The sequence below is a fragment of the Paenibacillus daejeonensis DSM 15491 genome (genome assembly GCF_000378385.1).
Taxonomy (GTDB): Bacteria; Bacillota; Bacilli; order Paenibacillales; family Paenibacillaceae; genus Paenibacillus_D; species Paenibacillus_D daejeonensis.
The window spans coordinates 287129-344799 of the sequence record NZ_KB899662.1; the positions used below are offsets into that span (position 1 = coordinate 287129).

At 57.5% G+C, this 57671-nt stretch carries 27 protein-coding genes (1 of these 27 cut by a window edge); 5 read left to right on the forward strand and 22 right to left on the reverse strand.

What is annotated here, in order from left to right; translation table 11 throughout:
- Positions 1–276: 276 nt before the first annotated feature.
- Entirely contained in the window at positions 277–1116 is an 840-nt protein-coding gene (locus F556_RS36305; protein ID WP_020617736.1) for a YutD-like domain-containing protein, read from the reverse strand.
- Positions 1117–1248: 132 nt separating this feature from the next.
- On the reverse strand, positions 1249–2178 hold the full coding sequence (gene lipA / locus F556_RS0114710; protein WP_342663310.1) for a lipoyl synthase: 930 nt from the start codon (positions 2176–2178) through the stop codon (positions 1249–1251).
- 189 nt (positions 2179–2367) lie between these two features.
- Between lipA and F556_RS0114715 the strand changes: the two genes are divergently transcribed.
- On the forward strand, positions 2368–3402 hold the full coding sequence (locus F556_RS0114715; protein ID WP_051108722.1) for a M23 family metallopeptidase: 1035 nt from the start codon (positions 2368–2370) through the stop codon (positions 3400–3402).
- 31 nt (positions 3403–3433) lie between these two features.
- Here F556_RS0114715 and yunB read toward each other — a convergent pair whose 3' ends face one another.
- Positions 3434–4276: a sporulation protein YunB gene (gene yunB, locus F556_RS0114720; protein WP_020617739.1), complete on the reverse strand. Its 843-nt coding sequence runs from the start codon at positions 4274–4276 to the stop codon at positions 3434–3436.
- Positions 4277–4613: 337 nt separating this feature from the next.
- On the opposite strand from yunB, the gene F556_RS0114725 reads away from it, so the two are divergent.
- The 3 genes from F556_RS0114725 to F556_RS0114735 are packed head-to-tail and all read left to right on the forward strand — an operon-like array spanning position 4614 to position 7623.
- Positions 4614–5387 (forward strand): SDR family NAD(P)-dependent oxidoreductase, encoded by a 774-nt coding sequence (locus tag F556_RS0114725; protein ID WP_020617740.1) that lies wholly within the window; start codon positions 4614–4616, stop codon positions 5385–5387.
- Between the two features lie 34 nt (positions 5388–5421).
- Complete coding sequence (locus F556_RS0114730) at positions 5422–6192, forward strand: SDR family NAD(P)-dependent oxidoreductase (protein WP_020617741.1); 771 nt, start codon at positions 5422–5424, stop codon at positions 6190–6192.
- Between the two features lie 39 nt (positions 6193–6231).
- Positions 6232–7623, forward strand: coding sequence for a mandelate racemase/muconate lactonizing enzyme family protein (locus F556_RS0114735; RefSeq protein ID WP_020617742.1), 1392 nt, complete (start codon positions 6232–6234; stop codon positions 7621–7623).
- 80 nt (positions 7624–7703) lie between these two features.
- Here the strand turns inward: F556_RS0114735 and F556_RS0114740 are convergent, their stop codons facing one another.
- The 5 genes from F556_RS0114740 to F556_RS34090 form a co-directional block, all read right to left on the reverse strand.
- Positions 7704–8273, reverse strand: a complete 570-nt coding sequence (locus tag F556_RS0114740) for a YdeI/OmpD-associated family protein (protein WP_020617743.1) — start codon at positions 8271–8273, stop codon at positions 7704–7706.
- Positions 8274–8381: 108 nt separating this feature from the next.
- Complete coding sequence (locus F556_RS0114745) at positions 8382–9344, reverse strand: mannonate dehydratase (protein ID WP_020617744.1); 963 nt, start codon at positions 9342–9344, stop codon at positions 8382–8384.
- Positions 9345–9433: 89 nt separating this feature from the next.
- Positions 9434–10765 (reverse strand): ABC transporter substrate-binding protein, encoded by a 1332-nt coding sequence (locus F556_RS0114750; RefSeq protein WP_020617745.1) that lies wholly within the window; start codon positions 10763–10765, stop codon positions 9434–9436.
- Positions 10766–10801: 36 nt separating this feature from the next.
- On the reverse strand, positions 10802–11632 hold the full coding sequence (locus F556_RS0114755) for a carbohydrate ABC transporter permease (RefSeq protein ID WP_020617746.1): 831 nt from the start codon (positions 11630–11632) through the stop codon (positions 10802–10804).
- Positions 11629–12528 (reverse strand): carbohydrate ABC transporter permease, encoded by a 900-nt coding sequence (locus tag F556_RS34090; protein WP_020617747.1) that lies wholly within the window; start codon positions 12526–12528, stop codon positions 11629–11631. Before F556_RS34090 ends, F556_RS0114755 begins: the two co-directional genes overlap by 4 nt.
- 293 nt (positions 12529–12821) lie before the next feature.
- On the opposite strand from F556_RS34090, the gene F556_RS0114765 reads away from it, so the two are divergent.
- Entirely contained in the window at positions 12822–13721 is a 900-nt protein-coding gene (locus F556_RS0114765) for an RraA family protein (protein ID WP_020617748.1), read from the forward strand.
- Positions 13722–14093: 372 nt separating this feature from the next.
- Here the strand turns inward: F556_RS0114765 and fhuB are convergent, their stop codons facing one another.
- The 14 genes from fhuB to F556_RS0114835 form a co-directional block, all read right to left on the reverse strand.
- A complete protein-coding gene (fhuB, locus tag F556_RS0114770) occupies positions 14094–16190 on the reverse strand; it encodes a Fe(3+)-hydroxamate ABC transporter permease FhuB (RefSeq protein ID WP_020617749.1) in 2097 nt (698 codons plus the stop codon).
- On the reverse strand, positions 16187–17236 hold the full coding sequence (locus tag F556_RS0114775; RefSeq protein WP_026297304.1) for an ABC transporter substrate-binding protein: 1050 nt from the start codon (positions 17234–17236) through the stop codon (positions 16187–16189). The genes fhuB and F556_RS0114775 overlap by 4 nt, the downstream gene beginning before the upstream one ends.
- A 274-nt stretch (positions 17237–17510) precedes the next feature.
- Positions 17511–18638, reverse strand: coding sequence for a response regulator transcription factor (locus tag F556_RS0114780; RefSeq protein WP_211222594.1), 1128 nt, complete (start codon positions 18636–18638; stop codon positions 17511–17513).
- Positions 18639–18779: 141 nt separating this feature from the next.
- Positions 18780–19439 (reverse strand): GntR family transcriptional regulator, encoded by a 660-nt coding sequence (locus F556_RS0114785; RefSeq protein ID WP_020617752.1) that lies wholly within the window; start codon positions 19437–19439, stop codon positions 18780–18782.
- 155 nt (positions 19440–19594) lie between these two features.
- Positions 19595–20245: a 4'-phosphopantetheinyl transferase family protein gene (locus F556_RS34095; protein ID WP_169447591.1), complete on the reverse strand. Its 651-nt coding sequence runs from the start codon at positions 20243–20245 to the stop codon at positions 19595–19597.
- A 237-nt stretch (positions 20246–20482) separates the two neighbouring features.
- Positions 20483–36124 carry a non-ribosomal peptide synthetase gene (locus tag F556_RS34100; protein WP_020617754.1) on the reverse strand — a complete coding sequence of 5214 codons (15642 nt, stop codon included), beginning with the start codon at positions 36122–36124 and terminating at the stop codon, positions 20483–20485.
- Positions 36125–36152: 28 nt separating this feature from the next.
- A complete protein-coding gene (locus F556_RS0114800; protein ID WP_020617755.1) occupies positions 36153–40250 on the reverse strand; it encodes a non-ribosomal peptide synthetase in 4098 nt (1365 codons plus the stop codon).
- 571 nt (positions 40251–40821) lie between these two features.
- Positions 40822–48126: a condensation domain-containing protein gene (locus F556_RS0114805; protein ID WP_020617756.1), complete on the reverse strand. Its 7305-nt coding sequence runs from the start codon at positions 48124–48126 to the stop codon at positions 40822–40824.
- 193 nt (positions 48127–48319) lie between these two features.
- Entirely contained in the window at positions 48320–50005 is a 1686-nt protein-coding gene (locus tag F556_RS0114810) for a carbamoyltransferase N-terminal domain-containing protein (protein WP_020617757.1), read from the reverse strand.
- Positions 50006–50025: 20 nt separating this feature from the next.
- Positions 50026–53367 carry a non-ribosomal peptide synthetase gene (locus F556_RS0114815; protein ID WP_020617758.1) on the reverse strand — a complete coding sequence of 1114 codons (3342 nt, stop codon included), beginning with the start codon at positions 53365–53367 and terminating at the stop codon, positions 50026–50028.
- Positions 53364–54098 (reverse strand): thioesterase II family protein, encoded by a 735-nt coding sequence (locus F556_RS0114820; RefSeq protein ID WP_020617759.1) that lies wholly within the window; start codon positions 54096–54098, stop codon positions 53364–53366. The genes F556_RS0114815 and F556_RS0114820 overlap by 4 nt, the downstream gene beginning before the upstream one ends.
- 13 nt (positions 54099–54111) lie before the next feature.
- A complete protein-coding gene (locus tag F556_RS0114825; protein ID WP_020617760.1) occupies positions 54112–55080 on the reverse strand; it encodes a hypothetical protein in 969 nt (322 codons plus the stop codon).
- A 156-nt stretch (positions 55081–55236) separates the two neighbouring features.
- Entirely contained in the window at positions 55237–56250 is a 1014-nt protein-coding gene (gene sbnA, locus F556_RS0114830) for a 2,3-diaminopropionate biosynthesis protein SbnA (protein WP_020617761.1), read from the reverse strand.
- Between the two features lie 41 nt (positions 56251–56291).
- A protein-coding gene (locus tag F556_RS0114835) for a serine hydrolase (protein WP_020617762.1) crosses the window boundary here: on the reverse strand, positions 56292–57671 show its end. It continues 1785 nt past the right edge of the window; the window shows 1380 of its 3165 coding nt (coding positions 1786–3165); its start codon lies off the right edge, out of view; it ends in the stop codon at positions 56292–56294.

Consider the following 57671-nt stretch of genomic DNA (forward strand, 5'->3'; position numbering starts at 1 on the left):
AACGAAAGAAACTTGCCTTAGAGGCACCAAGCGAGCGTGTCCCGACGCTGCAACGAAAGAAACTTGCCTTAGAAGCACCAAACGAGCGTGTCCCGACGCTGCAACGAAAGAAACTTTCCTTAGAGGCACCAAGCGAGCGTGTCCCGACGCTGTAACGAAAGAAACTTGCCTTAGAGGCACCAAACGAGCGTGTCCCGACGCATCCCGCCTACCAAACGCCCTACCAAAAACAAACGTCCCAGGCTACCCAGCCTGGGACGTTCTCTTTTCTTCAACTTAACTTTGTGGCTCAGTCGGTTTCTTCTCGGCGGCTTGGGGTTCTCGCTTCCTGCCTTCGCTGGACCTTGGGCCCTGTACGGCGTGCTCTTTGGCTCTACCCTCGCCTTGTCGACCCTCGTTACCTCTGTTCTCGGGAACTTTGGTCGCAACCGATTTATTATCCGATGACTTGCCTTCGCCCGAACGGCCTTCGCCGCCTCTGGACTCCTTGGCAACAGCCACTTTCGCTTCCGTTTGACGGCTCTCTGCAGGTTTGCTCTCATGCGAGCGGCCTTCTGCAGATTTTCCTTCATTGGCCCGCCCCTCGGCTGGTTTACCCTCCCCGGTGCGACCCTCTGCCGGCTTGCCTTCCACATGTTTCGGTTTACCACTGGAACGCGAACCCCGATTCCGCGATTTGTGCGGTCGTTGGCGTGGTACCGGAGCACCGTTACTGCTGCCACTGCCCGAAATCGTAGCCATCGCCTCAGGGTCAGACTCGACCGCTTCCACCAATTCCACGGTAGCAGCTGACTCAGAGGACTCTGGTTCGGCGCCGGGCTCTTTCAGATCCGGCTTTTTAGACGTAGCCGTTTTTTGCAGGACGAAATACGGACAGCCAAAATTACAATATTCACTTACGTAATCAGACATGAAGTAGAAACTGCTGTCCTTGGTTGCTTTGGGATGATTGTCGCGGAAAAAACCTTTGAGCCGGAGCTGACCGTAGCCCCAGTCGCCGATAATATAATCATAGCGTTCGAGCACGTCGCTGTAGCGGTCGCGGAAAGCTTCCGCATTCCAGGCAGTCTTGTGCTCATGTACCAGCTCGAACGTACGTCCTCCAATATGAATCAACGCTTATACACTCCTTTAAGAGTTCAAAAAGCCCGCTTTTGATCACGAAGTAACGCAGGGAGCGGATTCGACTGAAAACCGATTTCTTTGAACTCGCACTTTACAAATCCTAACCACAATCGCGTGGCTGGATTATCTGGCTGTGGTTTGCGCCTGCTCCGCCGATTTGACCTGCTCATGCGCATGGTAGGAGCTGCGTACCATCGGTCCGGACTCGACGTGGCTGAAGCCGCGTGCCAGTCCTTCTTCCTTCAGTTTGGCGAACTCGTCCGGGTGCACATAGCGTACAATGGCCATATGATTTGGCGACGGCTGCAGATACTGACCCAGCGTCAGAATATTGCAATCTACCGCTCTCAGGTCGTCCATTGCTTGGAGAATCTCGTCCCATTCCTCGCCGACACCGAGCATGATACTCGATTTAGTAGGAATCTTGGGATTGAGCTCCTTGGCGCGGCGGATCAATTCGAGAGAGCGAGGGTACTTGGCCTTCGCCCGGACACGGTCGGAGAGACGTTCCACCGTCTCAATGTTGTGGTTCAGGATGTCCGGCTTCGCGTCCATGACAACCTTCAGCGCATCCCAATTCCCCATGAAGTCAGGAATCAGAACCTCGATGCTGCATAGCGGCAGCTTGCGGCGAATGGCTTTGATCGTTTCGGCAAAAATCATTGCGCCTCCGTCCGCCAGATCATCCCTGGCTACAGAAGTCACGACGCAGTGCTGCAGACCCATCTGCACCGCAGCGTCAGCTACACGTTCGGGCTCTGCCAGATCCAGCTCGGTCGGCAGTCCGGTGTTGACTGCACAGAAGCGGCAGGCCCGGGTACAAATATCTCCCAGAATCATAAAAGTTGCTGTGCGGTTCGCCCAGCATTCGTAGATGTTCGGACAGCGCGCTTCCTCGCACACGGTATGCAAGGTTTTGGAACGCATCATGTCTTTAATTTCCTTATAATTGCCATCGGTCGTCAGTTTGATCCGAAGCCATTCCGGCTTGGGCAATTTTTCACGTTGTTTCGTACGCATAGGAGCATTACCTGCCTTATTTGTATTCGACAGACGCCGCCTGACGTCCGCTTATAGAGAACTTGAAATCGTCACATCTCAACCATTATAACATGAATCGGATAAAAACCAATGATATGCAAATGATAACGTACAGGAAAAGTCACGGACAAAGTCGTGACGTAACGATTGATTTGAAACAGGAGGTGCTTGTCCGTGCGGCAAGGCAGAACATCCGCGCGCATGCTAACCGTGGCGTTGCTCGCCGCCGTCATGATGACGGCTGTTCCGGCAGCGGGAAATGCGCAAAAAACAGAAGCGTCAGCGGAAGTTAATACGAAGACAGCCGCAACCGATCGTGCGCAGCAGCTTGCCCAGCGCAGGGAGCTGTTCGAGAGGATGAGCGCGGTGACGACGATACCCTGGCATGATTTTGCAGCTATTGATCAATATGAGCGTTCTCTGAACCAGGCGCTGCCCAAGCTGCGGACAGCGAGCGGCACCTTGCTGGGGATCTATATCCCGCCCGAGTTATGGAGCGGTACACTCAATCCTGACCAGGAAGATACCTCATTAACGGGGATCGCCATGTTCGGAGGAATCGGCCGCGATGGCAATGGTGACGGGAAGGCGGATCGGACCGACGATGACGATCTCCTGTACACGATTGCGCGTCATGTCCTGCAATCCGGCACCAATGACGAAGACTTCGGCATCGGATTGTGGGAGTATTATCACAATACCCGTGCTGTGCAGCGGATCACCCAGTTTTCCAAAATCTACGAAACCTTCGGTCACCTGGATCTTTTCGAGCATGCGTTTCCCGTCCCTGTAGGCACGCGGTATTCCTATCGCAGCACATGGGGAACCGGTCGCAGCTGGGGGGGATATCGTATCCATGAGGGCACCGACATTTTTGCAGATTATGGTCTGCCAGTCCGCAGTACCTGCTATGGCATCGTGGAGATCAAAGGCTGGAACCCTTATGGCGGCTGGCGCATCGGTATCCGCGATTTGGACAATGTGTATCATTATTACGCCCACCTGTCCGGCTATGACAAGACCGTTGGTGTCGGCGATGTCGTCAAGCCTGGCCAGGTCTTGGGTTGGGTCGGCAGCTCTGGCTACGGGAAACCCGGAACGCAGGGCAAATTCCCGCCACATCTGCACTATGGTGTGTACCGGGACCGCGGACTGGTCGAGTGGGCTTTCGATCCCTACCCGTCCCTGCGGGCATGGGAGCAGAGCGACCGCAAGAAAAAGAAGGGCAGCGGCTAAGATTAGCGCTGTCCTTCTTTGCTGCCCCTACTTAAGGCTGAACCACGCTGCCTTCGATAATGCCGCTGCGACGCTCCTCCAGCCGCTCCATCGGAATCGCGATATTAGGTGCGCCGGCTGTGTTGTTGCCGACAGGATTGCCTTTGTTGTCGTAATAATACATCGGCACATCGCCGACAACGAGCAGGTACGAGATGGGAATCTCCGACTCCACGATCTGGGGTTTGGTATCAAACGGAATAATAATTGCCACTTCGGTCGTAACCCGGATGTAAACCTCGACCAGAATATTATTAATCCCCACGTCCTCCTGGCGTGTATGCAGATCTGCCTTGACCGCACCAATCGGCTCGAACCGCACAGGCACTCGCGGCCCAAACGACGAGAGAATGGCGCTTCCCAGCGCTCTTCCCACAGGAATGCGCTCGGGGACATTCTTCACCTCCTGTAGTGTGGACTGTACTGTATTAATGGTCTCGGAGGTGATTCGCATATGCTCGGCATAATTGATCATGAATCCCGATACCTTACCGTTTTCACTCATCTTCCAATCGATCAGTTCGTCCAGGTCAGAACGTCCGGCTACCTGTTCACTGATCGCCTTGTTGATTGCTTGTGTCGCCACCTGTTTCACGCGCAGCTCTGCAATATTCATCAGCGGCGGCCGCAGGTTGCGCTCCATAAAGATGAAGAACTGAAAGGAGAGCACCACCACTACGATTAGGACTAGCCACCACAGCCTGCGCCGCTTGCGCTTGGGCGGCTTGGTTCCTGAGGATTTGAATCGTATGGGCTTTGATCTCCCCTGCGTTCCTCCGAATCCACCGCCACCGCCGAATCCGATCTGCCACCGCCGTCTGCCCCATTTAGCCATCCGCATCCCCTCCCTGCTGCAGCGCATAATGATCGGCACTCCCGTCCCGCTTGGTATCAGCTTATGCTTGGCATACGATAAAAAGAAGGCCAACCCTGCCAGTCAGTCCGACCTTCGCGCCGAAATAAGGGGTGTCAGTTTCACTAGAGCGGGAACAAGTTCCATAATCGCAAAATAACGCGCTTCAGTTTCCTTAGCCTCCGCACGCTCCCTGCACTGCCACTGCACACCATCCACAACTCACAAAAAAATTCCAACCAAATCATAAATTTGCGGCATCGCTGCATTGGCGTGTTCGGCCTACAATAAAGTAGAAGCAAGAGAAATGAGGTGAAGCATGAACCTGCTTAATCAAACGGTCTTCATCACGGACGCCGATCACCCTAGCGGTCGGGCGCTGATTGCCCGTTTTGCCCGTGAAGGTGTCCCGCTCGCGCTGAACAGCCCCTCCGGCGGTAATGCAATCCGCGAGGAGCTGGCAGCTCTTACGGAAGCTAAGGTCAAGCTGCTCCAATTAGACCTTCGCAGCCGAGCCGCCATCGTAGACGCTTTGGAGGCAGTTGAGGAAGAGCTCGGACCAGTTGGGCTGCTAATTCACAACCAGCATCGCTATGAGGTGACCAATCTGGAACATTGCAGCGAATCCCTCTTTGTGGATGTGATGGACACCAACGCCAAAAGCGCCTTCCTATGCACTCAGATCATCGGCGGACGTATGGCGGAACGAGGCTTCGGATCGATCCTCTATGTGACATCCATTCATGCCGAGAAACCTGCAGCCGCATCTTTTATTTACAGCGCATCCCAGGGGGCTATACAAATGTTGGCGGCAGAAGCCGCACTAGAATTAGGACGACGCGGCGTCCGAGTTAATACGGTCGAGATTGCACCGGTCTCCGGCGAGGAAGATCATCTGACCAGTCCGCTATCTACGTTGTACGACAACTATGCGCGCAAAGCTCCTCTGCAGACCGTCAAGGCCCGTGACCTTGCCGAGCTGGCACTGTTTCTCTCCGGCGATGAAGCCGGCGCGCTGCATGGTGCAACGATCCGCCTGGATGGTGGCTTCTTGCTGCACTACATGGATCACAAGATGAAAAAAAGCACTTGATGCCATGACCCGTACATCACTCAGGAGGTGAAGCATGGACGTAACCGGCAAAACCGCCCTGGTTACCGGCGCCGGCACCGGCATTGGACAGGGTGTGGCGATCGAGCTCGCACGCCGTGGAGCCAAGGTCGCCGTGCATTACAACAGCAGCCGCGAAGGCGCTGAGAACACGCGCCGCCAGATTGAAGCACTCGGCGGAGAAGCGCATATCGTTCAGGGCAATATCGCTAACCAAGAAGAGGTACAGCGCTTCGTCAGCGAGACCGCAGATGCGCTCGGCGGGCTCGATATTCTCGTTAACAATGCAGCTTTGCAACTGAATCTGAGTCTGCTGCAGCACGATGAGACCAGCTTTGACAAAATCATGCACACCAACCTTAAAGGGTACTGGCTCTGCATGCAAGCAGCGCTTCCCCATTTGAAGAAGCGTTCCGCAGGACGTGTCATCAATATCTCGTCCGTCCATGCCAAACGCCCGACCGACTTTGATCCCGTCTACTCGATGAGTAAAGGCGGCATCCGCATGTTGACCCGGGAAGCAGCCATAGAGCTGGGACAGCATGGTATCACCGTAAACGCCATTGAACCTGGAGCTGTCGATGTCGGCAAGCAGCAAGTCCGTCCCGAGCTGCCGCCTGCTGGCGGCGAACCGATGGAGCGCAGCGATTTCAGGATGCACTTTCCGCTCGGCCGTGCTGGCAAGCCGCAGGACGTTGGCCATCTCGTCTGCTTTATCGCTTCTGATGCAAGCGCCTTCTTATCCGGCGCTGCCATCCGCTTAGACGGAGCTAGCATGCTGCTCTGACCGAAGCTATCATACTTTACCGTAAAGGGAGAGATCCGTTTGACTGAGAAAACAGCGACTTATGAAGAAACGTTGGCTCATGTAAACACGGCAAGTCGTCCTTCCGAATTGCGCATCACCGATATTCGTTTTACCGATATTGTCGGTGGTCCTTTTCACAGCAGTCTTATCAAGGTATATACGAACCAGGGGTTAACCGGCTTTGGCGAAGTACGCGACGGGGCAGACAAAATTTATGCGTTGATGCTTAAAAGCCGTTTGCTCGGCGAGAATCCCTGTCATGTCGACAAGCTGTTCCGCCGTATCAAGCAATTCGGCGGCCATGCCCGGCAGGGCGGAGGCGTAAGCGGGTTGGAGATCGCACTGTGGGATCTGGCGGGCAAAGCGTATGGTGTGCCAATCTATCAGATGCTGGGCGGCAAATTCCGGGATAAGGTGCGGATGTACTGCGACACCGAGGTTACTGGACGCAATACAGGTACTGCGATGGGTGAAGCACTGAAGAAACGTATGGAGATCGGATTCAGTTTTCTGAAGATGGATCTCGGGATCGGCCAGCTCATCCATGAGCCTGGTGCGCTCAGTGCACCCATCGGCTTCCTGGAAGAGATGCGGGATAAATCACGCAACCGCTACAATCAGAATTTCAACGAAATGACCGACGAACAGATTCGTGAGATTACGAACCGTCATTATGACATCTACAATATTCCACACCCGTTCACCGGCATCCATGTGACCGAGCATGGGCTTGATATTCTGGAGCAGTATGTTGCCGACGTGCGGGCGGTCATTGGCTACCAGGTGCCGCTAGCGATTGATCACTTCGGCCACATTGGCGTGGAGGATTGCATCAAGCTTGGGCGGCGTGTCGACAAGTTCAATCTGGCCTGGATGGAAGACATGATTCCTTGGCAATACACCGACCAGTATGCGCGACTGGCCAAGTCAGTTACCACGCCGATCTGTACAGGTGAAGATATCTACCTCAAAGAGAACTTCCGGCCACTGCTGGAAGCAGGCGGGGTGTCGATTATCCATCCCGACGTTCTTACATCGGGCGGTATTCTGGAGACCAAGAAGATCGGCGATATGGCTCAGGACTACGGCGTGGGCATGGCGATTCATATGGCCGAAAGTCCGATTGCCTGTCTGGCCGCTGCTCACGTCGCTGCCGCGACGGAGAACTTCATGGCGCTGGAGTATCACTCCTGCGAGGTCGACTGGTGGGATGACATTATCGTCGCGCCAAGCTACAAGGGCAAGCTGGTTCAACAGGGCTTCATGACGCTGACGGACGCACCGGGTCTCGGCATTGATGACCTCAACGATGAAGTGCTGGAGGCCCACCTGCATCCCGACATCCCTGGGGTCTGGGAAGCAACGGATCAATGGAACAAGCTGACCGCCAACGACCGTTTGTGGAGCTAATCATACACAATAAAAGGCATGACGCTGCAAGCTGCGGCGTCATGCCTTCTTGTTTGAATAGGGAGCCCGCCCCTGCCGGGTCAGCCACCAAAAAGCCGACCATCATCATGCCACTGACCATACATTTTATTGTTCCTGGTATTCTCGATCAGCTTGTCCAACCGCTTCCGAAACAACTCGGGCTCGGCCTTGACGCTCTGGATCGTATCGATTCGCACGGTTCGATACACCACCGGAAAAGCCATGAAATTTGCATACACCTGCTCTTCCTCTTTTAATCGTTGCTCAATCACTGGATCAATCTTAAATGCAGTGCGGTCCATGTCGGGTAGCACCTTGCGGCCTTCATCGGTCATAAGACCAAGCCGTTCCAGACGGCGCACCCGTTCTTTGTTCAGTTCGGTCCAAGAGCTTCTCTTGCTTCGGGGTGAGAGCCGCTGGGCGACCTCCGTAGGCGAGATTTTCTTTTTCGTGCTGTCGATCCAACCGAAGCACAACGCTTCCTCGACTGCATCCAGATATAACACTTTGCCGGGCACCGGCGTCATGCTGACGATAACCCAGCAGTGGGCTGCCATCCGGCTGTTGGCCTCCAGCCAAGCTCTGAGCTCTCCCCGCGATGCGACCTTAAGTACATTGGTCATTTCCATATCTGATTGCCTCCCTCCAACCTAAAACAATTGCTTCTATCATATCAAAAACAGCCAGTATCCGTATTCGGAACTGGCTGTTTTTTCTTGAAGCTGGTCATTCTCCTGTTAACCTGCCTTCGCTGCCTCCATCAACCCCAGAATATAACCGACCCCGAACAAACGGCCGAGCAGCTCATATCCAGGATTCGCGTTGTCTTCGCCTTCCATGGTCGGTACATGGTCTGGCCGGGCGGGACCATCGTAGCCTACCGCGTAATAGGTTTTCATCGCTTCGAGCATGTCGGTTTTGCCGTCGTCATGAAACGTTTCCTCGAATTTGTCAGGCGTCCCCCGGACATCCCGGAAGTGGACGAAGAACATTTTGTCCTGCTCGGCAAAGGCCCGGATCGTCGCGGGAATATCCTCGCCAGCCGTAGCTAGCGTTCCCTGACACATCGTGATACCGCTGTTGGGACTCGGTACCAGATCAATGGCCCGCTGCAGCGCTGCCTTATTTCGGAGTATCCGCGAGATCCCGCGGATCGGTGTAATCGGCGGATCGTCCGGGTGCAGCGCCAGACGCACCCCCGCTTGCTCCGCTACCGGCACGATCTGCTCTAGGAAATAATGCAGGTTCTCCCATAGCTGCGCCTCTGACACCTCGCCTGCTTCGGTTAACGGCGCACCCTGCATCAGACTGTGATCGTAGCTGGAGACCAGAGCTCCGCCCCGGCTGCGGGTCGTCGTGGACGTGCGGAACCAATTGAATTGCGCCATGAAGTTATAGCATAGGACGGGGATGCCTGCTGCACCCATGTTCGTTATAAAACGTTGGAATACCTCAATCTCGGCATCACGGCCCTCGGTGCCCAGCTTGATATGGTTGCTGGGGGGCATCGATTCAATGACGGTCAGGTTCAGCCCATGGTCGGCAAACCTTTGCTTCATCCGGATGAGGGGCATCAGCTCCCACGATTTCTCCATCTTTTCTTCCCAAGGCAGACCGCTCACCGCATGGTTCACATTCATCTGCTTCGCCAGCTGCCACAGCCGGGTCGGCTGCGACGGAAAAAATTCAGCTAATTGCATCGGTTTCTCCTTTCGGAATACGGGAATTTCGCCGCAGAGAGACCCGCCCGAGCCGGGCGAGTCCTCCAGGTGTTCAGATGGTTGTTTAATTAACCTGCTCTTGATGCGATTTCCATACCTGCCTTGTTCAGTTTCTCGTAAGCCTGTTCAATGGTTTGTTGACCGAAGCTGACGGCCTCCATTTCTTTCACATAATTGTCGGCCCATTCGGAGTAACCTGCGGCTACAGGGAAGAATGGCATTGCTTTCTCCAGAGCCAGGTCATAGAGCTCCTTACCAATAATATCTTTTGCCTCCAGGGTTGGCTCCAACTCCGCGTAGTTTTCAGCGGAAATTGGAATGCCTCTCGTCAGACCAAGCGCTTTGCCTGCTTCTTTATCGGTGATAAACCATTTGACGAACGTTTTGGCTTCGTCCATGTTTGGAGTGGCCGCATTAACAGCAAGGAAGATCGTCGACTGAGCCCAACCACCACCAGCTGGTCCGGTCGGCAAGGTCGTAACTCCGATTTTTCCTGGCATCAGCTGTTCCAGGGCACTTACCGATCCGGTTGTCGCACCGCGAGTCATGACGACGCCGGATGCCATCGGATCCGCTTGGGGATCATTTTCCTGGAATGCTGCACTGCGGTCTGCTGGCGGCACAATCCCCTGCTCCCTGAACTCTGCATAAGTCGAGTAGAACTCTATGAACATATCTTTGTCGAGATTAAACGTTCTGCCATTGTCAGCCATGATGGGTTCTCCGCCCATGCCGACCTGGTAGTTGTTGTAATCCGCCCAAGCTCCACTGTCGCCGATTGGATATTTGCCGTCCGGCAGCTTGGCTTTCGCGTCTCTTGCCCATTGGAAATACTCCTCATACGTCCAGCCCGGTTGCGGCAACGGAATACCGTTAGCTTCCAGCTCTTCTTTGTTGAAGGCCATGCCTTGGGCATTCTGGCTGAGTGGAATGACGTACAGCTTGCCGTCAATCTTCAGGTTCTCGATGACGGTATCATCGACGATGCCGGACAGATCAATATCGGTCAGGTCTGCCAGCTGCCCGCGGGTCACATACTCTTGCAGGTAGGCAGCATCCATCTGCAGCACATCCGGAATGGTCCGGGAAGCGGCAAGTGTAGGCAGCTTCTGCCAATAGGCATCCCAGGACATGGCTTCTGTCTTGAAGGTCACATTCGGGTTCTGCGATGTGTAAATGTTCAGGGCATTATTCGTTGCTTCATGTCGTGCATCTGTTCCCCACCACATGATACCAAGCTCGGTTGCTCCCCCTGAGGTACCACCATTATCGTTAGGTGTTGAAGGCGTTGTACTTCCACCATTGTTCGGCGGATTATTGTTACCTCCGGAACAGGCAGTCAACAGGAGAAGCAAGGCCAGGGTGAGCAGCGACCAGCTTTTTGCATAACGTTTCTTCATACGTTTTATCCCCTCTCTGATGGTATGGCGGTAATGCTATCCTTTTAGCCCTGTTGTAGCGATTCCCTCTACAAAGTACTTCTGTGCAAACATGAAGATCAGGGCGGAAGGCATAACGGACAGCAAGGACATCGCTAGCAATTGTCCCCACTGGACATCGAACTGGTCAATAAACATGCGCAAGCCCAGTCCGACGGTGAACTTACTTACAGAACTCAAGTACAGCAACTGGCCGAAGAAATCATCCCAGCTCCAGATGAAGGTGAAGATTCCGACCGTCACCAGAGCCGGCTTGATCAGCGGCAGGATGATGCGGAAGAAGATTCCGTAAACCGACGCGCCATCGATTTTGGCTGCTTCATCCAGATCCCGTGGTAATCCCCGGATGAACTGAACCAGAAGGAAGATGAAGAAGGCCCCTCCGCCAAAAAAGTGAGGCAACACCAGCGGTACGTAACTGTCGGTGAAACCGAAATTATTAAACAAGATGTATTGCGGGACAATGGTGACCTGAGTAGGGAGCATCATTGTCAGCAGCAATATCGCAAACCACATGCCACGGAGCTTGAAATTCAGTCTTCCGAACCCATAAGCAACGAGAGCTGCGGTAATAACGCCACCAACGACATTGCCCAGCTCCATCAGCAGGGTATTGGCAAAAAATCGGCCAAAGCTGTGCTGATTGGAATAGTTCCAGCCGTTGGAATAGTTCTCCCACATCGGATCAGAAGGCCAGATCGTCGGTAAACTAAGCTCGGCAGCCGGCTTCAGGGAAGCCCCGACCCACCAGATGACCGGGTAAATCATAAGGAGCGAAAACGCTATCAACAGAATATGAGGGAGAACTTTCGAACGAAAGGTTTTCATTTGGTTTTCCCCCCATCCGATTCGTAGAATACCCAGTAGCGTGAAGCTACGAAATTGATGAGCGTCAAGAGTGCAACGATGACCAACAGAATCCAGGCAAGTGCGGAAGCATAGCCCATCTGATAGTGCTTAAATGCCTTTTCATACAGGAACAGTGCATACATATACGTGGAATTAACAGGCCCGCCGTTGGTGATGATAAAAGCAGCCGTAAACATTTGGAACGAACCAATGATGCCAAGCACCAGATTGAAAAACATAACCGGCGAGAGCATCGGCAGCGTGATGCTGAAGAATTTGCGGATGCGTCCTGCACCATCCACCGAAGCTGATTCATAGAGCTCGCCAGGAATCTGCTTCAGGCCGGCCAGGAAGATGACCATTGTCGATCCAAACTGCCACGTATTCAGCAAAATCAAGGTACCAAGTGCGGTATCCGGATTCGATATCCAGGCGGTTCCCTCAATACCTATCCAAGAGAGAACATGATTGATATAGCCATCGGCTCCGAACATGTTGCGCCACAGGGCCGCTACGGCAATACTGCCACCAATTAATGAAGGAAAATAAATGGCGGTGCGGTACACGTTCATGCCCCGTAAGCTTTTGACCAGCGCCATGGCGACCATGAGCGAGAAGAACAGCTTCAGCGGGACGGACACTAATACAAACAAGAAAGTAACGGTAAGTGATTTGGTAAACGTAGAATCGTCGGTCAGGATCTTGACATAATTGTCTGTTCCTAACCATGTCGGGGCGCCGACGTCCAGCATGGAGTAATTAGTGAAGGATAAATACAAGGATTGGGTGATAGGCCAGAGCGTAAGCAATAGGAACCCGATCAGCCATGGAGAAATGAATATATAGCCGGCAAGGTTGTTTTCTTTCTTAAACATGGACCTCCTCCTCTTGCGACTGTCTTGTAATGAGGCTGTTCCTATAATGTATACGAAAGCGGTTACATGTGAAAGGTGAAGAATTTACGAATATGTCGGTTTTCTTTCATGAACGAAATTTGGCATAGGGGAAAAATTTACACTGGGACGCCGTCAAACAACACAAGAAAGTCACATCGACAACCGTGGCATTGTGCAGCACAATAAGACTATGACTTCCTAAATGAATTACAGGACTGCGGCTGATGCCGCGTCCAGGCTCAACCACTCTAAGGGGAAGAAGGTGCTTCATATTGAAATTCGATCATCGGGATGACATTATTCAGCTGACGCCGCTCTGGGAGGGAGAACGCTTTGACAATGGAAGGCCGCGGGTATCGGAGGATATTCTGAACCGGATGCGCCGCATTACGCTTGAGGAAGCTTGGGGTCCCCTCTGGAACAGAGGATATACATTTCAATTTGAAGGCGATTTCAAAATCATCCATCCTAATAAAACAATGGTAGGCCGGGCGGTGACGGCGGTTATGGTACCCAAGCGTCCCGATCTGCATGAAACGCTGATGAACTATGGGCATGAGCAAGAAGGCAGACGCGGCTTCTTCAATCAGTGGGTAATCGACACGCTGACAGAGGATGATGTGGTCGTCGTGGATATGTTCGACAAGGTTCATCTTGGTACTTATGTCGGGGGCAACCTGTCGACCGCGATTTCCACGCGAACCAAGCGTGGCGGTGCTGTCGTCTGGGGTGGCATTCGCGACAATCAACAGATCGTTGAGATTGATAATATTAATGTCTATTATCGGGGCAGCGACCCGACCGCTATCGGCGATGTGACGATGGTCAGCATGAACGGACCGACACGGATTGGCAAGGCCATCTGTATGCCTGGTGACGTCGTGCTCGGCACCCCATCTGGCGTCATCTTCATCCCTCCACATCTCGCGGAGCTGACCGTGGTACAGGCAGAGAAATCCCAGGTGCGGGATATCTTCGGCTTCGTCCGGCTCAAGGAAGGGGTTTACTCCACCGCCCAGATTGACGCCGCTTGGGACAAGGACCTGTGGCAGGATTTCAAAGGCTGGTTCGACAACGATGAAGCGGCAGAGTCATACCGTCATCTGACCTGGGAGAAGGAGCTGGAAGAGGCTAAGGAGCGTAGTGGTCCTGGCGGGGACGTACGGTTGTAAGAAATGAATGAACCACGAATTAATAATAATAATAATAATAATAAGCAAAAGCCAGCGACTCCACAGTCGCTGGCTTTTGCTTTAGTTGTGGTGGAGTTGTGGTTGAGCTCTACTTAGTGCTCACATCCATTCATAGCACTAAACCAAGTTCTGTTCGTGCATATAAGTAACTTGGAGCATATTTTCCGCTATTTTTAGATTTGTGGCAGACAAACCGATTTTGTGGCGCATATTTTCCGTTATTTGAATGTGAGAAACCGAAAACGCCAAGCTTTTGAGGATATAACGGAATATTTGCTACATGTTATCTAGATATGCATTGATTTTCAACAGATAGCGGAATATTTGCTACATATCTTAGTAGGGATTTCTCTAAGTCTTCTTGATTCGGTTCGTTCTGCTCATCAGATAGAGCAGGTAAGGCGCGCCAAGCAGCGCTGTAACGATGCCAGAGGGCAACTCTTTGGGGACAATCACCATCCGGCCGATCCAATCCGCTCCGGCCAGCAAGATGCCGCCAAGCAGCGCGGCCACGATCATTGATTGCCGGAAACGCGGACCGACCAGCATCCGTGCGGCATGCGGTGCAAGCAGGCCGATAAAACCGACGGAGCCAACATTGGCCGCTGCCACCGAAGCCAGCACAACGGCAACGCCCGCCACAGCCAGCCGAGTATTGCGCACCTGCAGACCAAGACCAGTCGAGCTCTCTTCATTGAAGGTCAACAGCTCTGTCCTGCGGCCGAGCCAGTAGGCAAGCGGGACCAGGATGAGCAGTACAGGCACGATCCGCTCGACCTCGGTCCAGCCGCGATTGTACGTGCTGCCGGCCATCCAGGACAAAGCCGGCGCCACAGCAACCTTCGCGTGGATAATCATCAGATTGATAATGGCCGAGCCCAACGCGGCCACAGCGATCCCGACCAGCGTCAGAATTGTTGGATGCAGTCCTCGCCTCCAGGCGACAGCATAAACCAGCGCCGCTGCTGCTGTGCCGCCAAGTACAGCCCCCAGCGGCACCCAGCCTGCAGCCAGCTGCGGGAAGGCAACCATCACGAGCAACGCGCCAGCCCCTGCCCCGCTGGTGATGCCAATCACCTGAGGATCACCGAGCGGATTGCGTACCGCATGCTGGAGCAGGCAACCGCTGATGGCGAGCGCCATCCCTGACAATCCGGCCGTGAGCAACCGGGGCAGCCGCATATCTACCAGGATCTGCCGATACATCGCTTCGCCACCGCCAGTTAGGGCAGCCACAACCTCCGAGAACGGAATCTTCAAGGTGCCATACATCAGACTGAGCACCCAGACCGTTAGCAGCACTACAGCAAGCAGCGGTGCCAGCACTGCAAATGGAACTCGCACACCGGAGCCGGTCATCACCGTACCACTGGTGCTTCCTCCCGTCATTGTACGAGAGACGCGTAAGGCCAGCCAGATGAGCCATGGCGCACCGATCATAGCGGTGATGGCTCCCACAGGCAGCTCGCCATACATATCGACAAACATCCGACCGAGCGAATCCGCACCGACCAGCAATGCTGCCCCCCAGATCGCAGAGAGCGGGATCAATCCGGCATGCCTGATTACCCCCGAGAGCTTCACCAGGTGAGGAGCGACCAGACCGATGAAACCAATAGGCCCGACAACGCTTACGGTAATACTGGCGAGCACGACCCCGGACCCCATCGCAAGCAGCCGTGCGGTGCCGACACGTTGACCTAGCGAGCGCGCCGATTCTTCATGGAGAGTTAGCATATCCCACTGACGCGATGCCAATAACACGATCAGCAGCATTCCCGCTACCCAGGGCCAGGCAAAGCCAACGCCGCTCCAATCGTTCTGAATTAGCGAGCCAGACCCCCACAGGAAGATCCCCTGCACGGTCTGCTGATTAAGCAGCACCAGCGCACTGGTCACAGAGGATAGCACCAGGGTGACGATCATTCCTGACAAAGCGATTCGCAGCGGCGAAGCTTGCGCTCTGCCTGCCAGCGCGTATACCGCAACAGATGCCAGCGTTCCACCGGCTACCGCGAGCGGCAGGGCATACTGAGCCAGCAATCCGGGATAGAAGATCATCCCGGCTACTACGGCCAGATAAGCGCCTGCGTTCACGCCCAGCGTCGTCTCCGAAGCAAGCGGATTGCGTGTAACGGTCTGCATCAACACGCCTGCTACCGCCAGCGCTGCCCCGGCTAGCAGTCCAATCACTGTGCGCGGCAGGCGAACCCCGCGAATCATGTGATGCTCCGTGATGTCCTGAGGTGAAATGATTGCCTGGATTACAGAGCCAACCGAGATATCAGCGAGCCCTTGCGTCAAGCTGACAAACGACAGAACGAGCAGCACTCCCACTCCCGAGAGCATCATCCACCAGGCCCGCCAGCCGCTGTTGGACGCAGTAGAGGGCGTCCCGTAGGCGCCCTCCGTGATGGATTGTGGTGCTGGTTTGTTGACCGAACTCATTGTGTCAACAGCTCTGCCGTTTTACTGGCCATCGTCTGCGCGCCCAATGGACCGCCGTACGGCCACATGTCGCCGCCCAACGCATACACTCGGTCTTCCTTGACGAAGTTCAGGCCGGTCCAGACCGGGTTATCCTTGAGCTGGTTCTCAATGACGTTGTCGCTCTCCTGAATAATGTGCAGGAAGTTGGCATCCTGAAGAGCTGGCAGTGCCTCTACGTCCGATGTAGTAAAGCCATAAACTTCGAATTGTTCAGGCTGGTGAGCATTCGTCAGTCCAATATGCTCCAGAATCTTCACCGCCAGGGAATTGTCGGTTGAAATGCGGAACGTGACTGCGTTTTGGTTGCTGTATCCCATTGCCAGCGCAAACGGCCGCTCTGTCAAGCCGGCAGCCTCCAGCTTGGCTTTGGCTTCCGCGTAGGTCTGATCGAGATCGCTCAGCACTTGCTCGGCCTCGTCCTGCTTGTCCAGCACATCAGCAATGGTCTTAAACGTACTGATCATTTCATCATACTGATCACCTTGTCCTTCTGCCGGATAAGGATCGAATACCAAGGTCGGAGCGATCTTGCTGAACGCTTCGTAGTGGGCCTCAATATTATTCTTCAGACCAATGATCAGGTCCGGCTGCAGCGAAGTGATGATTTCCAGGTTAGGTTCCTGACGCATGCCGACATCGGTCACTTCTGAACCAATCTCTACGGGAATGTCCACCCAGGTGTTCATGCCCTCGATATCGGCAATCCCTACAGGCTGAATGCCCAGTGCAAGTACATCTTCTGCGTAAAGCCATTCGAGAGCGACGATACGCTGCGGCACGCCAGTGATCTCCGTTTCTCCCAGCACATGCTGGATGGTACGAGTTTGCGATTCCGTATTGGATGGCTCATTGCCAGCTTCTTGTTCTTGTTTTTGTTCATTCTGTCCGCCCGCCGTCGATTCGTTTGGAGTGCCGCCCGAATTCGTTGGCGAGCCTCCCCCGCAGCCAGCTGCTACAAATGCCAAGATAACCAACATCAACAATAAACCCTTCACGTTTCTCAATTCCAACTCTTCCTTTCGTAAGTAGCTGTATCATAAGTAGAATAAGTATGTGGTTGAATAAATGATAGTAATTATCATTTTCAATCCAGAAACAATGATATCGGTTCTCAATTAGATTGTCAACAGTCTAAAAAAGCCAAGTTGTGACGTCTAGCTGCCCCTTACGATCGCCTTCCCCGCTCTGACGCTTGCCACGAAGCATAAAAAAGCCGCTGCCAGAACGGCAGCGGGATCTACGTGGCAGACTATGTCTGAGGCAAGCGGAAAGCGGTCGTCAGTTCGCGACCGCATCCCGGAACTCTGTCGGCGAGACGCCAACTTTTTTCTTGAACACTTGACTGAAGTATCTGGGATCCTGGTATCCGACCTGCTCCGCCACCTCATAGTTCTTGAAGTGCGTGGTACGCAGCAATTCTTTGGCCTTCTCAATACGAATCTGAGTCAAATGCTCGATGAAGGTTTGACCCGTGTTCGTCTTGAACAGCAGGCTCAGATACGTTGGTGTCATATACACCTTGCGAGCTACCTCGCACAGCGTAGCTTTGTCGCATTCCTGCTCCATAAACCGGATGGTCTTCTGAATAATGCGACGATGATTTTCTTTGGCCTCGGATACCGGTGACTTGCGGATCTCCTGATAACATCGCACAAGATAAGCCTCCAGTTCCTCCAACGTTTCCATACCGGGGATAGCCGTTACTTCGGTTTTGGCATGGGATTCTCCATAGCCATGGTCGGCAAGCAGCTTTCTCTCCGTACGGATCAATAGTCTCATAGTCATCTCATAAACCTGCTTGATGTCCGGCAGCCCTTCCTCAAGCAGAGGCTCAAAGAAACGGTGTACCGCTTCTGCCAGCTCATGCTCGCTCTCCGCAGCCTTAATTGCAGCTAGCAGCTCCTTCTCCCCTTGCTCGGGGTAATCAGCCAAGGTGCGGTACGGCTTCTGGTCGCTGGCATACAGCAGACGTTCGCTTCCCCGGTAAAAGCGGCTGTGCAGCGCAGCGTCCGCCTGCACATAAGAACGGTGCACCTCCGCCAGTTGACGGCACGGCTGCCCGATGCCAAAAGCCACATCCAGCTGCCAGCGATCCATCAACGTTCGCTGCAGCGCCGGCAGCAGATGTCTGGCGCTCCAGGAGAACAGGATCGCTGCCCGGCCTTGGTCGTCAATATAGACAATCGCCGTCTCCGGCAGCTGCTGCATCAAAATCTGGCGCAGTTGCTCCGTCTGGGAGTACGGATCCTGTCTCGTGCCAATCGGGTGTAGCAATGCAATTGCAGGATACGTATAGAAAGGATGCAAGCCCAGCTGATCAAACGCCTGCTTCAGCGGTAAGCCGGATTTGCGGCGACCACTAGTCAGCAGCTGCAAGAAACGGTCTCGCATCCATGTCATCATCATATCGTCTTTGAATAAAAGCTCTTCGTTCACCATGCGTATTTCCCCTTTCCGAAGCCCAAAGATGTCGTGCAAGGGTGCATGCGTTCGCTTAAGATAATCTGTTAAGCTAAAGCGGACGTAAAGGAACAATCATTGTAGCAGCTATTCGTCGATACTGATCATTTTGTACGCGTGCATATGCTCGATAAATGCCTGCTCGGCCGCGACGGGGTCCCCCGATCTTAGTGCCTCAAGCAGTTTGTGATGCCATTCGGCCAGCTTTTCCGTGGTGTGATGACGATTGGAAATCGCCATGAAGCGCATGACTTTCGTACGTAAACGTCCCCACAACTCCTGGATCGCCTGATTGCCGCACTTGATATAGAAAAACTCATGAAAATCCATGTCCAGCTCCAGAATGCGAAAAGGTTCGTTTCCCCTGCTCGCCTGGTCCATTTCAAGGATAAGCAGCTCAAGCGTTCGATAATCCTCTGCGGTCAGCAGAGTCATGGACTGGCGGACGGCAAAGACTTCGATAATTTCCCGCAGCACGAAGATATCCTTGATTTCTTTGGCTGTGATAGTGGAGACGACGGACCCTTTGTTCGGAATGCCGACAATCAGCCCTTCCTGCTTAAGCCGCTCCAACGCCTCTCGGACAGGTGCCTGACTGACGCTGAATCGCCTGCCGATTTCAGTGACGATTAGCCGCACACCGGGCGGCAAGTCACCGGTCAGAATTTCCTGCTTCAAGGACCGGTACACGTGCTCGCTGATGGATATAGCCGGTTCGGATAGCTGGCTTCCTCTTATAGCGCCCACATCTCCTCTCGGGATTATCGATTATCGATAATTTGCTGATAAATCTATTATATGACTATTTTGCAAATATGACAACGCTTTCTTTTGGAAAAATGGAAAACGCCCATCCTATAAGGATAGACGTAAATTTGCAGGGATCATTATAGCTCACGCGATTAGTCCTGCAGCAGCTGCTCTAATGTCATCACGGAAACCGGCAGTTTATCAGGAAGGCGTGGAGCGCATATGGCCAATGCGTGTTCTGCATCCAGCTTGCGAAGCATCAAGGCAGCAGGTAACCGGATGCCGTCAACCGACTCCAGCCAGGCTTGGTCATCCCCCACACGTACCGCAAACGAATGAAGCGGCCTTGAGAGGCCTTCGCCCGTTAGCTTGATATAGCTTTCCTTGCCCGTCCAGAGCTCGTAGAAACGCGATAGCCGATCCGATGGATCAGTTGCTTCCCCCAAATATGCCAGCTCCACCTTTGTAAAACAGTTCTCCGCCAGCCCGTCGTCCACTGGCCTAAGCTCCTCCACATCGGCGCCAACCGGCTCATCGCTGCACACGCATACGACATAGCAGCCGGCATGGCTAATATTGTGATGAAATCCGGGATGACTGATCAGCTCGGGTTTGCCTCGCTCGGAATAGCGATAAACCAGACTTCCATCGTTCGCCCTGATCAGCCGCTGTAGCAGCAGCTCCCCGGCAGCCGTCCGAACCGCATCCTTACGGAAACGAAACCGGGCGGCTTTGCTGCGGCGTTCTGGCGATACACGGGCCAGCAGTTTCTCGTATTGCCAATCCTCTGTTTCCGTATTCAAACGTACGGCTAACACTTTCATTTTTTCACCACTTTCAAATCTATGGACAAAAAATTAGACTGTTGAAAAAGAAAGCCTACAGTCACGGATCGATCTTACGATCGCTGTTGTCCCCAGATTTCTGCGTTCAATAAGTTATCTCTGGATATACTACCATATGGATGGCAGCAATGAATATTTTAACTTGAGAAAAATGGCGGCCCAGGTTATCTCCTGGCACCGCCATATGCTTAACCCTTACTCGATATCTTCTAGCTTGGCTGTGAAACGTGAGGCGTTAATCTCACTGTGTTCTGGATGGAAGATTGTATAGTGACTGCCCTCAAAGGAACAGAACGCCAGCGGAAGCTTCGCATAGGGCTCCCACAGCGTAGTATCCAGGGCCTCGCCGCCATCGTCCGTCGCCAGGCACAACAGGATTTGGGCTTGCAGCTTGTCCTGCGGGCGGTAATCCGCCTCTGCCAAGGCAAGGGCCATCATCGCTTCTGTATCGTAACGGCTCCACTGCTCATCCTCCTGCAGCACCGCCAGCTCACTGGCAATGTAGTCCGTCAGAGATGCACCTGCAGCAGATGAAGCTGCTGCCAGTGATTGCTCCGGCGACATTGTGTCGAACATCGCCAGCCATGCGACTTGCTCACCGGACGCCTCCAGTTGCCTGGCCACCTCATAACCAAATGTGCCGCCAAGGCTCCATCCGGCGATCCGATAAGGACCCTGTGGCTGCTTACTCTGGATTAGCTTGACATATTCTGCTGCAATAGCTGGCACATCCCGCTGATCCTGTGCTTCGGCGCTTGAAGCCGCCGAGCGGATGCCCCAATACCGGTCCGGTCCGTGCAGATGACGGATGAAGTGACTGTATCCGTCCACTTCGCCCGTAATATCGTGGAGTAGGAAGACCTGCCGGCCTTCACCTGTTCCGGTCCGGAGCAGGATCAACCCCTCATCGTCTGCAGTAGACTCTGCCTCAGGACTGCTGCCCTCGATTGTCGCTCCAGATGCATACAGCTCTGTCGCCTGTGCGGCCGCCTCCGGCTGCGTGTTGTCCAGCCATGCCGCCATCTTATGCAGGCGAGGAACCTGGAACACATCGGCCAGTGCAAGGGTCAGCCCGTAGTGCTGCTGGAGACGCGCCGTCAGGACAAGCGCCTTGAGCGAATGACCGCCAATTGCAAAGAAGTCTTCGTTTCGAGACTGCGGTTCACGCTCCAGCACATCTGCCCATACCTTGCTGAGCAGACGTTCTGTCGGTGTCCATTCACCGTCCTCCTCCAACCTGTCCTCATTCGCATCCCAGACTGGGTCAGAAGCCTGCTCCATACTGACAGCCCGCTTCATCTCGATTCCCGCAGCCTCTGCCAACCCAGCCAACGTCTGCTGAGGCGCTGATACCACCTCCCGCAGCAGGGTGACATAATCGCGGGCCAGAGCTGCCGCCGTCTCCGCATGAAATAGCGCCGTGCTGTACTCGACAGAGCCGAGCAGGCCGCCATCTCCTTCCTCCATCATCATCAAGGTCAGATCGAATAATGACGTATCTTGGGCCAGCGTCGCCTCTCTCATCTGCAATACATCCGTTGAGGCGTTCGTGCGCTCCGCGTGCTGCATCGCAAACATCGTATCAAACAGCGGATTACGGCTCGGATCCCGGCCGACTTGGAGCCGCTCCACCAGCTCTTCAAACGGATAGTCCTGATGGGTAAAAGCGTCTAGCGCAGTCCGTTTTGTCTGCTGCAGCAGCCTTGTAAAGGGTTGTCCGCTGCGCGGCCGTCCCCGGAGCACCAGGGTATTAACGAACAGGCCCGGCATCTCGCCGGATAGCGGGTGTGTCCGGCCGGCAACCGGGGTGCCAACGTTCAGATCCTCCTGACCGGTATATAGGTGCAGCAGCATCTGGTAGGTTGCCAGCAGCACCATATACAGACTGCTCTCATGGGCCAAGGCTAATCGTTTCAATTGCTGGGCCAGTGCCGGGTCCAGCCGAAAGGACAGGCTGTCACCCGCAGTCGACAGCATGGGCGGGCGCGGGTAGTCCGTCTGCAGCCGCGTAGGCGACTGCTCACCCGACAGCTGCTGCAGCCAATATCTTTCTTGCTTGGCCACCTGGTCTTCCCCAAGCCATCCGCGCTGCCATAACGCATAGTCCTTGTAATGCCACTCTACCGCTGGCAGCTGAGCCTCGGTGTAGAGAGCTGCCAGGTCAGCGAACAACAGCTGCACTGTAACGCCGTCGGAGATAATGTGGTGCATATCCAGCATCAGCAGGTGACGATCGGGCGCCAGTTCCATCAGGCCTGCACGCAGCAGCGGCGCCCGCTCCAGCAGGAACGGTTCGCTCCAGCTTCGCATATACCTCGCCAGCTGGGCCGATTGTTCTGTCCGGTCTGCTACCAGGACACCGCCTCGGAGCGTTGCATCTTGTGCAGCCACTTGCTCGGCTGCCGCAGCCGCTTGCGAGACGACGCTGCTCTTCATCAGATCGGCCCAGCCCAGCTGCGTCTCCAGCTTTTCCAGCTCCAGGTGAACGTCGTCATGTACCTGCTGCACTACGTCTTCCCCCTCCATATGGAAGGAGGTACGCAGCACCTCGTAGCGGTCAACCAGCGCCTGCAGCGCCACCGTCAGCCGCCGTTCATCCAGTTCCCCAGTCAGCTCATAAACTTGAGGCATGCTGTAGCTGGTGCCATCCTTGTCCATCTGATGCAGCACATACATCCGCCGCTGCGCAGCCGAGGCAGGATAGCTCGGGGCTTCGCTCGCCCGCTCCAGCGCCACCTCCTCCACACGCTCCGCCCCGTCGATCAGCCGGCTCTGCGCCTCCAATGTAGGGTGGTTGAATAGCTCAGCGAGCGCAACTTCGACGCCGAATACACGACGGATCTTGCCGCTCAGCAGCATCGCCTTCAGAGAATGGCCTCCCAGGGCAAAGAAATGATCCCGCAGGCCAATCGTCTGAACGTCAGGCAGCAAGTCACGCCAGACCGCTGCAAGGCGGCGCTCCGTCTCCGTCTGCGGCGCTGGCCCCCCGCTGCCCGTATGCAAAAACTGCTGCGGCCGTGGGAGAGCCCGCTTGTCCAGCTTGCCACTCGGCGTGAGCGGTAAAACGGCGAGCCGCGTGAACGACAGCGGAAGCATATGCTCCGGCAGCGTATCTTCGAGCTTGCTGCGCAGGAGTGAGTCATCCAATGCCCGTTCGGCGGTATAGTAAGCGTGCAGCTCCAGCACCCCATCCGTGCCCGGCAGTGCGATAACAGCGGCATCGCCGACTCCAGGAAGATGACGAAGACGGCTGGCGATACCCGCCGGCTCCACGCGATGTCCGCGAATTTTGATCTGCTCATCCATCCGTTCCAGATACACCAGCGTGCCATCCTCCTGCCAGCGTACCCGGTCACCTGTACGGTAGAGCAGGCCGCCCCGGGCAAGCGGATGATGGACGAAACGCTGAGCCGTTAACGCCGGCAAATTGCGGTAGCCTCTCGCCAACCCGATTCCGCCAATACAGAGCTCGCCTGCCGCTCCTTGCGGACACAAGCGCAAGCCTTCATCCAGAACATACACCTCGGTGTTGGCGATCGGCTGACCGATGGCAACGGGCAGCTCAGCATCCACTTTTGCTCCTGGCTCCAAGATATTCATGACCGCATCCACCGTACATTCGGTTGGCCCGTAGGCATTGACAATCATGGCGCTTGGAAAAGTGGCCTGCAAACGGTTGGCCAGTTCACCTGTCATTGGTTCGCCGCCGACCAGCAGCTGACTTATGCCCGGATAACGTCGTGCTCCGGCTGCGTCCAAGATCACGTTCAAATAGGACGGTGTCCCATCGAGACTATCAATTCGCTTGCACTCAAGCACGTCGAGCAGCTTGACGGGGTCCTTGTGTAGCGAATCGGGAACGACAACCAATGTGCCGCCGGTCAGAAGCGCTGTGAGCAACTGCTGCAGGGAAGCGTCAAATACATGCGAGGCGCTGAGTGCAAAACAAAGCCCGGACGCACTGTTGTATAACCTCCTGTGGAGATGCTCCACAAGATTGAGCGCGCTGCGGTGCTCCACCTCAACGCCTTTGGGCTGCCCCGTCGTGCCAGAGGTGTAGAGTACGTAAGCGAGACGGCGGTCAGTAACGGACTTGGCTGACAGTCCTGTCCCTTCTTTTGAACTCTCGGCTACCGCATCCGTATTCCCCTGCACAGTTGTCTGGCTGCCATTCTCGAGTACGATTAAGGGACCAGCGAAGGCCGGCGAAGCCGCCACCGGCAAGTGTTCATATCCTTGTTCCGTCACAACCGCGCACACGCTGCTGTCGTGAAGAATATGCCCAAGATAGTCTGCCGGGTAGGCTGGAGATACCGGCACATAGGCACCGCCTGCTTTCCAAATCGCAAGCAGCCCCACAACCATCGAGACCGAACGGTCGGCCAGTAATCCGACCGTTTTCTCCGGAGCTACCCCCACCTGCCGGAGCTGAGCGGCTGCCGCTTCTGCTTGTCCATCCAGCTCGGCGTAAGTCAGCTGGGTCGCGCCGTCAGTGACTGCAATCCGATCCGGATAGAGACGGACTTGCGCTTCAAACCGCTCATGCAGGAGCTGTGTCGCGGTACGCGGCACCACTTCCCCCTGGAATGTCTTCAGCAGCCGCTCTCGCTCGGCGGCCGGAGAGATCTCAATCTCATCGAGTGACTGCTCCGGCATCGCCGCTACCTCGGCCAGCAAGTGACTCAGCTGGTCTGCCAGGCGGCGAGCGGTTGACTTCCGGAAGAGACTTCGGTTGTAAACCAGTTCAAACGTCAGACCGCCATCGGCTTCACTCGCTGTCACTGTCAGATCAAACTGGGCGGCGGCGAAGGGCAGCGGATAGCCCGCGAGCGTCAGGCCGCCCAGCTCTCGCGCTGCTGTGAGCTGACCTCCCGAGAACGACGCATCGTCCATAGCGAACATGGTATCGAAGATGGGATGGCGGCCTGTATCCCGCACCGGATGCAGCTTGTCCACCAGCTCTTCAAATGGATAGTCCTGATGACGCAGCGCAGCCAATACCACCTCCCGCACCTGACCGACATAATCGGCGAACGTCTCGACGCCATCCGGCTTGGAGCGAAGAGCCAAAGTATTGACGAACAAGCCCGGCATCGCTGTGGCTTCCGGCAATGTGCGTCCCGAGACCGGCGTGCCTACGATGAGGTCACGATGACCTGTGTACCGATAAAGCAGCGTTTTGTAGGCAGCAAGCAGCACCATGTACAAGGTGGCTCCCGATTTGGCTGCCAGCCTCCGCAAGCCTTCCGCCGTCTGCTCGTCCGTGTGGAACGACACGAGCCCGCCCTCAGGGTTCTGTACCTCCGGCCGCGGACCATCGACAGGCAGCTCCAGCTCTGGCAGCTCCCCACTGAGCGTCTCCAGCCAGTAACGCTCCTGCGCCTGGTAATCTTCGGATCGCAGCCATTCACGCTGCCAGAGTGCATAGTCCTTATACTGCAGCTCGGCAAGCGATAGCTCTTCGCCTCTATACAAGGCAATCAGCTCGTCGAGGAGGACAGCCATCGTCACCCCGTCGGAAATAATATGATGCAAATCCAGCAGAAGTAGGTGTCGCCGGTCATCCATCTGCAGCAGCCCGCTCCGCATGAGCGGCAGACGGTCCAGCTCGAATGGGCGTACCCAGGCATCAATCAGCTCGGCAATCCCCTCAAACTCTTCATCGTCAGGGAGCCCACCTGCGACTCCAGACTCTGTTTCCTGCACACCATGCAGGGGATAAGGCGCCAGCTGCAGCTTCTCCAACTCCACTGTTGCAGTGTCGGCAATTCGCTGAATCAACTCATCGTTTTCCAGATGAAACGTCGTTCGCAGGATCGCATGACGCTTGGTAAGCTCAGCAAGCGAACCTGCAAGTCTTGCATGATCAAGCTCGCCAGTCAGCAGGAACGCTTGGGGCATATTGTAGGCGCGGTCGCCGCCCCCGATGCGATGGAGCACGAACATCCGCTGTTGGGCGGACGTCGCCGGATACCATTCACGTGCATCCGCGAGAGTCAGGACTGGCTTGGAGGCACTAGCAGCTGCTGCCGGAAACTCGTCCAGCCAGTCGGCAAAAGCGCCCAGTGTCGGATGCTCAAACAGCTTCTGCATCGACACCTCCACGCCCAGCTCACGGCTCATCCTGCCGCTCAGCAGCAAGGCTGTGAGCGAGTGTCCGCCCAGCTCGAAGAAGTGGGCAGACCGTCCCGTCACGCGGGCGCCCAGCTCCTGCTCCCACAGTCGGGCGATCCGCCGCTCCAGAGCGGAGAGGGCTGCACCCTCCTGCGGTGCACGGCTGCCGCTCATCTCCTGCGGCTCCGGCAATGCCCGGCGGTCAACCTTGCCGCTGGGAGCAAGCGGCAGCCGCTCCAGATGACTGTACACCTGCGGCACCATGTAGGCGGGCAGCTGCCCGCGCAGCCAGCCTCGCAGCGTACCGGCAGGCTGCGGCTCGCCTGTGTAATAGGCCGCCAGCTGCCGGTCGCCGCTGGCCTTGCGATGCACGATGACGACGGCATCTGCAATGTCCGGGTGCGTACGGACGGCACTCTCTATCTCTCCCAGCTCGATCCGGTAGCCATTCAGCTTGATCTGATCGTCCAGACGACCCAGATACTCGACTGTGCCGTCCGGGAGCCAGCGGGCCAAGTCACCGCTGCGGTACATCCGGGCGCCCGGCACGAACGGGTCAGCAACGAACCGTTCCGCAGTCAGCTCCGGCCGGTTCAGATAGCCGCGTGCTACCCCTTGGCCGGCGATACATAGCTCACCCGCTACGCCAATCGGCACCGGTTGATTCTGCGCATTGAGAATATAGAGTCTGGCTCCGCCTGACGGGTAGCCAAGCGGAATCGTTGGCAGCTCGTTCCATACGTGTCGGTTCTCTTCCTCTACATGATAATAAGCGGCATCCACACAAGTTTCCGTTGGTCCATACGTATTGCTAATCCGGAAGTCTGCGCCTGCCGAGACCTGCCGGATCGATTCAATGACAGCCGGTGTCAGCGCCTCGCCTCCGATCAGCATATACTCCAGCTGCAGCTCGCGGCTGCGCGGACCTCCCGCCTGCAGCATTACGTTCAGGTACGACGGCGTGCCATCAATCGCCTGAATACCGTGATCGACCAGATAGTTGGTCCACAGCACCGGATTGCCTTTCACTTCTTCGGTAAGCACATGCAGCGTGCTGCCTGTGAGCAGGGCAACGAACAGCTGCTGGACCGACGCGTCGAAAATATGAGACGCCACCATTCCCATCTGCAATCCCTTGCGCCCGTCATACAGATTCAGCCAGCTGTGGCGTACCAGATTAATGACGCTATGCTGCTCGATGAGCACGCCTTTGGGCAGCCCAGTCGAGCCAGAGGTATAGATGACATATGCCAAGCTGGAAGGCTGAGCGTCCGCTACTTCGCCAGCCGGTAGGACCGTCTCCACAGAGCCGCCCTGCCATTGTAGCTCCTCACTATCCAGAGGCAGCAGCATGCCCTCATAACCGACATCAGGCTCCGTCAGTACAGTCATGAGCTTGACCTGCGTGAGCACAATGCGGACGCCACTATCCTCCAGCACATACTTGACCCGCTCTGCCGGAAAGGCCGGATCAATCGGCACGTATGCAGCACCGGCCATGAGAATGCCCATGATGCCGGTGACTGTCTCCAGCGAGCGTTCCGTGTACAGCCCGATCAGCGTATCTGCACCCGCGCCTTGCGCTCTTAACCGCGCGGCGATTCGGCGGCTCTCCGCCAGAAGCTCATGGTAGGTGAGACGCCGCGTGCCGCAGACCACAGCCAACAGGTCTGGAGTGGCTTCCGCTTGCTGCGTAAATAATTGAGGCAGCGTCGACTGCACGCCAGGTGGCCACGAATGTCCACTCGCAGGGCTGGTGGCTTCTGATGATGAGGGCTGGCTTTCAGCCGTGTACGGGGCGGCTATCGCCAATTCGGAAGGCTGGCGATGGCCGGCCAACTCAATCGTCAGCAGTCGGTGCTCATCAGCAGATACGATTGGCAGTTGTCCGAGCTGTGTCTCCGGCGCATCGGTGACCGCTTGCAGCAGCTGCATGTAATGGTCGGCCAGCCGTTGCACGGTCGTTGCGTCGAAGAGATCGGTATTGTATTCCCATTCGAATCGCAGTCCCTGCGGCGTCTCATCTGCAGACAGCGTGAGATCGAAGGACGATACGCGGTATGGCAGCTGGATCGACGACAGCTCGGCTTCGCCCAGACTAGCTGTCCGAATCTCTTCCTGCTGCATCAGGAACATCGTATCGAACAGCGGATTGCGGCTCGGGTCCCGGACGACATCCAGCAGCTCGACCAGCTCCTCGAACGGCACATCCTGATGCTCATAGGCCTCGATAGCGGTCTGACGGACGTCATGCAGAAACTGCGTGAATGAGCGGCTTGCCTGCGGTCGGGTCCGCAGAACCAGCGTGTTAACGAATAAGCCCGGCATCTCTGTCGTTTGCGGGTGTGTGCGTCCCGCCACTGGCGTTCCAACAGCCAGCTCTTCTTGACCCGAATAGCGGGAGAGCAGTGTTTTGTAGGCAGCGAGCAGCGTCATGAAGAGAGTCGCGCCATGCGCACGAGCCAGCTCATTCAGGCGAGTGGTCAGCTCTTTGCTCACGGCAAAGGAAAGACGCTCCCCATGAAAGGTCTGAACAGCGGGCCGACGGCGATCCGTCGGCAACTCCAGCACGGGCAGCTCGCCGCCGAGCTGATTGCGCCAATATGCACGCCCGCGTTCTGCCGCCTCGCTGCCGAGCCACGTCGTCTGCCATACCGCATAATTCGCATACGCGACCGCAGGTACAGGAAGCGACTGACCTTCGTACAGCGCGGCCAGCTCGGACAACAGCACCTGGGCCGTAATCGCATCGCCAATAATGTGATGCATATCAATCAGGAGCAGATGCTTGGTCTCCCCTAGCGGCAGCAATCCGACCCGGAGCAGCGGTGCCTCGGCCAGATCGAAGGGCCTTATCCAATCCGCCAGCGTCGATAGCGCCTCTTGTTCATTATCTGATGTCCGCGAATCCAGCTTCATTAGGGGCACGTTTGCCTGTGGAGCAATTTGCTGCACGATCTCTCCCTTAGAAATGACGAATGAAGTACGCAGGAGGCTGTGACGGTCGATTAACTTGGCAAGCGCAGCACCCAGTCGCTCGTGGTCGAGTGGTCCTTCCAGCCGCAACGCTTGCGGCATATTGTAAGCCAGCTCGCCGCCCTCCATGCTGTGCAGCAGATACATTCGTTTTTGCGCTGGTGTTACCGGGTAATGCAATTGCTCCGTAATGGACGGTAGCGGCTCCAGAACCGTTCGTTCCGCCCGTTCGATCCAAGCCGCCATCGCCGCAATGGTCGGCGCACGGAACAACTCCGATAGCGGCAGCTCCACCCCCAGCGTCTCGCGGATCCGCGCCGTCAGCAGCATGGCCCTGAGCGAGTGGCCTCCAAGCGCAAAGAAGTCCTCCTCACGTCCGGCATCCTTACCCAGCTGTTCGCGCCACAAGGTAGATAACTGGGACTCCAGCGGCGTACGCGGCGCGTCCACAGCAGCCGCGCTGCTCCAACGCTCTGGCGATGGCAGCGCGCGCTTATCCAGCTTGCCGTTCGCCGTCAGCGGCATCTCGCTTACACGAATCAGATGGGCCGGCCGCATGTAGACCGGCAGCCGCTCCGCCACCAGCGTCCGCCATTCCGCTGGCGGAATCGCCTGTTCTGCAGCGGAGGTGTACCAGGCCAACACCTGCTGATGCTCTGCTCCCTCGTTCTCGCCATCAGCTGGTCTTAGAGCAGCGACCGCTTCGCGGATGTCCGGATGGGCGGTCAGTGCCCGCTCGATCTCCCCCAGCTCGATGCGGTAGCCGCGTACTTTTACCTGATCATCGGTACGGCCGATATAGGAAAGATCGCCAGACGGAAGACGTCGCACGAGATCGCCTGTACGATACATGTGATAACCTGGGCGGTATGGATCCTCTACGAAACGCTGCTCAGTCAACTCTGGAGCCCCCAGATAACCGGCTGCCACGCCTGCACCGCCGATGTAGAGCTCGCCTTGCACAAGTGGCGGCACAGGCTGCCCAGCTTCATCCAGCACATACAGCACTGCATTATCGATCGGAACGCCGATCGGCACGGCATCATCACCGGCCAGCGGTGTTCCTGCGCGCACCCGGAAGAGGGTACAGCCAACCACAGCCTCGGTGGGACCATACTCGTTGCAAATCTCCAGCTCACCTGGCCAGGACGCCAGCAATCGCTCGACCGGGGCGGCGTATAACTGCTCACCTCCGACAATGATCCGGCGCAGGGACGTGGCAGACAGCTCGCTGAGCCGCTCCAGCAGTGCCAGATGCGCCGGGGTCGCTTTCATGATCGTCACCTTGGGACTCGCGACAATATGCTGCAACAATCTGCCGGTATCCTCCTCGTCCTCACAGACAATGATGGAGCCACCCGTCAGCAGTGGCACGAACAGGGATGTGACCGTCAGGTCAAAAGACAGCGACGTAAAGAGCGGCATCGTTGCCGGGCGCCCGTCGCTATAAGCTTCAGCAGCCCACCTGGCGTAGTTAACCAGCCCGCGCTGCGTCACCATTACACCTTTGGGCCGCCCCGTGGAACCAGAGGTGTAGAGCACATATGCAAGGTCATCCGGAGTCTCAACAACCCCTTCATGAGAGGAGACGCTCCCTTGGTCAGCTCCCTCTAGATTCGCAGATATCACTTCTAATTCATGCCCATGGCCAGATTTCTCATCCCAGGCCCATACCAGCCCTTGATACACGTGCGGCTCTGCAGATGCCAAGGATCTCCATGCCGTGCGTTCCGCCAGGACCAGTGCTGGCTGACTATGCGCCAACATATAAGCCAAGCGGGCAGCTGGATAGCCTGGGTCCAGCGGCACGTAAGCCGCACCGCTCCGAAGTACAGCCAGAATCGCAATCACCGTGTCGATCGAGCGGCCCGCCAACAGAGCCACCCTTGCGCCTCGTCCGATATCCGCCAGCCGAAGACGCTCAGCCCATTGGCCTGCCTGCTCATGCAGCTCGGCATAGGTCATACTCCGCCCAGTAGCATCCTCTATAGCCACTGCATCCGGCGTCCGTTGTGCCTGTTCGGCAAGCAGCGGATACAACTGCGCAGACTCCGGCAGGGCGTGCTCAGGACCGCGACTCTGCATCATCAGGGCCTGCTGCTCCTCCTCGCCCAGCATCGGCAGCTGCGCCAGTGCCTGATTCGGGTTACCCGCGACAGCGTGCAGCAAGCGAACATAATGCGCCAGCATGCGGCCGGCTGTCTCCCGGTCAAACAGTGCCGTCGCAAACTCCAGCTCCAGACGCAGCGGTTCACCTGGCTGCTCGCCACCCTCGGCAAACAGCGTTAGGTCAAACCGTGCCGCAGCCGCCGGCAGCTCGCAGGCGCGCATCGTAACGCCGCCTAATCGGCCTTCGGGAAGTCCCGTGTTCTGCATCGCAAACATCGTATCGAACAGCGGGTGACGCGATGCATCCCGCGCCACCTCCAGCGTCTCAATCAGCGCCTCGAACGGGACATCCTGATGCTCCAGCCCCTCCAGCGTAAGCTTGCGGATCTCTGCCAGATAGTCGGTGAAGCTCCGCTGGCCTTCCGGGAAGCTGCGCAGCGCCAGCGTATTGACGAACAAGCCCTGCATCGCGGCCGTCTCCGGATGCGTGCGGCCGGAGACAGGCGTGCCGACTGTCAGATCGGACTGACCGCCGTACCGGTACAACAGCGTCTTGTAGGCTGCCAGCAGCACCATGTAGAGCGTACATCCCTGCGAAGCCGCCAGTTCCTGCAACCGGGATGTCAAAGCCGCATCCGCATGCAGAACCAAGCTATCACCTGCAAAGGACTGAACCACAGGACGGCGCCGGTCCACCGGCAGCTGCAGCGGCTCTGCACCTTGCAATCGTTCTACCCAATAACGCAGCTGGCGTTGCAGCTCGCCATGATGCAGCGATGCCTGCTGCCAGACCGCATAATCCTTGTATTGCAGCTTGAGATTCGGCAATGTCCCGTTCTCATACAACGCTTGGAGATCTGCCAGCAGGAGTCCCATGGACAGCCCATCTGTCGCGACATGATGAACATCCAGCAGAAGCAGATGGCGTTCTGCCTCAATCTGCAGCAAGGCTGCGCGCAGCAAGGGACCTTGGCTCAAATCAAAGGGACGGATCCATCTCCGCATCCGTTCGGCAGGATCAACGTCAGCAGAAGGAGATAGCCGCTCAAGCCCTTCCCACGCATCCGTTAGAACTCGCTGCACAACCTCACCTTCTGCCACGTCAAAGACCGTACGCAGCGGTTCATGCCGCTGGATCAGCGCAGCCAGCGACTGCTCCAGCCGCCCGGCATCCAGTCCGCCCTCCAGCATCAGAGCTTGCGGCATATTATAGCGGGTATCACGCTTCTCCCACTGCTGCAGGACAACCATCCGGCGCTGTGCTGAAGATGCGGGGTACACGTCACGCTCGCCCGCGGACGCCAAGGGAGGGAACGTGCCGGAAAAGCCATTGATAACAGGCTCGACCTTCGCATCCCCTGCCTCCATAGGCTTAGCCGATACCTGCGGGTCCTCAGTCACACCATCCAGCCAGGCCGCCAGTGCGCGAATCGTTGGCAGACGGAACAAAACCGCTGGCCCGATCTCCTTGTCAGATGACTTGCGAAGCTCCGCCGCCAGCTGCATCGCATGCAGCGAGTGCCCGCCCAATGCGAAGAAATCATCGTCGATACCGACTTTTTGCACATCCAGTGCAGTCTGCCAGAGCTCCGCCAACCGTCGCTCGGTTGTGGTCTCCGGTTGAGCCTCGCCACCGGTAACGATTGGCCTCGGGAGCCCTGCGCGGTCCAGCTTGCCATTGGCCGTAAGTGGCAAGTGTTCCAGAGGAATAATATGAAGGGGAACCATGTAATCGGGCAGATTCAGAGACAAGTGCTCCCGGACCTCCGTTGGCTGGGGGACCTCTGCTGCCTCGGAGGAATAGTAAGCCGCCAGCTGCGGCGTGCCAGCGTCCTGCCATGCGACGACCGCTCCTTTATGAATTGCCGGGTGTCGTAGCAGGACAGACTCAATCTCGCCGGTCTCGATCCTGTAGCCGCGGATCTTCACCTGCTGGTCCCGGCGTCCGAGAAACACGATGCGGCCATCCGGCAGCCAGGCTGCCGAATCGCCTGTACGGTACATGCGCTCGCCATCCATCAGCGGATCAGGCGTAAAACGGCGTGTCGTCTCCTCGGGCAGATGCAGATAGCCACGGGCCAGCCCGTCGCCAGCCACACACAACTCACCGGTCGCGCCCACCGGCTGCAGACGGTCATACCGGTCCAGAATATAGATTCGGGTATTGTCTACCGGCCCGCCGATTGGCAAGTTGGTCGCATGTTCGGTCAATTCACCGCTTGTTGTGACAATCGTATACTCGGTCGGACCATAATTGTTCACGAACCGGTAAGGGGTTTCACGGTACACCCGCAGCTTGTCGCCCCCGGTCGTGAGCAGCCGCAGACTGGTATTGTCCAGCTCCAGGAACAGTTCACAGAGCGGTGCGGGCAGGAACGCTGCCGTAATCTCATGCGTATGAAAAAAGTCATTCAGCGCATGGACGTCCGTCCGCACGTCGTCCGGCACCAAATGAAGCTCCGCCCCGAACAGCAGCGCGGAGAACGTCTCCCAGACCGAGACGTCGAAGCCGAAGCCGGTCAGTTGAGCCGCGCGGTCTGAGGGTCCCAGACCGAAGTCGCGGTGATGCCAATAAGCAAAGTTGACCAGAGATCGGTGCTCGGTCAGAACCCCTTTGGGGTTGCCGGTGGTACCGGAGGTGTAGATGATATAGGCGAGGCGCCGGTGCTCGGGGGTGTCCAAGACATTCCCCTCTTGTCCGCTCACCGCAGCCATATTTGCATCCCCATCCGTCCGCCTGCTTGTGGCAAGGGTATCCAGGCCAGTGCCTTGCCATTCGTTTCCTGCCAGCCCATCTTCGCCAAAGGCTTGTCGTTCATTTCTCGCTAACTCGACTGCCGCCAGCGTCCCTGTCTCCAGCGGCCATTGCACTGTCGCCGAACCCCCTAGATCAGCGAGCCGCTCGCCATCCTCGGGCAGTCCGAGCAGCACAGCTGCTCCACTGTCCCGCAGCATGTAGCGGATCCGCTCGTCGGGATAAGCCGGATCGATCGGCAGAAAAGCCGCTCCGGCCTGAAGCGCAGCCAGTACACTAACGACCCGCAGACTGCATGGCGGGCACAGAATCGCGACGACGGCACCATCCGGCACCTCAGCCTGACCGGTATGCTGCGCAAGCAGCAGTGGTCGCAGCTGCCCGGCGAGCCTGTCCGACTCGGCTGCTAGCTCTCCGTACGTAAGACGGCCATCCGGCCCTGCGACCGCTGGCAGCTCCGGGGTACGACGTGTTTGCGCTGCAAATAAACTATGTACTGTAGATGTATCTGGATAAGCTTGGGGCTGCGGGTTGAAGGCGAGCAGTGCAGCTTGTTCCTCACTGCTTAGCAGCTGCAGATGCTTTACCGGCTCCCCAGCATGCGTGACCGCCTGCTCCAGCAGCGTCCTCAGATGACGTTCCATCCCTTGGATCGCATAATCTGGATAGACCTTCGCATTGTAGCTCAGCTTGAACAACAGCTCCTCGCCAGGATAGATGGCAACCGTCAGCGGATAACCTGTCTGCTCGCGCGAGTCCATACCTGTTACTGCAAAAGCCGCCCCTGCGTTCCCCGCCCCCGTCAGCTCCTGCTCCATCGGGAAGTTCTCGAACACCACCAGATGATCAATGCGGATACCCGTGCGCGCCTGGACCTCATAGAGCGGACTGAACGCATACTGCTGCGCATTCAGTGCCTCATCCTGCATGCGGCGCAGCAGCCCACCCAGCGATTCCTCTTCGCTGGAGGTTACGCGGCAGGGCACGGTATTGATAAAGAGACCCATCATGGACTCGATGCCGGGTACCTCCGGCGGGCGGCCCGAAACGACCGTACCGAACACGGCGTCGTCCGTATTCTGGTATCGCTGCAGCAGCACTCCCCACATCGTCTGGATCAGCGTACTGAGCGTCGCGCCGTGGTCCCTTGCGAGCACACCCAGCTCACGAGACAACGAAGCTGGCAAGGTGAAGACCCGCTCCCGCAGCTCATAGGGCTGGCCTTCACCAGCCGGTGCGTACCCCGGCAAGCCGGGAGGCTGCTCTGCCCCTGCCAGCGCACCGGACCAGTAGGTGAGCGCTGCTTCCCGGTCCCTTTTGCCCAGCCATTCCAGATAACCCTCCAGCGGAACTGGGTCCGGCAGCACAGGCTCCTCCCCGCGCGTCAACGCCGCATACAGCTCCAGCAGTTCCCCGAACAAGGGCCCCAGACACCAGCCATCCATGAGCGCATGATGGAACGTGATAATCAACCGGTAATCGCCACTGCCCATGTTCACAAGGGCAAAACGGATCAGTTGATCCTTGGCTGGGTTGAAGCCTTGAACCAGGTCCGCCGCCAGCAGCTCAGAGAGCTGCAAATCGCGGTTCGGCTCCAACTCCGTGGACAGATCATGCTGCGCAAGCTTCCATCTCCTGCCTTTTAGCACCACCTGCATGCCACGTTTCCCCGGCTTCTGGCTGAAGACCGTGCGCAGGCTGTCATGTCTGGCTACCAGACGGTTGATGGCCTGCTCCAGCTCGGCAGCCCGCACCTCCCCTTTTAGAGTAAGCGCACGCTGCTCGATATAGGCCGTCTGCTGACCTTCGCCCGCTTGCTGAAACAGCATTCCCTCCTGCAGCGGGGTCATCGGATAGATCGTTTGAATGGCTATCTTGTCCATATGGCTCTTTCTCTCCTTTTCGTGCCTACTACTCCTCGATTTCGTCGATGAGCGATTGCAGATCGTCCAGCTCGCCCTCCGACAAATCCGCATGCTTGAAGTCCGACGGCGTATGCCGGGCTTGCTCCGTCCCTGCGCAGTGCTCCACCAGGCGTATCAGCTCTTGCCGATAGTGCTCTGCCAGTTCGCCGATGGCCTCCTCCTTGTATTGCGTCTGATTGTAGCCGAAGCACAGAACCAGCCGCCCATCTCGAATCTCGCCCTCAATATTGATCTTCACTGGCATTTCCATATTGTCACTAAGCGTCCGCCCCAGCTCCATCACACTCTTCGGATCACCGAGCTTCATCGCTTTCACCTGGAAGCGCTGGTCCTCCGCCTGACTCTCGAACTGACCAAGATAGTTGAAGTTCACCGGTGGATCGATCCCAATCCGGTAGCCTGTTTTATTCTCCTCAGGCGTCAAATAGCGCAAAATGCCATAGCCGATGCCACGCTCCGGGATACGCCGCAGCATTTCCTTGGTCGCGATAATCGCCTTCCCTGGATCATCCGTCCCTGCCGCTGACAGCGCCACGGGAAACTGGGAGGTGAACCAGCCAATGGTCCGATTGATGTTGAATTGCTCAATGATGCTCTCCCGGCCATGCCCCTCGACATTAACCAGAATGCCGTCCAGCCCGCGCCACTGCTTGAACGCCTGGGCAAGTGCGGTGCAGAGCAAGTCGTTGATCTCCGTATGATAGGCTTCATGCACACCACCCAGCAATTGTTCTGTATAAGAAGGTGCCAGCTCCATATAGACGGCCCGAGCATCCTTGTAACGCGGCGTGTCCTCCGATTGCAAATCCGGCGCAAGCGCCGCGTAAGGCTGGGACTCCACCTCTTCCCAGTAAGGCAGCTGGCGCAGTAGCGCTTCCGATGTCGCATACGTCTGCAGCCGCTCCGCCCAATCGCGGTAAGCGTCGGTTTTGTCGGGAAACACCACAGGCTCGTCCTGCTCTGCTTGCCGGTACCCGCTCTCGAAATCCTCGAACAGAATACGCCAGGATATCCCGTCAATGACGAGATGATGAATGCAAATGACGAGATAATCGCCATGGCTCGCATGAACCAGGCCCAGCTTCACCAGCGGTCCCGTCTCCAGCTTCATCGAGGCCTGCAGCCGTTCGGCCAGTTGTGTAACCTCTGCCATGACTTCCTGCTCATCGGTCCCTGCAGAGCGAATCGTCTCCAGATCGAACCGCGCCGCATCCGGGCCTTCATTCATCTGCTGCATCGATCCGTCATCCCCTAGCCGGTAGGTCATGCGCAGCGCATCATGATGCTCGGCAATCCGGCCAAACACCTGACGGACCCTCTCCTCCTCCAGCCCCTCACGGGTATAGATGAGCGCGGCCTGATTGTGATGATGGAGGTCGGTCGCAAACTGTTCAAAAAACCACCGTTGCACCGGTGTCAATCCGGCTTCGCCAACAACGGGTCCCTGATCGATGCTGCGCTTGCTCTCCTGAACCGCGCCTGCCATCCCGCGCACGGTCGGGTAGCGGAAGATATCCCGGATATCCAGCAGCAGCCGGTATTTTTGCAGCCGCGCCGCCACCTGGATGGCATGGATCGAATCCCCGCCAACATTGAAAAAGTGATCATCTGCACCGAAGTCAGGCAGTCCCAGCACCTCCGAGCAGACCTCGACCAGCCGCTGCTCCAGCTCGCTGAGCGGTCCATCCCCCGAACCAGTCGGCAGCGTGATCGCTGTTGCCGGATCCGGCAAGTTCTTGCGGTCGATCTTGCCATTGGGGGTGACAGGCATTTGCTCCAGCTGCACCACGAACTTGGGCACCATGAAGTGCGGCAAGGCTCGCCCAACATGCTGCTGAACATCCGTGGCAGACAACCGCTCGGTTGCTGTCAGGTAGGCACAGAGGTAATCCTCCGAGGCTTCGTCATGGCGGACGATAACTGCTGCCTCCTTCACGCCGGCATACTCGGCCAGTACGTGCTCGATCTCCTTCAGCTCGATGCGGAAGCCGCGCACCTTGACCTGATCGTCCATCCGTCCGGCATACTCGATTGTGCCGTCAGGCAGCCAGCGTCCGATATCGCCTGTCCGATACAGCCGCACGCCTGACATGGCCGCCAGATGATCCTCGCCGAATGCCAGCTTGGTGCGTTCTTCATCATGCAGATAGCCCCGGCCTACGGCCAAGCCGGAGACGCAGATCTCTCCCTTGACTCCTATCGGGCAGGGCTGCCGCTGCTCGTCCAGAATATAGATCGTCACATTGCGGATCGGGCGGCCGACCGGAATCTGCTGGGCATCCGGCATCCCCCGCAGCACATGCAGCGTGACATCATCAGAGGCTTCGGTCGGACCGTAGGCATTGACCAGCGGGATCTCCGGAAATTGATGGAACCAGCGCCGCGCGAGCGCCGTCGTCAGCTTTTCGCCCGTCACACTGACCGTCTTCATCTTCGGCAGTCGAATCCGATTCAGCTCCGCCGTCTCCAGTAGAATCGACAGATAGGTCGGCACCGCCTGCAGCACCGTGATTTCACGGCTGACGAGCCGCTCCAGGAGCGCTTCGGGCTGCATGATCAGCTCATTCGGGAAAATATGCGTTTCGCCGCCTGCCGCCAGCGCTGTGACAAACTGCCACACCGAGATATCGAAGCATTGCGAAGCATTCTGCACGATCCTGCTAGTCTCGTCAATCGCCAGCTCCTCCATCATCGCCAGCATATGATTGAGCATGCCGACATGCTCCAACATGGCTCCCTTCGGCCTGCCCGTGGAGCCGGAGGTGTAAATGACATAACTAAGATCGTGGAGGTCGCGCTCCAGCTCTGGCGTATGGGATGGATAGCCATCACTCGCTCCGTCATCGATGCGCAGCGCCTCGCAAGGCTGCGGCACGGCTTGCAGGACACGAGACAACAGGTCGGTGCCTTCGGCAATCTCCCCGACGGTCAGAACCAGTGAGGCACGCGAATCGCCCAGAATGGTCTGCAATCGCTCCTCCGGATAGTCTGGATCCAGCGGCACGTAGGCGCCCCCGGCTTTCCACACCGCAAGTATGCCGACGAGGAAAGCAATGGAGCGCGGACTGAGAATCGCTACAAGATCCTCCCGTCCTACGCCTTTCTCCCGCAGTAGATGTGCCAGTCGGCTACTGGCCTCGGCCAGCTCGCGGTAGGTCATGTGCGCTTCACCGCACACCACTGCCGTACGGTCCGGCGTCTGCGCAGCGTGGGTGTCCAGAAGCTCATGCAGGAAGCGGTAAGCATAAGGCTCATCCGCGCGGCCGTTGAAGCGCCGCAGCATCCGCTGCGTATCCTCTTCACTGAGCAGTCTGATCTCTGCCAGTGGACGGCTGGAATCTTCCAGCATCGCGCCAGCGAGCTTGCTCCAGTGGGCCGCGATCCGCGCCGCCGTCTCCTGGTCCAGGAAACGCTGGTTGTACCGCAGCTCGCCCTGGACCCCGCTGCCCTCCCGCCGGAAGCCAAAAAGCACTTCCCAGCTCTCGGACGGCAAGTCTTCAGCGGACTGGACCGAATCCAATACGACGGCCACTTCGCTCAACAGCCTCAGATCCGTGCTGCCTGTCAGCTCATCTGCCAAAACATCCATCGGATAGTTGGCATGAGCGCCGGCTTCCCGCACTCGTTCGCGAGTCTGCATAACCAGGGTTTTCAGGTGATCGGCAGCTTCCAGGTCGGACCGGAGGAACAGCACGGTGTTCATATACGAGCCGGATTGCGCCTGCCGATAGATCGGCGTCTGCAGAATAATGTCCCGCAGGCCGCTGTACTTGGCTGTGAGCGCGGCAGTGATAGCAGCCAGCAGCACATGCAGCGCCGGATCGGACCCTTTGCTGACTGCTAGCAGCCGCTCGCCGATTGCTTCTGGCACAATCAACGGCTCCGTGGCCAACTCCCGACCGGCCCCTGACGCTTGCAGGTGGTCGTGCGGAAATGCCGTGCGCGTCAACTCGCCTGATAGACGCTCCCGCCAGTAGGTCCTCTCTGTCTCGCGCTGGGCGGCCGCGATTTTCTTGCGTGTCCATTGGTCCTCCACAGCAGCTGTGCCACCACCGGACCGGTCCGTTTCATACGATTCCGTCATCGCTATTCCTCCCTGTGTATCTGATGCAGCTACCTCGGCGTCTTGCCGTGCTGCACTGTATGTAATGCCGGGCCCTATCTGGGCCGGGCTTCTAGTCTATACTTATAAATCACCCGACTGCCCGCCACCTAAGCAGGTTACTCGGCTAGCAGAGCAAATAAGGGGCTTTTTCAGGCGCTGTTGAAAAAGGAGCCTACGGTCACGGATCTAGTCGCTTTCTTCTAGACAAGTGTTGACCAGATTCGATTCCGTGCCTCCCCGGCCTTTTCAAAAAGCGCATTTCCTCAGATACGAACATCTCAAGACAATTTACCTCTGGTGGACGCGTTTCCCGGGGTACGCCGCGATTCAAGTAACAATTTACCCTTAGTTGGCGTGTTTCCCGGGGTGCGCCGCGTTTCAAGTAACTTTTTACCTCTGGTTGGTGCGTTTCCCGAGTTGCGCCGCCATTCAAGTAACAATTTACCTCTGGTTGGCCCCGCGACGCACCAACCAACTGCCATCTTTTGCAGTTATTTCGCACTGACCCGGCCATGCGACGCTATCCTAACTTCCTCCGGCAACGTTAAACTTAAAAGTCAAACTCCATCTCGTAATCCTCGCTCTGGGCCTCCAGCAGGTCACTGCGCAGGCGGATGTCTGCCAGCTTCAGCTCGGGTTCTTCAGCCAGACGGGTGATGGCCTCTCTGTAAAATGCTGCCACGTCGTCGATGATCGTGCGGTCGTAGACAGCTGAATCGATTTTTAGATCCAGTCGGCCTAACGATACGTCGACATTGAAGTCCAGCCAGGTGTTGTTGGCGTTGACCTTGGATTCGACGAGCGGCTGACCATCCTGCGCTTCACCTGCACTCTGCTCCTCCACCGAGCCACTCTCACGGAAGTCGGTGAAGTTGAACAGCGTATCGGAGATCGGGTTGCCGGCATCCTGCGCGTCGCCGATTGCTCTGGCAATCTCGGATAGGGCCATCTTTTCGTAGGAAGACAGCTCCAGCATGTGGGCATGGAAACGGCGGATGTAGTCCGCCCAGCTCTCCTCGCCTGCAAACTGGGTGCGGACAGGCAGCATATTGAGGAAGAAGCCGACCATCGCGTCGCCATCCTCGCAAGCTGGCCGGTTGTGCGTCAGAATGCCGACCACCGCATCGTCTTGGTTGGTTAATCGGCTCATCAAGCGGGCATAGACGGCGAACAACAGATTACGCAGGGTCACGCCCAGCTGACCGGCAAGCTCAGTGGCCTGTGCCAGTACCTCCGGCTCCAGACGATAGCGGTATGTGACCCGCTCCGTAAACCCTTCGCGATCGGTACCTTCCGGCAGCGCCAGACGTTTGTACCCGCGCAGCTCCTCACGCCAATATTCGCGCATGCTATCATCGTGCTTAATCAGATACTGGTCGAGCACGAACTGCTTGTAGGAATGAAGCAGCGGCTGCGGCCGGTAGTCGGGATTGCTCAGCAAGGCAAAGTAAGTGTCACTCAATTCCTTCATCAGGATCGCGTTACTCCAACCATCCATAATGGACTGATGATAGATGAACAAGAACAGATACTGCTCCCCGCCCAAATGGAATACACGGGTCCGCCACAACGGCGCTTCCCGGAATTCAAACGGTCTGCCATTCTCTTCGGCCATCACGGACTCGATCCGTTCGCGTTGAGTCTCCCGGTCTTGTCCCTCCAAGTCAATCACCGTGACATCCAGTTGGGCTCCGGCATGGACGATTTTCACGGGCTCCGCCGTATGCTCCAGATGGAAGCTTGCCCGCAGATTGGGATGCTTGTCCGCCATCAGAGCAAATGCCCGCAGGAAGACCGCTTCATCAAACTGCTCATAGCGAGCGCTATAGACATACTGGATCATGTGGGCGGAGGTGCCTGGGTTCGCTACCGAGTGGAAAACCAGCCCTTTCTCGATATCACTCATCGGATAGGCGTCGTCCGGACGCTGGGCATCTGCTGGCCCGCCTTCCCATTCACTGGTAATTGTCTCCCGTAGCGATGCCATCCGCTGTCGCATCATTCCCTCAAGCTCACGCTTCTGCTGCTCGGCGGCCTCGTTCTGCTCCGGTGCAGATGTAGCAATATAAGCCGCCATTTCCGCTACCGTTGGATGGAGGAACAGGTCTTTCAGTTCGATGGCGTACCCCAGTTTTTTGAGGCGGATGGATGCGCGCAGGGCCTTGATAGAATCGCCGCCCATCTCGAAGAAATGATCTCCCCGGCCCACCTGCTTAATCGCAAGCGCATCGCTCCATACTCCAGCCAAGGTTTCCTCTAGGGCAGAATCGGCTACATGCGCGCCGTCCTCGGTAGCCGATAACGCAGCCACCAGTTGCTCCTCGGCCATACGATGCAGCGCCTCTTCATCCAAGCCTCCGCGCACATCAAGCGGAAACTGTTCGACTTGTACATACTGCTCTGGTACCGCATAGGCTGGCGCTACAGCCTTCAGGCGGCCCTTGAGCTCGCCGCTGTCCTGCGGACGATCGGACCGATAGACAAGCGTCAACCGTGGAGCAGCTGTCTCTTCGCCTGCAAGCATAATGACTCTTACCTGGCTAAAAATGCCGAGCGCCCGCGCTTGCTGCTCCACCTGGTGCAGCTGGACGGCAAAGCCTTTGATCTCCACCGTACGACGCGTCTCCCCGTCATAGCGGTACTTATCCTTGGCAGTCCTGCGGCCCTGCCAGCCGGTAGCCTGCCACTCGTCTGTGTCACCTCTATGGGCTGCACGGCACATAATCTGTCCGCTCACGCCTGCCGGCAGCGGCTGGCCGTCCGCATCGCAGACCAGCAGCTCGATTCCAGGCAACGGCTTGCCCAGCACAAGAGCTGCCAATTCATCGCCGTTGTGCCCCGAACCCATAGGTACGTTGCAGGTTGTAAGCAAGCCAAGCGCTTGCGAGCCGCACAGCTGGATCAGCTCGCAGCGCACCCCGAGCCCGGCCAGCCGGTCAGCAAGCGAGGCGACCTGCATCAGTTCGTCCGGCTGCGTCAGCAAGCCGATCCGCCGCACACTCTGCAATTGGTGCGCTGCTTCCGGAGTTTCGAGCAGCAGCTCCAACTGCCACGGCGTCGCGACCAGTGTCTCCGCTTGGCGTTCGGCCAACTGACGTCCCATGGCTCCGGCATTGTCCGGTACGGATGGCGAAGCCGTGCCCGCAGCAGCCGCTTCTGCCGCTGCCCCACCGAGCAGACCGAAGCCGGTCGCCGCAACCAGCGTGCGCTCATCACCCAGCGACTCAGGGTAGGACCATGAGGGGGAGAACGTGGCACGTGCAGCCTCCGGCTGCGTTGTCGCTGGCTTCAATGCAGAGACCACCTCCGCCGTACGCTGCGACTCAGATGCCCCCTCTGACCCCGCTGTCTGTTGCTGCGATTCAACTGGCTCGTTCGACCCCGCTACCGTTTGATGCGGCTCCGCCCTCTGTTCTGTTCCCGCTACCACTTGCTGAGACTCAGTCGCCGTGCCGCCCCCTACTTCCACTTGCCTTGGCACCGATGCCACTTCTATCTCCGCGAGCACAAATTCCCGCACTGGCAGGTCCGGCGATGCAATCAGAGCTTGCAAGCCTTGTTGCAGATGCTCGGCCAGTCCCTGCATGGTGTCGTGGAAGAACAAGTCGGTGTTGTAGGTCAACGCCGCCTGTATTCCGTCCTCTGTCGGAACGAATTCCAGATGCAGGTCGAACAGGCTCGTGACCCCGCGGTCTTCCATGTCCTTCAACGTCAGGCCCTGCAGCGGGCTGCTGCCAGTCAGGAGCATGTCGGTGTTTTGCAGCACCAGCATCACGTTGAACAGCGGCGAACGGCTCATGTCGCGCTTGATGGCCAACTCCTCGACTAACCGGTCGAATGGATACAACTGATGCTGGTACGCGCCCAGCGTTGTCGTCCGCGCTGACTCCAGCAGATTGGCGAGAGTGGCATCCGGCTCAACCTGTGTCCGCAGCACGATCGTGTTCGCATAAAAACCAAGCTGATCCTCCAGCTCCACCTGACTGCGGCCAGCGATAGGCGAACCGATTAGCAGATCCGATTGACCGCTGTATTTGTAGAGCACCAGATTGGTCGCAGCCAGCAGCGCCATATACAACGTTACGCCGTGGGTACGGCAGCTTGCTTGCAGCTTGGCCGTGCTCTGCGCGTTCAGCGCAAAACGGATACGTTCTCCAGCATAGGTCTGCATCGGCGGCCGTGGCTTGTCCAGCGGGAGCTCCAGTGTCGGCAAGCTGCCGCCCAGCGTCTCGCGCCAATAGGCGCCCATGCCGTCGTAGCTGCCATCCGCTATGGATCGGGCCTGCCACTGCGCATAATCTTTATACTGAATACGCAGTGGAGACAATGGATATTCCTGTCCTTCCACCTGGGCATTGTACAGTACCGCCAGCTCGCGCAGCAGCACCTGGGAAGACCAGCCATCGCTAATGATATGGTGCATATTGATGTACAGCACATGCCGCTGCGGAGCAACAACGAATAGTACCGCCTTAACCAGTGGACCACTTGCCAGATCAAACGGCAGCATCCGGTCCTGCTCCATCCATGCTTCCGCTTGTGCCAGACCCTCTTCCACTTGTAGATCACGGCGCTCCAAAGCAATGCCGAGTGACTCACGGTCACGAATGATTTGTACCGGCTCCCCTTGGTCATCGCCAAATACGGTCCGCAGCACCTCATGACGATCTACCACCGCCTCGAATGCCGACGCCAGTGCAGCCTCGTCCAGCTGGCCCTCCAGCACCATCGAAAAGGGCGAGTTATAGGCAACGAGACTCTCCGGGAACTGGCTGAGCATCCACATCCGTTTCTGCGCGGCGGATACCGGGTAACTCGCCTGCTGACCTGCAACCGGAATCAGATCCGGCTGTCCGCCTACGGCCTGCCCTGACAAGCCAGACCCCGTAGCGTTACCTGCCTGCTCCAGCAGTCCTGGATTTGTCACCGTATCGCTCGACTGCGTTTGACCTGCGGCAACAGCAGCTTGGGCTTGCGCCGTTTCCGGCACCGATAAGCCAGCTCCGCCAGGCGCTTGCTCCAGCTTAGCAGCCATGTATCTGCTCAGCTCGGATGGGGTGGGGTGGCGGAATATTTCTTCAAAGTTCAGCTCTACCCCAAACACGCCGCGCACCCGCAGCAGCACCTGATTAGCCATCAGAGAGTGACCACCCAGCTCAAAAAAGCTGTCATTCGGACCAATATCCGGCTGCTTGAGCACATCACGGAAAATCGCTGCCACTTTGTCCTCGGGTCCAATCAGACTATCCACATAAGCGGAGAAACCGCTGAGCGTCGGATAATCGAACAAGTCCTCGAAATCCAGTTTGACGGCTAGCTCCTCGCGGATTCGTCGGATGACGCGGGTAGCCAGCAGCGAGTCGCCGCCCAGCTCGAAGAAATGATCGTCCCGGCCGAGTGCATCCAGCTCCAGCGCCTCGCTCCAGAAGACGGCCATGCGGCGCTCCAGCTCGGTGGCCGCAGGGTCCTTCAGTACACCTGCCGCCTCAGCTTGCTTCTCAACACCCGTCTCGTCCATCAGATCAGCCATCGACAGCTGCGGCGTCTCACGGACCCAGCAGCGGATTGGCTCGAACGGATAACCCGGCAGTTCCGCCCGCTGAGCCGGACGACCCGCAACCACTGCCTGCCAATCTGGCGTGTGACCCTGTACGTACAACGCACACAACAGCTCTGCAATTGGATCTCCGACAGTCTCTGACGCGAGCAGTCCGCACATGCGGAAGCGATTGTCCTCCACTCTTGATCCCAGTGCGGTGCCAAGCTCGCCGCCAGGCGCCAGCTCGACGAAGAGCACATCCCCCTCTGCAGTCTCGGACGCGATCAGCTTGTCTACGCGGCCCTCCAGTCCGTCCAGTGGCACAGGCTCGTACGTCTCGGCAGCCTTCATAACCTCTGCCAGTGGGCGTCGCTCGGCGATGACATCCGCAGCCAGTCTGCCAATGCCGACCGGCAACAGCTGAGCTACAGGCATCCGCCATTCTGACAGAAGACGGTACATCGCGATGAGGTGAGCCAAGGCGCGTACGCCATCTCGGCCTGAATCGGCAAGCTGCAAGGCTTGCGTGTACGCCTCCCGGTACACTGGATGACGTGTTTGCAGCGCCTGGATGACAGCCTCCGGCAGTGGTGTATGGTCCGTTACCAGCAGAATAGCCTTGCCTTGCTTCGATCGGCTATCCGCGAGCGACAGCATCCAACCTGCGCCTGACGCATGGCCATTATGCAGGGGTGCTGCACTGCCAGTCTTAACAGCCTCCAATCTCTGGCCGTTAGGCGCGGCGCTTCCTGAGTATCCCTCAGGCTGAACCACAGCCTTGGCTGCATCTCCGCCCAACGACTGCAGCGCTGTCCGCAGCTGCTCACGCAGCTCAGCCGCGCTGCTCGCCGAAGCGGCGAAGCGGCAGCGATAATGCTTGCGCCCTCGTGCCAAGGTCCAGCTGACGGAAGTCAAGTCAACATCATTCACCGTCTGCAGACGATCGGCTAATGCCTTCATCCGGCGCTTCAGAGCATCCGGCGTCCTGGCAGAAACGACGAAAGGCAAGGTGCCAGTTGATCCGGCATCCGTCTCAGATTGTTGCCCGTTCACAGACTCCGGCGCTTCCTGCAGCAGGACATGGCAGTTCGTGCCGCTAGCCCCAAGCGAAGTGACGCCCGCATAACGCGGATGTCCCTGAGGCTCAGGCCATTCTCTGAGCTCCTTGTTGACATAGACTGCGGAATTCTCGAAATCGATCAGCTCATTGGGCCGCTCGAAATGCAGCGTCGGGAAAAATACCCGGTGCTTGAGCGCCATCACGGCGCGCACAAGCCCCGCAATGCCAGAGGCATTGTAGCCATGACCGAGACTGGACTTGATGGTCGAGATCGGCACAATGCCGCGCGCATCCGTTGCATCGCGAAAGGCGGCACTCAGTCCTTCAACCTCCAGTGAATCCCCCAGCTTCGTGCCAGAGCCATGCGCCTCGATATAGCCGATCTGCCGTGGATCAACGCCAGCCTTGCGCCAGGCGTCGCGGACGACGCCGGCCTGCGAGATGCTATCCGGTGCGGTCGGGCTGGCGGAGCGGCGGGCGTTGTTATTGACGGCGGTGCTTTTGATAATCGCATGAATCGTATCTCCGTCGCGCTGTGCCGCCTCCAGCGGCTTGAGCAGCACCGATGCTGACAATTCCCCACACGACATGCCTGCGGCATCCTCGGAGAAGGCGCGTGATTTACAGTCCGGAGACCAGATGTTGAATTCGAACTGCTTGTCGCGGTATGGCTGCAGGTTCAGATTGACCCCGCACACAATGGCGCAGTCTGCTTCGCCCAGCAGCAGCTCGCCGACCGCCATATGAACGGCTACGAGACTGGACGAGCAAGCCGTGTCAATCACTGCCGCATTGCCCGTCAGATTGAACTGGCGGCTGATGCGAGTAGCCGCAAAGGCCGGCGAGTTGCCAGCCACCATCGTATCCGGGAACTCTTCGGCAAGTCGGTAATACTCGGGATTGATATCGGAGACGAAGACGGCTGTCCGTGAGCCGTCAAAATCGTCAGGGTTATATCCCGCATGCTCAAACAGATGATAGACACTCTCTAGCATGAGCCGGTGATGCGGGTCCATCACCTGGGCTTCCGCCAGCGACAGCTCGAATAGTGGATGATCGAACTTGTCGATATCCTCCAGATAACCGATCGGGCGCAGCGGCCGCTCCGGATTGAGCGTCGCATCCTTGACCCGCTTCGCGGAGAGCTCCCGGACCAGATCGGGACTGCGCTTGAACAGCTCCGTTACCTCCTCGATCCCCGATGCCTCCGGGAAGCGGGCAGCTATGCCGATTATGGCAATATCTCTACTACTCATGTCCCTTCACTCCCTGTATAGGTGGTTCAAAAAGTCCGCTTTTGATCACGAAGTGATACAGGATGCAGATTCGACATCGAATCTTGAATGCACTCGAAACTTCCGGTGCTCACGTAGCTTCCAGCTACGCTCCGCTCCTCATTTCCTCCTGCCTCCAACCTTCTCGGTACTAAAAACCGACCTTTTTGAACATTTATTTTTTGTGTTCTCGCTCGTACAGCAAGCCATCCGACCACACATAGTTGGTGCCCTCCCAAGCCGTTGCCGAGGCGACATCCGGGAAGAAGCCTTTGCCGTTATAATTGGCACTCGTGTTGCAGAGCACAGGGACGCCGCTATGCCGCTTGTAAGCCGTCAGCAGCTCGGCTAACTGTGGGTTGTCTGCCGGATGCACGGTCTGCAGACGCGCGGTCCCATCGAGATGGATGACCGCTGGAATTCGGTTCACCCAGTCCGGCTTGACCCGGTGATCGAACAGCATATATGGATCGCGAATGCCCGGTTCGAACAGCTCCGCCGCATCGGCCTCCAGACAGATCGGGGAGACGGGCCGGTAAGGCTCGCGGTGCTTGATCTCATTCAATACATCCTTCATCGCAGGCGACACGGCCGGTGCGATAATGCTGCGGTTGCCGAGCGCCCGCGGTCCCAGCTCGGCTCTGCCGTGCAGGACTACGACGGGCTCGCCCTTCTCATGCAGCAGCTGAGCCAGCTCCTCTGTGCTGCAGCTTCGCTGGGTCCAGCCAGCTGCCGGCTCCGATGGCACGACTGCTGGGCCGCTGTACACCTGCCAGTCCAGTCCTAGCCCGCCGCCGCGCGCCAGCAGGGCACAGCAGGCGGCGCCGATCGCGCTGCCCGAGTCGTTGGGGAACGGCGGCACGTACACCTCGGAGACGATACCTGCCTCACGGATCAAGGAATTCCATTTGATGTTGAGCGCACAGCCGCCTGCCAGGGCGAGGTTAGCGGATTTGCCGCCGTGGCGGCGGATTTTTTTGGCCAGCTTGTCCAGCAGCATCTGACCCAGGTAATCATGGAAGGTCCGCAGGACGTCCGCATCTTCATACGATTGCCCCGCCATCCGCTCCTTGAACAGCCGCGCCAGCTTGTTGCCGAAGCCCATCGGATGATCATACGCGTCCAGATAGATCTCGTCCCAGATGTCATACCACTGCGGCTGTGACTTCCCGAGCGCAATGTACGCCATCACCTTGCCCGCGACTGACAGACTGTCCTTGGCAAAACCGCCGCTAACCTGGAATGGGCCGAAATGCTGGGCGAACAGGCTGTACATGTTGCCGATCAGCAGGAAAATCGGGCCCAGGTTCTCGAATCCTCGCTGCTGCGCATCGTAGTAATACAAGCGCGGATACATGCCACCGTCCCATACGAGAACGTACGCACTCTCGCCACGGCTGGCAAACGGACTGCTGCAGTACGCACCTGCCACGTGAGCCGCCGCATGATAGTAGCTTACATAGGGAAGGGAGCGGCCGCCGATTCGCAGCCCTTCGAAGGACCATTCCTTCAGCAGCGGGTCCTGCGGACCCTGCTCCTCATACTGACCCACGGCCAATTGGTAGGCCTCGCCTCCGTCAGCCGCGTCCAGCCAGTTGTGGCCCTCGCCGATCGTCAGCCGCGGCTGAATCGCCAGGGCATCCTCATCGTCGCCACCCCAACCGTCCACTGCAAAATAATCAATATCTTCAATGCGGTAGCCTTCTGCTGCGAGAATCTCCTCAATAAGGGCTGTATCCTCAATCTGTGCGTACCGGCCTTTGTTACGGAGCTTCTCCACCTCAATGCTGAAGACCAGGCGCCCATTATCAACCAGAGCTACGGCTCCATCGTGCGTCAGCTTCAATCCGCAAATGATCATCTCCTGCGCCTCCTTTTATATTAAAACTCGATCTCGCGTAGCGTCTCTGCTGGCGTTTCCTGCTCCTGGTCGGCTTGGGACAGCTTGGCTGCGAGCGCCGAAACCGAGCGGTAATCAAACAAATCCTGTACGGTCGCTCGCCCCGGATACGCCTTCCCCAGCAGGGAATAGATGCGAATCAAGCGGTGCGAGTCGCCGCCGATGGCGAAGAAATCATCGGTTACGCCAAAATCCTCCCGGCCCAGCACATCCGACCAGATCTGCCATACCCGCTGCTCGATTTCGCTTCCTGGCTGTACCCTATCTTCGGCAGGGGTGCGGCTGTCCATGGCTGCCATGGCCTGACGGCGCAGCTCCCGGCGGTCAAGCTTGCCTGTCCGCGTGAGGGGCAGCTCGGGCACCTGCCACAGATGAGATGGTATCATGTAAGCCGGCAGTGTGGTGCGCAATCGTTGGCGCAGCTCTTCCAAGCGATTGTCGGCTTGCGAGCCTGCGGCACTCTGCGTAACCTCGCGGTTCGAGTGATCCGTCTGCCCCGCCTCTTCACGCAGGGATACGAAGCCGTGCAGCTCTGTCCGTCCGGCATGGCGTACCGCTACGACGGCAGCCGCCTCCACTGCCACGTCCGCAGCGAGCGCGGCCTCGGTTTCCCCGGGCTCGACGCGATAGCCACGGATCTTCACCTGCTCGTCCCGGCGCCCGGCAAACCGTAGTCTGCCCTCCCGGTCTCGGCGTACCAAGTCCCCACTGCGGTACATCCGAATGCCCGGTCGATAAGGGTCCTCACCGAATCTCTCGGCGGTCCGCTCCGCATCACCGATGTAGCCCCGAGCGACGCCTGGACCTGCAAGGTAGAGCTCACCTGTCGCTCCAGCGGGTACGGGCTCGCCGTCCAATCCCAGTACGTAAGCCCGCATCCCTGCGACCGGTTCACCGAGATGAACTGGAGAATCGTCGCACGCGGCAGACAAGGCATCCACGGTCGTTTCGGTCGGACCGTAGTTGTTGTATACCGCGTAGCCTTCGGCCAACAGGCCGTCCTTCACTGCTGGCGGCATGGGCTCACCGCCACATATGACGGTCCGCAGTTGCGGCGCGGGCGGCTCATCTTCACCCAGCAGCAGCTCGCCCAGAATGGAGGGAACGTAATTGACCAAGGTGATGGCTTCATCCACCAGACGTTTCCGGAACGCGGCTTTGTCCAGGACGAGTCCAGGCTCCGCGATCACGACCTTTCCCCCATGCAAGAGTGTGCCGAACCAATCCTCAACACTCGGGTCAAAGGTATAATCTGTTAGTTGAAGCACCGCCGTGCTGTCACCCAACGCGTAACGGCCCGCGAACCAAGTTGCTATGTTAATGACGCTGCCGTGCTCCACCATGACGCCTTTGGGCTTGCCGGTTGAGCCGGACGTGTACATGACGTAAGCCAAGCGGCCTGTTGACGAGGGCCCGCTGTCCGTATCGATATCCATAGCCGAAGCAGCCACTTGCTCCCGAGGCAATTGGTTCTCAGCTGTAAATCCCGCATGCTGAACTTCAGCATCGCTGGACCCCAGTCCGCGAGAATCTTGCACTAGTGCCTCGACATCCAGGACCTGTACACCAGGAGGGACACTAAGCTCAGCGGCCGCTGCCTGGTCCGCCAGCACGATACGCACCCTGCACTCCCCGAGCATATGACTGATTCGCTCCGGCGCTTCCTCCGGGTGGATCGGCAGATATGCGCCTCCCGCCCGCAGAATACCCAGCATCGCAGCCGGAATAAATTGGGACGGTCGCATCTGCAGCGCCACGATCTCCTCTGCGGCCAGTCTGCCTGAGCGAAGGGCATGCGCAATATGATCGGCCTGACGGTCGAGCGCTTCGTAGGTCCATTCGCCGTCAGCGCTTTTTACAGCGATGGCTTGTGGCGTCCGGCGCACCTGTTCGGCAAAGCGTCCATCTATCGTCCCGGTCGTGTCGGCGGGCTGGACCTCTTCCCCAAGCAGGCCCGAGCGCTCCTCTGACGACACCATTGCAAGCTCAGCGATAGGTGCCTCTGGCTGAGCTGTCAAAGACAGCAACAACTGACGATAATGCGCCAGAATGCGTGTTACACTCCGTTTGTCGTAGCGTTCAGACGGACTGCCAAGTGTCAGCTCCAGACGCTCACCGGTCATCACGCCCAGCGTGAGAGCGTAATGCGTCGCTTCCTCCAACTCATAGCCGCTGACGGAGAGTGAGCCATCCGCTGCACGCATAGCACCCGGTTCGACCGGATAGTTCTCCACGACGACGATGGAGTCGAACAAGCTCTCGCCTGGTTCGGGACCCGCCTTTTGAATCCGGGATAGTGGCATCGACTCGTAAGCTGCGCGCGCACGCAGATCGGCTGCTACCTGCTGCAGCAATTCCCCGACCGTGCTGTCCTCCGTTGTCCTGACGCGCAGCGGAACCGTATTGATAAATAAGCCAATCATTGACTCTATCCCAGGCAATGCAGATGAACGTCCGGATACCGTCGTACCGAACACCGCATCCCGTGTGAGGCCATAGCGCTGCAACAGCAGGCCCCACCCGGCAAACAACAGCGCAGCCAGTGTCACCCGCTGCTCTCTTGCCGCTGCACCCAACCGGTCCGTTTCCTCGCGACTGAGCTCCAGCACTGCCGCCACAGGCTCTGCAGCCGGGATGGCCTCCTCGCCTCCATACGGCAGACGAGTGGTTTCTTCCAGATCCTCCAGGTATGTATGCCAGTAGGTGTCTCCTGCCTCTGCATCTTGCTGCTGAAGCTTCTGCACGTAGGCTTTGAACGGTGCCGGATCGGCTTGCAGTTCTTGCCCCTTATTTCCGTAGGCAGCGAAGAAGCGCGAGAGCAACAGTCCCGTGCTCCAGCCATCGTACAAAATATGATGATTGCAAATCAGCATGGCATGCTGCTGCTCTGACAGCTTGCACAGCAGAATACGGTAAGGCGGCTCCGACAGATCAAACCCGCGTTCTTGCTCCTCCGCACGAAGCTCCGCCAACCGGGATTCAGGATCTGCTGCATCACTGTAATCATGACTGCTGATCTTGGGCTCATGACGCTTCAGTACAATCTGCACGGGCTGTGAGAGTCCTTCGTAGCGGAACACCGTCCGCAGCATGTCCGAGGAAGCTGCTACCTGATTCCAAGCATCCTGGAAGCGTTCAAGGTCCAGCATGCCTTCCAGCCGAACGACAAATTGAACGTGATAAAGGGCTTGCCCCGGTTCCTTCAGCTCATGCAGCAGAATGCCTTCCTGCATCGGCGTTAATGCCAGCATGTCCTGGACTGCGGCCTTATCGATCGACTTGGGTTTTAGGGCACCAGCCTTCTGGTTTTGTGTATGATTCATCTGTTGTGGACTCCTCTCCTTGAATCGCCAGTCAGCGTTTCCCGCATAAGACCCAGGACATGCTCTGCATCCTCATGGATAAAAAAATGTCCACCTTCACAAATGTTCACGCGACAGGGGCCGCTGGTATAAGATGCCCACTCCTCCATCGGTTCCGAGGGGCCCTCCAGTCTGCCCGTCAACACAGTCACAGGCATGGTCAGCTTGTCCATTTGCAATGCAGGCTTGTAGTTTTCCAGCAGCGTATAGTCTGCCCTGATAATCGGCAGGAACAATTCGCGCACATGCGGATCATCCAGCAGACCTGCCGGTGTTCCACCCTTTTGCTCCAGCTCCCTCTGCCATTCGTCATCGCTCATCTCCATCGCCCGCCGTTCCCGCTTGAAGGGAAGATGTGGCGGCAGCGCTCCGGACAGGATCAGATGCTCCGCTTCGGGCTGACCCATTGCCCGCAGTCTGAGGGCCGTTTCATAAGCGACCTTCGCCCCCATGCTGTGACCGAACAATACGTAACGTGTCGTGGACGCTTTTTGGAGTTCCGTCTTGATGATTCGGGCTGCGTCGGTTGCAGCCTCTTGCATATCGGCATAAAACGGCTCACCCATCCGGCTGCCCCTGCCTGCCAACTCGAGGGGGAGGACCTCAGCCTGAGCCAGCAGCGGGGCGCGCCATTTTTGATAAATCGAAGCCGATGCTCCGGCATACGGGAGACAAAACAGCAGCGTCTTCATGACCATCCCTCCTTTAGTCTGGCAGTGTTAGGCCGACATCCTGCGTTTCTGCCAGCCGGTAATAATACGCCGCCATCGCGATATCGAACACCGCCATGCCCATCGGGTTGAACATAACAGCCTCCGTGCTTGGCAAAGCCTGCATGGCTTCCGTGGTCAGGTCAGAGATCGGCAGCGTCTCCGATTCCTGCAGACCGCGCTCCAGATGCATCCGCTCAATATCCGTTCCTTCCCGGCACACTTCCTCCCAGTCATCTACCAGAATGGAGCTCGTATGGTCCAGAATATCGGGTGTAAAATCACGCAGCGAGACATTCAGCAGCAGGCTACCCGCCTTGGGCGCAAGATCAATATAGCCCTCGCTGCTGACCGTGCAGGTGACGAACAGATCCGCATCCTTGTAGGCCTCCTGCCAGCTGGCTGCCACGGTCACTTGGTCCCGCAACGCCTCAGGTACATCTTCAAGCGAAATGCCCCGCAGATCATAGAGGACAATCGAGCTAATCCGGTCACCGAGCAGTTCGCCAATCATGCGCAAGTGCAGCCGGCCGATCGGGCCGTACCCGACCATGCCTACCTTCCACGAGTCCGGCAGACCGTCACGCGACAAGTAGCGGCGCAGCACGGATGCGCTGACACCCGCCGTCCGGATGCCGCTGATGCGGGCCGCATTGAATACCGCCAGCGGACGTCCGGTTGCCGCCTCATTGAGAATGGTCATCGAATGCGCCCGCTGCAAGCCTTGCTCCAGGTTGCCGGGGAAGCTGGCCACCCACTTGATGCCTGCCGTATCCACCTCTCCGCCGACATAGGCAGGCATGGCGATGATCCGGTTTCTTGAATCCCCATAGCGCAAGTAAGGCTTGATGGGCTGGGCAAACTCTTTTGCTGCAAGAAGCTGAGCGGCTTCGTCGATCACATCCGCTGCCGCATGCCAATCGACGCCCAAACTGTCAATCATCTCGTCATTAAAATATCGCATGATGCAACGCCTCCTGATGATAAGTTATGTATAAGGACTTTCATGCCTCTTACCTCTATATGCTGCTTTCGTTCGTAATGCGCCAATCGGGGCGCGGCCGGCCGCCGTGGCCGCCACCTCTGTCTGGATGTGCCTGGGCATGACCGCCCGGGCCGTCTAATGCCCGGGTCGGCGACCGCCCGCTGCCTCGCGTACGGATGGCCACGGTGCTTCGGGAGCGCCGCTGCTGGTCAGCTGCGCAGTCCACTCGGGATTGTACAGCGTGTCCATATAGGCCATGCCACCGTCCGCGCAGATGAAGGCTACCACAGGCTTGGCTCCACCACTGGCCCAGTTCTCGAAATACCGCGACAATGCGGCATACACGGTTCCCGAGGAGCCGCCAACAAACAGCGCATGCTCACGCATCAGTCGGTTGCAGCCTGCCACCGTTGCGGCTTCGGGGACGAGGATGATGTCATCGATCTGCGCCTCCCGCAGATTGGGCGGAACGATGCTGGAGCCGATTCCGGGGATCAGTCGCTTGCGCGGCGTATCCCCGAAGATGGCCGAGCCTTCCGTATCGACAGCAATGATCCGTGCTGCAGGATGGCTCTCCTTGATCCGGCGCGACACGCCTGCCAGCGTACCGCAGGAGCTGGTGCCGATGAAGACATAGTCAATGCGTGGCAGAGCTTCCGCCAGTTCTTTGCCTACGCCTTCATAGTGACTGCGCACACTATCCGGATTGTCATATTGATTGGTCCAGAACGCGCCTTCAATCTCGGCTTTGAGTTGCTCAATCCGCTTCAGCCGTGACAACAGATAACCGTTGGTCTGGTCACGGACGGTGACTTTTTCTACTCTTGGCGAGAGGGAGCGCAGCAGCTTTTCGTACAATGGGTTGATGTTCGGATCAATAACGGGAATGAACCGGATGCCAAGTCGGCGACACAAGGACGCCAGTGCAATGGCAAAATTGCCCGATGATGATTCAATGACCGTCGTTTCCTCCGTAATTTCTCCCCGGGCAATGGCAGCCTCCAATATGGTGTAGGCCGGACGAATCTTCACGCTGCCGGTATAGTTATGACTCTCCAGCTTGGCGAACAGCTGTATCTTATTGTGTTTGAGCTCCACCAGCGGGGTATTGCCGATCGCTTCGCGCCATGATTGGAGTCGTTCCAGCATATGCATCCCTTCCTTCCGGTTCATGGCATGGTTTGGACGCCTTATCGCGCCTGCCGCACCAGTTTCCCTGTATCCATCTTCAATACGTGATCTGCAGTATCAAAATAAGCATCGTCATGCGTGATCGCAATGACGCATGTACCTCGCGCCTTCATCTCCGGCAGCAGCTTCTCATAAAACATCCTGCGGTACGACGGATCCTGGTCCGCCGCCCATTCGTCGAACAGGCAAATCGGCCGGTCCTCCAGGTAGGCGAGCAGCAGCGCAAGGCGTTTTTTCTGTCCCGTGGAGAGGCTGGTCGTGCTGAAGGTTCCGTCTTTCACTTCGACCTTGCCATCTAGCTCCAACAAGCGGAGATAGGCAGCAATCTCGTCCTCACGCCCTGACGTACGGATGCCATACAAGGCGTCGAATAGGTGGAAATCTGCAAAAATAGCGGTAAACTGCTCCCGCAGCGCTTCGCCGTCAACAGGTTGCCCATTCATCAGAATCTCGCCTTCGTCGGGACGGTACAAGCCTGTGATCAGCTTGGCCAGACTGGACTTGCCGCTGCCATTGCCTCCGGTAATGAAGGTCACTTCCCCGCTGCGGAACGTATAATCCACCGGACCTACTGCGAACCGACTGCGGCCATCCGCATTCTCCGGATAACGGTACACGATGCGGCGAAGCTCCAATGCCAGTTCAGGCAAATGATTGAGCTTGTGGGACTGCCCCGTTCCAGCCTCCAAACCAGCCTCCCTGGAAACCGCCACCTCCTGCCGCCCATCAACGTCCGGTATGGGGGCTGTCCCGGCCGCCGCATAGGCCAGCCGGCGTTCGTCGACCTCGCGAATCAGCTTCTTGACGCGACCCCAGCTGACGCGAATCAGAGCGATCTGCGGCAGGGAGTCCAGCAGCTGATTGACTGGCCCGGTCATGTACAGGAAGACAAAGACGTAGCTGCGCAGCATATCGCTATCCATCTGTTTGAAGATGGCCGGGAACAGAAACACTACACATCCGATGACGAGTACGAACAGCGTCTCACCAATGATAAACACGTGGACGAAGCGCATCTGCGCCCCGGTCCGCTTGTCCCGGAAGGTCTCGCAGCTCTCATCCATCGCACTGCGGAAGCCCGCCCGTCTGGCGCGGCTCAGGGACAACTCCTTGAAGCCCCGCAACAGATCGGCGATGTAGCCGAAGAAGCGGTTTTGGATATCCCGCGTCTCTTCAAACAGCTCGTTCGCTTTTTCCCCAACCAGATAGTAGATGCCCGCAAGCACGGCGATAATGACCAGAGATAGCAGCAGTGCATAGACATTCATAATTCCGAGGTAAGCGAAGCAGCAGAGCAGAGTCACCACATTCGTGCCGCCTGTCACAATCAGCCCGATCGAGCTGCTGATCTCCTCCGTATCGCTGCTCAGCGTCGCCTC

Bases quoted from the DNA above. Each gene is read 5' to 3' on its own strand.
- F556_RS0114715 (WP_051108722.1), top strand. From the start codon at position 2,368: ATGCTAACCGTGGCGTTGCTCGCCGCCGTCATGATGACGGCTGTTCCG.
- yunB (WP_020617739.1), bottom strand. From the start codon at position 4,276: ATGGCTAAATGGGGCAGACGGCGGTGGCAGATCGGATTCGGCGGTGGC.
- F556_RS0114725 (WP_020617740.1), top strand. From the start codon at position 4,614: ATGAACCTGCTTAATCAAACGGTCTTCATCACGGACGCCGATCACCCT.
- F556_RS0114730 (WP_020617741.1), top strand. From the start codon at position 5,422: ATGGACGTAACCGGCAAAACCGCCCTGGTTACCGGCGCCGGCACCGGC.
- F556_RS0114740 (WP_020617743.1), bottom strand. From the start codon at position 8,273: ATGGAAATGACCAATGTACTTAAGGTCGCATCGCGGGGAGAGCTCAGA.
- F556_RS0114745 (WP_020617744.1), bottom strand. From the start codon at position 9,344: ATGCAATTAGCTGAATTTTTTCCGTCGCAGCCGACCCGGCTGTGGCAG.
- F556_RS0114750 (WP_020617745.1), bottom strand. From the start codon at position 10,765: ATGAAGAAACGTTATGCAAAAAGCTGGTCGCTGCTCACCCTGGCCTTG.
- F556_RS0114755 (WP_020617746.1), bottom strand. From the start codon at position 11,632: ATGAAAACCTTTCGTTCGAAAGTTCTCCCTCATATTCTGTTGATAGCG.
- F556_RS34090 (WP_020617747.1), bottom strand. From the start codon at position 12,528: ATGTTTAAGAAAGAAAACAACCTTGCCGGCTATATATTCATTTCTCCA.
- fhuB (WP_020617749.1), bottom strand. From the start codon at position 16,190: ATGAGTTCGGTCAACAAACCAGCACCACAATCCATCACGGAGGGCGCC.
- F556_RS0114780 (WP_211222594.1), bottom strand. From the start codon at position 18,638: ATGATGATGACATGGATGCGAGACCGTTTCTTGCAGCTGCTGACTAGT.
- F556_RS34100 (WP_020617754.1), bottom strand. From the start codon at position 36,124: ATGGACAAGATAGCCATTCAAACGATCTATCCGATGACCCCGCTGCAG.
- F556_RS0114800 (WP_020617755.1), bottom strand. From the start codon at position 40,250: ATGACGGAATCGTATGAAACGGACCGGTCCGGTGGTGGCACAGCTGCT.
- F556_RS0114805 (WP_020617756.1), bottom strand. From the start codon at position 48,126: ATGAGTAGTAGAGATATTGCCATAATCGGCATAGCTGCCCGCTTCCCG.
- F556_RS0114810 (WP_020617757.1), bottom strand. From the start codon at position 50,005: ATGATCATTTGCGGATTGAAGCTGACGCACGATGGAGCCGTAGCTCTG.
- F556_RS0114815 (WP_020617758.1), bottom strand. From the start codon at position 53,367: ATGAATCATACACAAAACCAGAAGGCTGGTGCCCTAAAACCCAAGTCG.
- F556_RS0114820 (WP_020617759.1), bottom strand. From the start codon at position 54,098: ATGAAGACGCTGCTGTTTTGTCTCCCGTATGCCGGAGCATCGGCTTCG.
- F556_RS0114825 (WP_020617760.1), bottom strand. From the start codon at position 55,080: ATGCGATATTTTAATGACGAGATGATTGACAGTTTGGGCGTCGATTGG.
- sbnA (WP_020617761.1), bottom strand. From the start codon at position 56,250: ATGCTGGAACGACTCCAATCATGGCGCGAAGCGATCGGCAATACCCCG.